This window comes from Chryseobacterium sp. WG14, from assembly GCF_024586945.1.
GTDB lineage: Bacteria > Bacteroidota > Bacteroidia > Flavobacteriales > Weeksellaceae > Chryseobacterium.
Genome location: NZ_JALCZD010000009.1, coordinates 57,672 through 115,342, shown reverse-complemented (window position 1 = coordinate 115,342; position 57,671 = coordinate 57,672). Strand labels below are relative to the sequence as shown.

The 57,671-nt window shown below is 35.8% G+C and carries 62 protein-coding genes (2 of these 62 cut by a window edge); 46 read left to right on the top strand and 16 right to left on the bottom strand.

Features of this window, described 5'->3' with window-relative positions; genetic code table 11:
- From MP478_RS15590 to MP478_RS15520, 15 genes are all read left to right on the top strand, one after another.
- Positions 1-115 carry the 3' portion of a hypothetical protein gene (locus tag MP478_RS15590; RefSeq protein WP_257190837.1) on the top strand. The gene continues 656 nt to the left of window position 1, outside the view, so the window shows 115 of its 771 coding nt (coding positions 657-771); the start codon falls outside the window, past its left edge; the stop codon is at positions 113-115.
- 13 nt (positions 116-128) lie between these two features.
- On the top strand, positions 129-752 hold the full coding sequence (locus MP478_RS15585) for a hypothetical protein (RefSeq protein ID WP_257200935.1): 624 nt from the start codon (positions 129-131) through the stop codon (positions 750-752).
- A gap of 62 nt (positions 753-814) precedes the next feature.
- Positions 815-1,537 (top strand): sensor histidine kinase, encoded by a 723-nt coding sequence (locus MP478_RS15580; RefSeq protein ID WP_230040672.1) that lies wholly within the window; start codon positions 815-817, stop codon positions 1,535-1,537.
- Positions 1,503-2,180: a response regulator gene (locus tag MP478_RS15575; RefSeq protein ID WP_257190834.1), complete on the top strand. Its 678-nt coding sequence runs from the start codon at positions 1,503-1,505 to the stop codon at positions 2,178-2,180. Before MP478_RS15580 ends, MP478_RS15575 begins: the two co-directional genes overlap by 35 nt.
- Positions 2,181-2,338: 158 nt before the next feature.
- Positions 2,339-3,694 carry a DUF2235 domain-containing protein gene (locus MP478_RS15570; protein ID WP_257200934.1) on the top strand — a complete coding sequence of 452 codons (1,356 nt, stop codon included), beginning with the start codon at positions 2,339-2,341 and terminating at the stop codon, positions 3,692-3,694.
- Between the two features lie 255 nt (positions 3,695-3,949).
- Positions 3,950-4,687, top strand: coding sequence for a hypothetical protein (locus MP478_RS15565; protein WP_230040666.1), 738 nt, complete (start codon positions 3,950-3,952; stop codon positions 4,685-4,687).
- 46 nt (positions 4,688-4,733) lie between these two features.
- Positions 4,734-5,390 (top strand): hypothetical protein, encoded by a 657-nt coding sequence (locus MP478_RS15560; RefSeq protein WP_257200933.1) that lies wholly within the window; start codon positions 4,734-4,736, stop codon positions 5,388-5,390.
- A 6-nt stretch (positions 5,391-5,396) separates the two neighbouring features.
- Complete coding sequence (locus MP478_RS15555; protein ID WP_257200932.1) at positions 5,397-6,422, top strand: hypothetical protein; 1,026 nt, start codon at positions 5,397-5,399, stop codon at positions 6,420-6,422.
- Between the two features lie 59 nt (positions 6,423-6,481).
- Positions 6,482-6,730 carry a hypothetical protein gene (locus MP478_RS15550; RefSeq protein WP_230040661.1) on the top strand — a complete coding sequence of 83 codons (249 nt, stop codon included), beginning with the start codon at positions 6,482-6,484 and terminating at the stop codon, positions 6,728-6,730.
- Positions 6,731-6,930: 200 nt separating this feature from the next.
- Positions 6,931-8,856 (top strand): ABC-F family ATP-binding cassette domain-containing protein, encoded by a 1,926-nt coding sequence (locus MP478_RS15545; RefSeq protein WP_230040659.1) that lies wholly within the window; start codon positions 6,931-6,933, stop codon positions 8,854-8,856.
- Positions 8,857-9,003: 147 nt separating this feature from the next.
- The gene (locus MP478_RS15540; RefSeq protein WP_257190832.1) at positions 9,004-9,360 is read left to right on the top strand and encodes a hypothetical protein; all 357 of its coding nucleotides are present in this window, start codon (positions 9,004-9,006) and stop codon (positions 9,358-9,360) included.
- A 268-nt stretch (positions 9,361-9,628) separates the two neighbouring features.
- On the top strand, positions 9,629-12,013 hold the full coding sequence (locus MP478_RS15535) for a TonB-dependent receptor (RefSeq protein WP_257200931.1): 2,385 nt from the start codon (positions 9,629-9,631) through the stop codon (positions 12,011-12,013).
- A gap of 43 nt (positions 12,014-12,056) precedes the next feature.
- Positions 12,057-12,647 (top strand): hypothetical protein, encoded by a 591-nt coding sequence (locus tag MP478_RS15530; protein ID WP_257200930.1) that lies wholly within the window; start codon positions 12,057-12,059, stop codon positions 12,645-12,647.
- A 162-nt stretch (positions 12,648-12,809) separates the two neighbouring features.
- Positions 12,810-14,144, top strand: a complete 1,335-nt coding sequence (locus MP478_RS15525; protein WP_230040653.1) for a trigger factor — start codon at positions 12,810-12,812, stop codon at positions 14,142-14,144.
- A 119-nt stretch (positions 14,145-14,263) separates the two neighbouring features.
- Positions 14,264-14,950, top strand: coding sequence for a hypothetical protein (locus MP478_RS15520; protein ID WP_257200929.1), 687 nt, complete (start codon positions 14,264-14,266; stop codon positions 14,948-14,950).
- Positions 14,951-15,004: 54 nt separating this feature from the next.
- On the opposite strand, the gene MP478_RS15515 is transcribed toward MP478_RS15520, so the two are convergent.
- Together MP478_RS15515 and MP478_RS15510 are read right to left on the bottom strand one after the other, a co-directional pair.
- Positions 15,005-15,589: a DUF3109 family protein gene (locus MP478_RS15515; RefSeq protein WP_257190828.1), complete on the bottom strand. Its 585-nt coding sequence runs from the start codon at positions 15,587-15,589 to the stop codon at positions 15,005-15,007.
- 6 nt (positions 15,590-15,595) lie between these two features.
- A complete protein-coding gene (locus tag MP478_RS15510; RefSeq protein ID WP_257190827.1) occupies positions 15,596-16,501 on the bottom strand; it encodes a DUF6427 family protein in 906 nt (301 codons plus the stop codon).
- A 42-nt stretch (positions 16,502-16,543) separates the two neighbouring features.
- On the opposite strand from MP478_RS15510, the gene MP478_RS15505 reads away from it, so the two are divergent.
- Positions 16,544-16,777 carry a hypothetical protein gene (locus MP478_RS15505; protein ID WP_230040640.1) on the top strand — a complete coding sequence of 78 codons (234 nt, stop codon included), beginning with the start codon at positions 16,544-16,546 and terminating at the stop codon, positions 16,775-16,777.
- 84 nt (positions 16,778-16,861) lie between these two features.
- Here the strand turns inward: MP478_RS15505 and MP478_RS15500 are convergent, their stop codons facing one another.
- Genes MP478_RS15500 through MP478_RS15480 form a run of 5 tightly spaced genes read right to left on the bottom strand, consistent with a single transcriptional unit; the run spans position 16,862 to position 19,940 of the window.
- Positions 16,862-17,299, bottom strand: a complete 438-nt coding sequence (locus MP478_RS15500; RefSeq protein ID WP_230040638.1) for a universal stress protein — start codon at positions 17,297-17,299, stop codon at positions 16,862-16,864.
- A gap of 60 nt (positions 17,300-17,359) precedes the next feature.
- Positions 17,360-17,965 carry a fumarylacetoacetate hydrolase family protein gene (locus MP478_RS15495; protein WP_230040636.1) on the bottom strand — a complete coding sequence of 202 codons (606 nt, stop codon included), beginning with the start codon at positions 17,963-17,965 and terminating at the stop codon, positions 17,360-17,362.
- Positions 17,966-17,976: 11 nt separating this feature from the next.
- Positions 17,977-18,399 (bottom strand): DUF2007 domain-containing protein, encoded by a 423-nt coding sequence (locus MP478_RS15490; protein ID WP_230040635.1) that lies wholly within the window; start codon positions 18,397-18,399, stop codon positions 17,977-17,979.
- A 3-nt stretch (positions 18,400-18,402) separates the two neighbouring features.
- The gene (locus MP478_RS15485; RefSeq protein WP_230040633.1) at positions 18,403-19,167 is read right to left on the bottom strand and encodes a 3'-5' exonuclease; all 765 of its coding nucleotides are present in this window, start codon (positions 19,165-19,167) and stop codon (positions 18,403-18,405) included.
- Positions 19,168-19,226: 59 nt separating this feature from the next.
- Entirely contained in the window at positions 19,227-19,940 is a 714-nt protein-coding gene (locus MP478_RS15480; RefSeq protein ID WP_230040631.1) for a phosphatidylcholine/phosphatidylserine synthase, read from the bottom strand.
- Between the two features lie 244 nt (positions 19,941-20,184).
- Here MP478_RS15480 and MP478_RS15475 point away from each other — a divergent pair, with 244 nt between their 5' ends.
- The 21 genes from MP478_RS15475 to MP478_RS15375 all read left to right on the top strand — a co-directional run bounded on the left by MP478_RS15475 (position 20,185) and on the right by MP478_RS15375 (position 42,358).
- Positions 20,185-20,931, top strand: coding sequence for a hypothetical protein (locus tag MP478_RS15475; protein WP_257200928.1), 747 nt, complete (start codon positions 20,185-20,187; stop codon positions 20,929-20,931).
- A gap of 77 nt (positions 20,932-21,008) precedes the next feature.
- A complete protein-coding gene (locus tag MP478_RS15470; RefSeq protein WP_257200927.1) occupies positions 21,009-22,622 on the top strand; it encodes a glycosyltransferase family 39 protein in 1,614 nt (537 codons plus the stop codon).
- Positions 22,619-23,560 (top strand): glycosyltransferase family 2 protein, encoded by a 942-nt coding sequence (locus tag MP478_RS15465; protein ID WP_306552761.1) that lies wholly within the window; start codon positions 22,619-22,621, stop codon positions 23,558-23,560. Before MP478_RS15470 ends, MP478_RS15465 begins: the two co-directional genes overlap by 4 nt.
- The gene (locus MP478_RS15460; protein WP_257200926.1) at positions 23,557-24,408 is read left to right on the top strand and encodes a lysylphosphatidylglycerol synthase transmembrane domain-containing protein; all 852 of its coding nucleotides are present in this window, start codon (positions 23,557-23,559) and stop codon (positions 24,406-24,408) included. Before MP478_RS15465 ends, MP478_RS15460 begins: the two co-directional genes overlap by 4 nt.
- 86 nt (positions 24,409-24,494) lie before the next feature.
- Positions 24,495-26,438 (top strand): LTA synthase family protein, encoded by a 1,944-nt coding sequence (locus MP478_RS15455; RefSeq protein WP_257200925.1) that lies wholly within the window; start codon positions 24,495-24,497, stop codon positions 26,436-26,438.
- A gap of 136 nt (positions 26,439-26,574) precedes the next feature.
- Positions 26,575-26,994 (top strand): DUF2147 domain-containing protein, encoded by a 420-nt coding sequence (locus MP478_RS15450; protein WP_257200924.1) that lies wholly within the window; start codon positions 26,575-26,577, stop codon positions 26,992-26,994.
- Between the two features lie 102 nt (positions 26,995-27,096).
- Positions 27,097-27,594 (top strand): RNA polymerase sigma factor, encoded by a 498-nt coding sequence (locus MP478_RS15445; protein WP_257190818.1) that lies wholly within the window; start codon positions 27,097-27,099, stop codon positions 27,592-27,594.
- A 1-nt stretch (position 27,595) separates the two neighbouring features.
- Positions 27,596-28,213 carry a hypothetical protein gene (locus MP478_RS15440; RefSeq protein WP_257200923.1) on the top strand — a complete coding sequence of 206 codons (618 nt, stop codon included), beginning with the start codon at positions 27,596-27,598 and terminating at the stop codon, positions 28,211-28,213.
- Positions 28,214-28,314: 101 nt separating this feature from the next.
- Positions 28,315-29,295 carry a pyruvate dehydrogenase complex E1 component subunit beta gene (locus MP478_RS15435; protein ID WP_047488092.1) on the top strand — a complete coding sequence of 327 codons (981 nt, stop codon included), beginning with the start codon at positions 28,315-28,317 and terminating at the stop codon, positions 29,293-29,295.
- 114 nt (positions 29,296-29,409) lie between these two features.
- A complete protein-coding gene (locus MP478_RS15430) occupies positions 29,410-31,404 on the top strand; it encodes a KUP/HAK/KT family potassium transporter (protein WP_230040611.1) in 1,995 nt (664 codons plus the stop codon).
- A 67-nt stretch (positions 31,405-31,471) separates the two neighbouring features.
- Complete coding sequence (locus tag MP478_RS15425) at positions 31,472-31,945, top strand: Fur family transcriptional regulator (RefSeq protein WP_027374694.1); 474 nt, start codon at positions 31,472-31,474, stop codon at positions 31,943-31,945.
- A 3-nt stretch (positions 31,946-31,948) separates the two neighbouring features.
- Positions 31,949-33,691, top strand: a complete 1,743-nt coding sequence (locus tag MP478_RS15420; RefSeq protein ID WP_257200922.1) for an OstA-like protein — start codon at positions 31,949-31,951, stop codon at positions 33,689-33,691.
- 277 nt (positions 33,692-33,968) lie between these two features.
- Entirely contained in the window at positions 33,969-34,871 is a 903-nt protein-coding gene (locus MP478_RS15415; RefSeq protein ID WP_257200921.1) for a hypothetical protein, read from the top strand.
- Position 34,872: 1 nt separating this feature from the next.
- Positions 34,873-35,700 (top strand): hypothetical protein, encoded by an 828-nt coding sequence (locus tag MP478_RS15410; RefSeq protein ID WP_257200920.1) that lies wholly within the window; start codon positions 34,873-34,875, stop codon positions 35,698-35,700.
- 1 nt (position 35,701) lies between these two features.
- Positions 35,702-36,478: a hypothetical protein gene (locus tag MP478_RS15405; RefSeq protein ID WP_230040597.1), complete on the top strand. Its 777-nt coding sequence runs from the start codon at positions 35,702-35,704 to the stop codon at positions 36,476-36,478.
- 561 nt (positions 36,479-37,039) lie between these two features.
- Positions 37,040-37,936, top strand: coding sequence for a hypothetical protein (locus MP478_RS15400; protein ID WP_257190814.1), 897 nt, complete (start codon positions 37,040-37,042; stop codon positions 37,934-37,936).
- A 14-nt stretch (positions 37,937-37,950) separates the two neighbouring features.
- Complete coding sequence (locus MP478_RS15395; RefSeq protein ID WP_257190813.1) at positions 37,951-38,790, top strand: hypothetical protein; 840 nt, start codon at positions 37,951-37,953, stop codon at positions 38,788-38,790.
- Between the two features lie 30 nt (positions 38,791-38,820).
- Positions 38,821-39,582, top strand: coding sequence for a hypothetical protein (locus MP478_RS15390; RefSeq protein WP_257200919.1), 762 nt, complete (start codon positions 38,821-38,823; stop codon positions 39,580-39,582).
- Positions 39,583-39,713: 131 nt separating this feature from the next.
- Positions 39,714-40,889: an aspartate aminotransferase family protein gene (locus tag MP478_RS15385; protein WP_257200918.1), complete on the top strand. Its 1,176-nt coding sequence runs from the start codon at positions 39,714-39,716 to the stop codon at positions 40,887-40,889.
- A 190-nt stretch (positions 40,890-41,079) separates the two neighbouring features.
- On the top strand, positions 41,080-41,466 hold the full coding sequence (locus MP478_RS15380; RefSeq protein WP_034696870.1) for an START-like domain-containing protein: 387 nt from the start codon (positions 41,080-41,082) through the stop codon (positions 41,464-41,466).
- A gap of 79 nt (positions 41,467-41,545) precedes the next feature.
- Positions 41,546-42,358 carry an aminotransferase class IV gene (locus MP478_RS15375; RefSeq protein ID WP_257200917.1) on the top strand — a complete coding sequence of 271 codons (813 nt, stop codon included), beginning with the start codon at positions 41,546-41,548 and terminating at the stop codon, positions 42,356-42,358.
- 79 nt (positions 42,359-42,437) lie between these two features.
- Here the strand turns inward: MP478_RS15375 and MP478_RS15370 are convergent, their stop codons facing one another.
- Together MP478_RS15370 and MP478_RS15365 are read right to left on the bottom strand one after the other, a co-directional pair.
- Entirely contained in the window at positions 42,438-43,019 is a 582-nt protein-coding gene (locus tag MP478_RS15370; protein WP_230040587.1) for an N-acetylmuramoyl-L-alanine amidase, read from the bottom strand.
- 106 nt (positions 43,020-43,125) lie between these two features.
- Complete coding sequence (locus MP478_RS15365; RefSeq protein ID WP_230040585.1) at positions 43,126-43,674, bottom strand: YqgE/AlgH family protein; 549 nt, start codon at positions 43,672-43,674, stop codon at positions 43,126-43,128.
- 24 nt (positions 43,675-43,698) lie between these two features.
- Between MP478_RS15365 and pdxH the strand changes: the two genes are divergently transcribed.
- Positions 43,699-44,340 carry a pyridoxamine 5'-phosphate oxidase gene (gene pdxH, locus MP478_RS15360; RefSeq protein ID WP_230040584.1) on the top strand — a complete coding sequence of 214 codons (642 nt, stop codon included), beginning with the start codon at positions 43,699-43,701 and terminating at the stop codon, positions 44,338-44,340.
- Between the two features lie 364 nt (positions 44,341-44,704).
- Here pdxH and MP478_RS15355 read toward each other — a convergent pair whose 3' ends face one another.
- Complete coding sequence (locus MP478_RS15355; protein ID WP_230040580.1) at positions 44,705-44,995, bottom strand: HU family DNA-binding protein; 291 nt, start codon at positions 44,993-44,995, stop codon at positions 44,705-44,707.
- Positions 44,996-45,394: 399 nt separating this feature from the next.
- On the opposite strand from MP478_RS15355, the gene panD reads away from it, so the two are divergent.
- From panD to MP478_RS15315, 8 genes are all read left to right on the top strand, one after another.
- Positions 45,395-45,745, top strand: a complete 351-nt coding sequence (gene panD / locus MP478_RS15350; protein ID WP_029294648.1) for an aspartate 1-decarboxylase — start codon at positions 45,395-45,397, stop codon at positions 45,743-45,745.
- A gap of 3 nt (positions 45,746-45,748) precedes the next feature.
- Positions 45,749-46,771 (top strand): lysylphosphatidylglycerol synthase transmembrane domain-containing protein, encoded by a 1,023-nt coding sequence (locus MP478_RS15345; protein ID WP_257190811.1) that lies wholly within the window; start codon positions 45,749-45,751, stop codon positions 46,769-46,771.
- 171 nt (positions 46,772-46,942) lie between these two features.
- Entirely contained in the window at positions 46,943-47,518 is a 576-nt protein-coding gene (locus MP478_RS15340; RefSeq protein ID WP_230040576.1) for a TerD family protein, read from the top strand.
- 26 nt (positions 47,519-47,544) lie between these two features.
- Positions 47,545-48,219 (top strand): TerD family protein, encoded by a 675-nt coding sequence (locus MP478_RS15335; RefSeq protein ID WP_047488130.1) that lies wholly within the window; start codon positions 47,545-47,547, stop codon positions 48,217-48,219.
- Positions 48,220-48,306: 87 nt separating this feature from the next.
- Entirely contained in the window at positions 48,307-48,945 is a 639-nt protein-coding gene (locus MP478_RS15330; protein WP_230040572.1) for a VWA domain-containing protein, read from the top strand.
- A gap of 17 nt (positions 48,946-48,962) precedes the next feature.
- The gene (locus tag MP478_RS15325) at positions 48,963-50,006 is read left to right on the top strand and encodes a TerY-C metal binding domain-containing protein (RefSeq protein WP_230040569.1); all 1,044 of its coding nucleotides are present in this window, start codon (positions 48,963-48,965) and stop codon (positions 50,004-50,006) included.
- Positions 50,007-50,090: 84 nt separating this feature from the next.
- The gene (locus MP478_RS15320; RefSeq protein WP_257200915.1) at positions 50,091-51,359 is read left to right on the top strand and encodes a PP2C family serine/threonine-protein phosphatase; all 1,269 of its coding nucleotides are present in this window, start codon (positions 50,091-50,093) and stop codon (positions 51,357-51,359) included.
- 6 nt (positions 51,360-51,365) lie between these two features.
- Positions 51,366-52,877 carry a helix-hairpin-helix domain-containing protein gene (locus MP478_RS15315; RefSeq protein WP_257190808.1) on the top strand — a complete coding sequence of 504 codons (1,512 nt, stop codon included), beginning with the start codon at positions 51,366-51,368 and terminating at the stop codon, positions 52,875-52,877.
- 100 nt (positions 52,878-52,977) lie between these two features.
- On the opposite strand, the gene MP478_RS15310 is transcribed toward MP478_RS15315, so the two are convergent.
- The 6 genes from MP478_RS15310 to MP478_RS15285 all read right to left on the bottom strand — a co-directional run.
- On the bottom strand, positions 52,978-53,415 hold the full coding sequence (locus MP478_RS15310) for a GNAT family N-acetyltransferase (protein WP_257190807.1): 438 nt from the start codon (positions 53,413-53,415) through the stop codon (positions 52,978-52,980).
- A gap of 130 nt (positions 53,416-53,545) precedes the next feature.
- Positions 53,546-54,310, bottom strand: a complete 765-nt coding sequence (locus MP478_RS15305) for a hypothetical protein (RefSeq protein ID WP_257200914.1) — start codon at positions 54,308-54,310, stop codon at positions 53,546-53,548.
- Positions 54,311-54,620: 310 nt separating this feature from the next.
- Entirely contained in the window at positions 54,621-55,823 is a 1,203-nt protein-coding gene (tyrS, locus tag MP478_RS15300; protein ID WP_257200913.1) for a tyrosine--tRNA ligase, read from the bottom strand.
- Between the two features lie 335 nt (positions 55,824-56,158).
- Positions 56,159-56,749, bottom strand: coding sequence for an NAD(P)H-dependent oxidoreductase (locus MP478_RS15295; RefSeq protein ID WP_257200912.1), 591 nt, complete (start codon positions 56,747-56,749; stop codon positions 56,159-56,161).
- 78 nt (positions 56,750-56,827) lie between these two features.
- Complete coding sequence (locus tag MP478_RS15290) at positions 56,828-57,649, bottom strand: helix-turn-helix domain-containing protein (protein WP_257190804.1); 822 nt, start codon at positions 57,647-57,649, stop codon at positions 56,828-56,830.
- A gap of 6 nt (positions 57,650-57,655) precedes the next feature.
- A protein-coding gene (locus MP478_RS15285) for a GNAT family N-acetyltransferase (protein WP_230040554.1) crosses the window boundary here: on the bottom strand, positions 57,656-57,671 show its final stretch. It continues 452 nt past the right edge of the window; 16 of the gene's 468 nt are visible here — the last part of the coding sequence; the start codon falls outside the window, past its right edge — the gene reads right to left on this strand; it ends in the stop codon at positions 57,656-57,658.

The window sequence follows — 57,671 nt, the reverse complement described above, 5'->3', positions numbered from 1 at the left end:
TTTTCTTGAAAATCTGGAAAGCAGTAATACAGGAAGCAGTGCAATAACTGAAGCCAATACATACGATTGGGCAAAACCTTGCCCGCCAATTTGCCGTATACCGGATGCACTATAATTATAACTGAGGAATGGCGGATTTTTATAAGGCGATTTTATTCCTGAACTATGGTCTTCTTCTATCAGTGATATTGCTGGGAGCAGAAAAATACCGCATATTACATAATAAAGAAAAGCACTATTTTCACTGTATTGCTTTTCTTTTCTTTATTGAGCTGCTGAATCTTGTCCTGCCTTATGTTTTTAATCTCAACGATACGTCATTTCTTTATCCTCTTTATATAGCCGGGGAGTTTTTTTTATTGTCGGTGTTATTTATCAGGAAGCTGGAGCTACCCAGGAATTTCCTGGCTCTCGTTGCAGTAGTGGCTGCCGGATTTATGATTTCAAAATATGGGTTTAATTACCCTGTCAATGCAGATATAGCTAAAGTAGTTTCTAATATTATGATCATCTGTCTTTCTGGATTTACATTGATTCGGGAAATTAAAGATACTTCTGCACAAAACCGTTTTCTTTTAACAGATGCCAGTATTTTTTTCTATTACTCGGTTTCGGTATTTATTTTTATCGTGCAGCATCAGATCGCTAACCTGTCTGAGGACGATTATTATATTATTTTTAGTGCCAACAATATCCTGTCCGGGATTTTGTACTGTTCATTTTTATATACCTTCATCAAATTAAAGAAGTAAGCCTAAATATTAACCTGTTAATCCTTATAATTGTTACCATAACAGTTATAGTAGCTTTTATTTTGCTTGCCTACAGGTCTTTTATCAGCAGGATTATAAAAGAAAAAAATGTACAGCATGAAGCAGAAGTCCTTCATCAGAAAAAGCTGGCACTGGAAAATATTAAGGTTCAGGAAGAAGAAAGAAAAAGAATAGCGGTAACCATTCATGATGATATAGGAAACAGACTTAACATTCTTTCTTTATGGCTGAACAATCTCGACACCAAAGGGGATGAAATTATTAAAAAAAATATCTACAGTCAGATGTCTGCCCTGATTGATGCAGCCAGAAGTATTTCGCATTCATTATATCCTGTTAACCTGGAATCTGTAGGACTGGTGCTGTATGTGGAAGAACTGATTGCCAATCTTTCCCATAAAATCAATCTTTCCCTGCAGGTAATGCCCGGATACAAAAAGAAAGATCTTTTTGTGGAAGTACAGTTGTACAGAATTATTCAGGAATTTACAACCAATGTAATCAAACATTCTGATGCTACGGATATTTGGATCTATATTAAAGATTACCCTCATCATATGGCAGTTGTGATTTCAGATAACGGCCAGGGTTTCGATTACGATCAGGTGAAAAAAGGAATGGGTATTAAGAATATCGAATCCAGAATCAAGTCAATGAATGCCACTTATAAATGGAAAAGTACTTTCTTAAATAAAGGAAGCCGTATAATTATTAAAATTCCCAAACATAATGAGTTCCCAAATCAAGATAGCCCTGATAGATGATGAACAGCTGATCCTGGAAGGAGTAAAGATGCTGCTGTCCAATGAAAAAAATATATCGGTATGCCTTACCGCAGATAATGGCCCCGATTTTATTGAGCAATTGGAAAATATTTCTGAAAATGAATTTCCTGATATTGCCCTGGTAGATGTTCAGATGAAACCGATGAATGGTTTTGAACTGGTAGAGATTCTTAAAGAAAAATATCCTGACCTTAAAATTATCATTCTTTCCTCCCACTATAAGACCTCTATTCTGGGGTACATGGTGAAGTTGGGAGTTTCTGCATTTCTTCCCAAAAACTCCAATAAAAAAATATTTATTGAAGCCATTACCATGGTCAATAAAAATGGAGTGTTCTTTACCGCTGAAGACCATCAGATGTTATTCACTTATATGAACAGCTCGGCAAAGAAAAACTCGCTTTTTGAAACAGAAGATGAGCTGTCTGAAAGAGAAAAAGACGTTGTAAAACTTATTTGTCAGGAATTTACAAATAATGAAATCGGAGAAAAGCTCTTCATCAGCCCAAGAACGGTAGAGAGTCACAGACAGCGGATCCTGGAGAAAATTGGAGCTAAAAATACAGTGGGCATAGTGATTTACGCCATTATAAACAATATTTATTCGCTTGACAAATTATAGCCTCATTCCGTAGAAATACGGAATTTTTTATTTGGTACTTTTCACGCTAGTTTAGCATTCCTTTCTTCTGTTACTTTGAAAATATCCAGGCCAGAGACCTTTGGATGAAATTTGAATGTACAATGCAGATCAATCTGTAACATAAATGATTAAAAAGAATGGAGGACAGCAACATAATTTCTGTTGGAATCTTCTTTGATGGTACTGGAAATAATGGAGTAAACGCTTTTTCACCGGATAAGCCACTAAAGAATAATGAAAGCTACTATGGTGCTTTTACCAATATTTACAAACTATACAACCTATTTCGTGGGAATCAAAAAATATATATTGAAGGAATAGGAACGGTAATAGGAGGTGAAGACAATAACTTTGCTATGGCCACCTGTGCAAACCCACCTTACGGTAACGGATATTCTTCCGACGATAAAATTCAGAAAGCAGATGCTTTTGTGCAGGAAATAATCAGGGATGAAAATAAAGAGTACCATTTCTACCTATACGGATTCGGGAGAGGAGGAATGCTGGCCCGGACTTTCTGTAACCGGCTTTTGTCTCACTATTCATCAATGCACATTAAAATTAAGTTTTTAGGTGCTTTTGATACGGTAGAATCCAAACCTTTTAATACCTATGACTTAAGCCTTTCCAATACAATAGAGCAAGCGCTTCACCTTTGTGCAATTAATGAATGCCGGTTCTTTTTTCCGCTTACCGGCTTTTTTGAAGACTCTAAAACCATACAGAACAAAAAATATGAAGACTGGAATTCCGTATGGAAAGAAATATTTGTTCCGGGAGCTCATGCAGATGTGGGCGGCGGATATCTGGAAGGCCCCCAGTCGGTCTATATCTCTACAGATTTTGTAAATGATACTGACCTGAATGATTATGTTTCAGATATAAGAAACGCAAAAACTGATGCCGGAGGAAACCGGATTTGGGAACACTTATTTTCCGGTTATCAGGTGGAGAAAGAAGGCCAGTTTTCTCAGGCTTTTGTCTGCCGGGATAAAGTATATAACCATCTCTCAAAAATATACGGAAGACTTATGCTGGAAGAGACCAATAAAAATGCGGTGGTTTTCGATGCTGATCTTGCAGCATTATATTTTGAAACAGATTCCGGGAAACATCCTTTCCTCAATAATTTTTATACACAGCTTACAGAACATGTGAAATTTACCTCCACTGATATAAAGCCGGCTTATAATTATAATGAGCTGGCAGACTATATCCATATTTCGGCTAATTTTGGATTATACAGCAATGCGTTGCTGAATAGGTCAGAATCTGAAATTAATACGGAACTGATCAACAATGGTTTGAATGTCTCCAGCAGTACCTTGGTAGATAAAGAAAGCAAGAAAAGACTTTCTATTGAACTTCATCTTCCCGAAGACAGCTTCGTAGCCGACTTTCTGTACGGGACCAATGTTCCTAATAACGATATCTGGATTCGTTCAGTTGTAAAAGCTCCAGCAATAATCAGGTTGAATGAATTTAACAATTAATCTCAATACTTTTCAGTTTTAAATTTAGGTTAGGGAACATTCTTTGGATGTTCTCTTTTATTTATAAAATACTTATTATCAATTGGGTATAATTACTGAATCTTGAATTTGGTATTTTATACTGTAGTTTTTGGTTTTTAATTCTCGTTACTTTGAATTGTTCATTTAACGAAGCTTCAAAATAAAAATATGAACAAAGGGCGTATTCTGAAAAGCCCAATATCAAAAAGAGTAAGAACATCAAAAATTAAACCAATGGAAAAGACACTCGTTCAAAAAGCAGCCACTACTGTATTCTCAATTGATTTCGATTTTACATCAAATGAGCAAAAAACAATTTTACAGTATCTACAAGAAAATAATTACAAATTAATGGGATATAAAGGTGCTTCAGGACCTAATCAGGTTTCTACAGGAGTACCGGCCTGGTTTGCTATAGGCTATCAGGAGATGTTTGGCGAAGTAGAAATTGATTACGAGCCAAGGTACAAAGTATATATTTACAATAAGTCCAATATTGGTACCAATACAACCATCCAGATGCAGGCACTGTCCAGCGAAATTCCTTTGGGAACTGCTGTAACTTTCCACCAGGATGGTTCTTTTTCTACTACTTCAGGAGCTCCGGCAGGAGTAATTACTGTGAAAAATGACAGAGGAGCAGGAACATCGAATATCACGATAGGACTTGCTGCGAAGGTAAATGGCGTATTTCAGCCTTTCTGTGCATTTACATGTACACCGCAGGGTTCTGTGAGTATGGAGCCTAACGAAAAAGTAGTTTTATTTGCAGCGCAAACTAATATGACTTCAGGATCTGTTACCGGTAATGCTACAGCACCCGGATGTAATTTTATATTTAGTGCTCAGAATATACAATATGATCTGCAGATGATCGCAGGAACTTACGGTATTGAAAGTGTACCTGGAGGAGCACCTGTGAATCCTGTATCTTCAGGAGAATCATTGACGCAGCTTCTAAATATTTTCTAAAAAAAATAAATCTTCCCGAAGGATCTGGTTCCTTCGGGATTTTATTATGGATATTAGATTAAACATATATTTCGATAAAAACGGAATAAATTATTTGACCAATACCAATCAGATGGTAGGTATCATAAGGTCTTATCCCGGGACAGCAGATTTGAAGTATATATGTCTTGCTTTCGCTCCTTTTATTAATAACAATCCATGTACTTTCTCAGATTGCTGGAAAGCATTGGCAAGCAGGATTGAGCCTCAAACGATGTCCGTTTATAAAGAAAATGTGTCAACAGATGCACAGTACGGGAAAAGGTACTCAGTCTCCAATATAGGTTTTTATGGTGTTCCTGACGATTGCCCTGCAGAAATGTTGGGAATAGATAACACTTCAGGTTCTATTTTATTTCCTGGTATTTCCCAGAAAATAAACGGGACTTTTGGAGTTTGCAATGCAGATTCTGCTTCTGTAAATACTATTATTTATTTTGACTATAGTGACGAGCTGTGGCTCTTCACGGCAAGTGGAATCTCCTCCAATATGGCCATTTCTTCCTCTCTTTTAGTACCTTCTGATCTAGTTTATTCTGATAGTAAAACGAAAAATATTACAATGAATAAATATCTCACTATTGATTTTCAGGAGGATACAGATGTGTATTTTGATTCAGCTACTAATGTATTCAAAATGGGAAAACTTCCTCAAAAAAAATAAATAGTCATGGAAAAAATAAATTACACAACAGAAGATTATCTATACGCATTAGGACAAAATAATTTAGTGTATAATGATGATTTCCGGTATTTCAGCAATCAGATATCAAGGAATGGGGCCATCATTTATGGTATTCCTGATGGATGGCTATATAGTGATAGCGGAGCCAACGGAAAAATTTCTTTTGATTCAAATGCTAATCAGTTGGTTATTCTAAAAAGTCAGACTTCCGATGAAATGTCTTTCAGCCAGGCTCTTCATGAATTTCCAAGATGGAAACAGATGCTGCCGGGAGAAACCGTTTCTGCTCAGGTTATTTTAAATTTAAAAGTGAGCGGAGAAGTAACGGTACAATTATCAGATGGCATAGATTCCAGTTCGGTTACCGTATCCCAAACAGGAGATCACGAATTAAATCTGCAACATCTAATCAATCCTTCAGCAACAAAGCTTATCCTTAGTGTTTTATCAAAAATTCCAAATGCCGAAATAAGAATTTCACGATGCTGTACCAATTTAGGCTTGCTTGCTCTTAAAAACCTTCCCTGTATCATTCGGGGCGTGATAGGAGAACGCAGACAGTATATCGCTACGGAATTTGCCCCAGAAGGAGAATTTTCATTATGTAATGCTCCTGTTGAACTGGATGTCAATTACACAAGATTAAATTCAATACTTAATTATAGGTTCGGAAAAGGACCCAACGGATTTTCTTTGTTATTGGATATGCGCGGATATTTCAGCCGGGCATGGAATAATCAGGCTACAGTAGACATGAATGCTACAGAAAGAAAAGCGCCCGGAACAGGAACCATTACAGGAGACCATGTCAGTACTTTTGAAAATGATATTTTTAAAAAACATGATCATGGCTTAAGGTTTTCTACAACAGCAGTGATTCCTCCTGGAAACGGGCCGGCTCCTATGAGTATTATTGATATAAAAAGTACTTCAAAAACAGATGTTGAGGCCGATGGTTTGGAAACAAGACCTAAAAATATAGCAGAACTATATACCATCAAATGGGCTTAGCCCTATAAACCTTCAGCATATTTAGTCCAATATTTTTTAACCCCAAAAAACAACATATTATGACAGTTTCAGCATGGCTTAAAAAAGCAAATAAACTTTTAGACACTTGTAATTACGAGATCAGTATTAAAAACGGCAGCAAACCGATTACAATGTCCGAGGCGACTACTTTGAACGAATTGCAAAATGAAATAGGGTCTCACCACGGGATCAGACAGGTAAAGTATAAAGAGGCTGCAGAAAGTCTTGAAGAAATGATTGCCATGGTAGAAGCGGGACAGAAAACACCGCCGCTTACTCCGGGATAGAACTTTTGAAACGTTACAAGTCCTGGAAGTTTCAGATGTAAATGCAGAAATCTATGTTTTAAAACGATAAAGTAAGTTTTGAATCTGGATTAAAAACTGTCCGAAAAGGGCAGTTTTTTTATTTCTGGACTATTTCATTTCTTTTTCCGTATTTTTGCCCTCGAAAATTCATTATTCATTATTAATTATTACTTTAAAAAATGCTTTCGGTTCAAGGTTTAGGATTACATCATTCGGGAAATTATTTGTTTCAAAATGTAAATTTCACGATTAAAAAAGACGATAAAATTGGTTTAGTCGGTAAAAATGGAGCAGGGAAATCCACTTTATTGAAAATGCTTTCAGGAGAAATTAACTTCTTCGAAGGAGATGTTGTAGCTGAAGGAAGCGCAACAATAGGTTTCCTGAAACAGGATCTTGATTTTGTAAAAGGAAGAACCGTTTGGAACGAAACCATGCAGGCTTTTGAGCAAATCAATGCCTGGAAAAATGAGCTTGAAGAGGTAAATCACCAGATGGCAACAAGAACCGACTATGAAAGCGATTCTTACACAGATCTGATTAATAAAATGACCGAGCTGAATGACCTTTTAATGAACCATGATGCCTACAATCTTGAAGGGGATATGGAAAAGGTACTGTTTGGTTTAGGTTTTAAAGCGGATGATTTCCAAAAGATCACCGATGAATTTTCAGGAGGATGGAGAATGAGAATAGAACTGGCAAAATTGCTTCTTCAAAAGAATGACATTATGCTTCTCGATGAGCCTACTAACCACCTGGATATGGAATCCATCATCTGGCTGGAAAACTTCCTGAAAGACTATCCGGGAGCAATCGTTCTGGTAAGTCACGATAAGCAGTTCATGACGGCTGTTTGTAACCGAACTTTTGATATCAACAACAGAAAAGTAGACGATTACAAAGCCAATTATACAAAATATCTGATCATGCGTGAAGACCGCCGTGAGAAACTGATTCAGGCTAAAAAGAATCAGGATGCGGAAATCAAGCAGATGGAAGACAATATTAATAAGTTCAGAGCCAGTGCTACTAAGGCCTCTTTTGCTCAGTCCCTTATTAAAAAGTTAGATAAAATTGAGCGTATCGAAGTTGATAATGAAGACGTTTCAAAATTCAATATCCGTTTCGTACAGTCTATGGTTCCCGGAAAAGTTATTTTTGAAGCAGAGCATTTAGGAAAAGCGTACGGAAAAAAACAAATTTTTGATGATGTAGATTTCATCGTTCAGAGAGGAGACAGAATTGCACTTCTAGGACAGAACGGACAAGGGAAAACTACTTTAGCTAAAATTCTGGCCGGAGATATTAAAGACTATTCAGGTTCCTGGAATCTTGGACATAATGTAAACATCGGTTATTTTGCTCAAAATCAGGAAGAGGTTTTAACACCCAATAAAACAGTATTGGAAGAAGCAGAAGATGCTGCTACGGAAGAAACAAGGCCTAGAGTAAGAGATTTATTAGGATCTTTCCTGTTTCAGGGAGAGGCCGTTTCTAAAAAAACAAAAGTACTTTCCGGAGGAGAGAGAAACCGTCTGGCACTTTGTAAACTATTACTTCGTCCTTTCAATACGTTGATTATGGATGAACCTACCAACCACTTGGATATCCAGTCTAAGGAGATTATAAAGCTGGCCTTACAGAATTTTGAAGGAACACTAATTGTCATCTCTCACGATAGAGAATTCCTTCAGGGGCTTTGTGATAAAATCTATGAATTCCGTGATGGAAAAATGAAAGAATTCCTTGGTGATATCAATGAATATCTGGAATACAGACAAAAAGAAACCATCAGAGAGATTTCTGCAGAAAAAGCTAAGCTTCACAATGAAGAGCCAAAAGCAGAGGCGAAGAAAGCGGAGGCAAAACCTGTAGCAGGCAATCAGTCAACGATTGTAAGCAAGGAACAGAAAAATATACAGAATAAAATTAAAAAGGTAGAAGAAAAAATTTCCGAACTTGAAATTAAGGTAGAAGAAATGGAAGCTTCTTTTGCCAAAGAAAATCCTTCTGATGAAACGTTGGAGAAATACAATAAAACTAAAGAAGAATTAGATTCCGCGTTGCAAGAATGGGAGTATCTGGGAACTCAGGTTAACTAAACGAAAATATAGAAGCTTCATAATTTTAATTTATGAAGCTTTTTTTTGTAACATAGGACCATTCATTTCTACCTATTGTCAGTAAGCATAAAAGTAATTTAATAAAAGGGTAGTCCCAGAGTTAAATTATTTTCATAATTTTGAAGAATGATTTTAAAAGAAAGCAGAAATCTGAAGAGTTTTATCTCCAAGCTATTGTTTGGAGTATATTTCCTCGCCCTGCTTTCTCAAAGCTTTCATCATCATGATTCTGTGGATTATTTTAAAGGGTTTAACCTTAAAAAGACCGAGAATACGATTACAAAAGCTATTACTAAAGAGAAAGCTGGCGATTGTCTGGCCTGCCACTTTTTGGTTACCGGACACACCTTAGCTCCTGAAGAATTCAGTTTTACTTTTGAGCACTATACTCATGAAGTAAAACAAATCATCGCCGTTCAGGAGAAAATCTGGTCACAGACCAAGTTTACATTTCAGCTTCGGGGACCTCCAGCAATTTCATAATCAATACATTCATATTGGGTTTAAAGTTTCGTGCTTTAAAGTTCAATGGTTAATACCCAAAGTTTGAGGTGTTATACAATAGTTGCGTATTGATAGTTGTATTATTTTTTCGATTATCGGTTTCCAGCCTGTATTTCTAATCCCCTCCTTCTTTCATCATTAATACATTGTACTTTTTACATTATACATGTACAAATAGGATAAGCCCATTCAACAAATTTTAACGAAAAATGTACCTGTTAAAGGGTACGCAATCAATCTATTTATAATGAAATTGATATATTGCCTGTTACTGATCTTTTGCGGATCAGTATTTACGAGTGCACAGAAAATGTACACTGTACAAGGAACCGTTCAGGATTTTCATGATAAAACAATGCTGGAAAATGCAGTGGTGAAAATGGGAGGTTCTACAGTAAAAACAGATAAGAAAGGTAAATTTTCTTTTGATAAAATCCCTGCCGGAGAATATTCACTTACGGCACAGCATCCTGATTGTCATGATTATACTGAAAATATAAAAGTTGATCAGGATATTCACCTGGTTATCACTCTGGAACATCATAGTAATGATATAGAAACCGTTACCATACACGGAAATCATAAATCCAACGGATCTTTAATTGTGAAGACTATTGATAAAAAAGAAATAGAACGAAATGCCACAGATAACCTGGGGAATCTACTTTCTAAAATATCGGGAGTAGCCACCTTAAAGACGGGAAATAATATTGCAAAACCTATTATCCATGGTTTATATGGGAGCCGTATTTCCATTCTCAATAATGGGGTAAAGCTTGCTGAGCAGGAATGGGGTGTGGAGCATGCTCCCAATGTAGATATCAACAATTTTCAGCATATTGATGTGATCAAAGGAGCTTCTGCTTTAAAGTACGGGAGTGATGCCATAGGTGGTGTTGTCGTAATGGAGCCTGAGATTTTCCCTAAAAAAGATACCGTAAAAGGATCAGTGAATCTTTCAGGGATTTCAAACGGAAGAGGCTTGGGTCTGGATGTAGATGTTGCCAAAATATGGAAAAACGGCTGGGCGGTAAAATCAGGAGGAAGTATTAGAAAGCTGGGTGATCAGCATACTCCTGATTATAACCTGATGAATACAGGAATGGATTTTTCATCCTTTAATTTTACCGTGCAGAAAAATGAATATGACAAAGGAATTTCTTTTGACTATTATCTTACCAATCAGAATATAGGAATTTACAGAGGCTCTCATGTAGGAAACAATAATGATTTCTATAATGCGATGACCTTAAAAATTCCGGTTTATACAGGTGACTTTAGCTATGATATTGATAATCCGCGACAGGTTATAGAGCATCATATTGCAAAAGTTTCTGCTTTCAAAAGGTTTGAAAATATTGGAAAAGTTTCTGCGACTTACAGTTTTCAGTATAACCATAGACAGGAATATGATGTAAGAAGAGGTGATCTTAAAGACATTCCTTCTCTGGATCTTGCCTTGATGACCCACCAATTTAACCTTAATGATTTATTGGAAAGAGAAAAATGGTCTCTTGAAACAGGAATTGACGCAAGTTTTCAGAATAATTATTCGGATCCGGCTACCAAAGCAAGACGTCTGATTCCTAATTATGACAAATATGCAGCGGGAATATATTCTGTCTTTAAATATAAAATTTCACCGGAATTGAATGCTGAGGCTGGCGTAAGATATGATTTTACCCGTTATGATGTAACGAAATGGTATGATAAAAGTGACTGGAACAACAGATACGCTGATTCGTATAATGAGTTCTACATTAAAACGGATAAAAACAGAGTGCTGACACGTCCAAAAATTAATTATCAGAATGTATCATTTAATGCAGGCCTGGAATATCATCCGAATGCTTATTTTAATTTGAAATTTAACTATGCAAAAGTAGGGCGAACACCCAATATTGCAGAGTTATTTTCTGATGGATTACACCATTCCGCAGCGGTAATAGAAATAGGGGATATGGGATTGAAAAATGAAGACGGACATCAGTTTAACCTTACTGCAGATGTAAAATTCAATGTACTTAAAGGATTGAATGTTTCTGTAAACCCTTACTTTTTCATTACCAGAAACTTTATTAATGAAATACCAACGGGAGTACAGAATACAATAAGGGGAGTATTTCCGGTGTGGTCATACCAGCAGATTGATGCAAAAATGTATGGTGTAGACCTGGATATTAACTGGAAGCTTACAGATAACCTTACTTATACAGGTAAAGGAAGCTATCTGTATGGGCAGGATGATACCCACAATGAACCGCTGATTCTCATGATGCCTCCTAATTTCTCCAATGGATTACAGTTTAAAAAAGAGAACTGGAACAATTTTTATTTCAATCTTGAAAATCAGACCTTTTTAAAGCAAAGTAGATTTCCTGTTCACAATGCTTCAGTTACCATTTATGAAAACGGTGTGGAGGTTGAAAAAACGGTGGATCTAAGTACACCGCCAGCAGGGTTTTCCCTTTGGAATATAGGGACAGGAATTAATCTTAGCAAAAATCTTTCTGCAGGGCTTATTGTAAACAACATTTTTAATGTTTCGTACAGAAATTACCTTAACCGTATGCGCTTTTTTGCAGACGAAGCAGGAAGAAACTTCATTCTGAATTTTAGATACCGTTTCTAATATTCAATCTTAAAAACAAAAATTTTAATCTTAAATCAAAAAAATGAACAATTTATTCAATACTAAAAATATCACCAGATTATTAACCGTTTTATTCATTACTTTCTCTGTAATGTCTTGTCAGAGAGATAATGCATCAGAAGAGGACGACCTTCCGCAAGAAGATCTTACCAATATTATTTTACTGGTTAAGGATGTGGCAGCACAAACAACAACAACTTATAATTATAGTGTTGGAGCAGGTGGAGCACAGCCGATAAGTTTGGTAGATGGGAAAACATATGAAGTGGAAGTACAGTTTAAAAATGGAGATGAAGATTCTACTCAGGAGATCAAAGATGCAAAAGATGAGCACTTTTTAGTATTCAACTTTCCTAATTCTGACTTGACTCTTACCCGTACTGATGATGCGAGCTCCACAAGAGCAGACCATAATCATGTAGGTTTGAAAACAAAATGGGTGGTTACTAAAGCCATTAAGAACGCATCAGCACAAAGCCAGTTGATTTTAACGCTTTATCATGAACCCCAAACGGTTTCTGAAGCTTCTGCAGTAAGTGGCAACGGAGTGGTATACGGACAGCAGACCGGAGGTGAAACAGATGCTCAGGCTATTTATGGGATTATCAACTAAACAGACCTTAAGAGAATACAAATTTTAAATATCATATTTCGTAAAACCACTGATCATTCAGTGGTTTTCTACTTTATAAATATTTGAAGGCTAAGAATTTATTTGAAATGAGTTATTCTCATAAAAAATTCATATTTTTGCAACCTAAAATTTTAATCAATAATGAAGGTTACCGCACAAAACCATGATGACGTAAGTTCATTGCTTACTGTAACATTGGAGAAATCTGACTACAAAGAAAAAGTAGAAAAGCAGTTGATTAATTATGCTAAAAATGCGCAAGTTCCTGGATTCAGAAAAGGGAAAGTGCCTTTAAGTATGGTTAAAAAACAATATGAAGCAGGGATTGCATTTGAAGAAATCAACAAGCAAGTTTCTGATGCTTTGAACAGCTATGTTAATGAAAACAAATTAAGATTAGTTGGTCAGCCAGTTCCTCAGCCCGTTAATGAATTAGATTACAACGCTGATAAGATTGAGGTTGCTTTTGAAGTAGGGTATGAGCCTGAGTTTACTATAGATTTAGCTAAATATGAAGCTCCTCACTACAAAGTAGAAGCTTCTGAAAAAGAAATCAACAAGAGTATTGAAAACATGCAGAAGCGTTTTGCTGAGCAGGTTCCTCAAGATAAAATCACTAAAGATTCTTATATCGCTTTAGAGGTTTCTCAGGTTGTGGAAGAAGATGCCGAAGGAGAGCACCACCACCACCCAAAGAACGTTACAGTGACTGCTGAAAACAAAGAAGCTTTCAAATTAGTAAAAGCTTTGAAAATGGATGAGTCTGTAAAAGTTTCTAAAGAAACTCTTGCTGGTGATGAAGAATTAGCTAAAGGATTAGGATTCAGCAAGGAAGAAGTAGAGCACTTACACCACAATGAGGTAGAAGTAAAAGTAAAAGACTTCTATTCATTAAACCTAGCTGAGCTTAACGAAGACTTATTCAACAAAGTATACGGCGAAGGAACAATCAAGTCTGAGGAGGAACTTAAAGAAAAAGTAAAAACTGAATTAGATGAGTATTTCCAACAGAATGCTGATGTTCACTTTGTGAATAAAGTATTGGAGCAGGTAACAGAAAAAGAAGAAGTAAAACTTCCTGAGACGTTCCTTGTGAAATGGTTACTATTCTCTAACCAAAACATTCAGTCTGAGCAGCAGGCCAAAGAAATCTTAGAAGCTGAGAAAAACCAATTAAGATATCAGATCATCGAAGGTAAATTGATGACTGAAAACGAAATTCAGTTAGATTATGCTGATGTATTGGCACAAGCTGAGCAGTTAGTAAAAAATCAATTGGCGATCTACGGAATCCACCACCTTGGGGATGAGGAAATCCAGAAATATGCTGTTGAGATGCTAAAAGATCAGGAACAAGTAAGACAGATCTCTTCTGAAGTAGCTATGGCTAAATTGAAAGATGTTATTCTTGAAAAAGCAACAAAAAAAGAAACTAAAATTTCTCACGACGAATTTTTAGAAGAACTTAAAAAATAATTATATCCAATATAATATTTTAAAACCGTCAGTTTCTGGCGGTTTTTTTATTTAGTGGTGCTCTCGGCGTATGTCGGCCAATATTCATATATTTACCCTCTAAACTTATTATTACATATATGAAAAAGATTATCATTCCTTTTTTCTGCGCTGTGCTGTTCTCAGTTCCGGCTGCTGCTCAGAAGAAAGAGGCAGCTTCTGTTAAAACAGAAGCCACAACATCTAAACTGACTGCTAAAGAAGTAATAGATAATTATTTTAAGGCATTGGGTGGTAAAGATAAATTAGAGGCTGTAAAATCTACTATTACAGATAATACACTGAGTGTACAGGGGATGGAAATTACCATGTCAACTAAGAAGCTAGGGAATAAATTTAAATCTGTTCAGTCTTTAATGGGACAGCAGATGGTTCAGCTTTTCGATGGCGAGAAAGGGTATTTTGATCAGATGGGAAAGAAAACAGATATTCCTGCAGATAAGATTGCTGATTTAAAAAAAGGAAGGCCTGTAGATGCCTTAGCTTTTGATGCTGCTAATTTCCAGTCTGTAACCGTGGAGAATTTGGATGGTAAAAATTATAATGTACTGTCTTCAGACAAAGGTAAATTTTACTTTGATACCACTACAGGACTTTTGTATAAGACTCTTTCCGGTGAAGGAAATGTAACCGTAAAGAGCTATATGACTGTTGACGGAATTCAATTCCCTGCTGAGGTAGATGCTGAAGGAGGAGGCCAGAAAGTGAATATCAAAACAACAAAATTGGTGATCAATTCCGGAGTAACGGACGCTGATTTCAAATAAGAATTTTTACAAAACAAAAGCCGGATATTCCGGCTTTTGTTTTGTAAAAATAATTTAAGAACCATATTCTTTTTTCCATTCTTCAGCGGCTTCACTTAGAACATTATAAAAATCTTCACCATATTTTCTGGTCAATGGTGTTTTCAGGAATTTATAAACAGGAACCTGAAGTTCTTTTCCAAGGGCGCAGGCATCACTGCATACATTCCATTCATGATAGTTTAAAGCAGTGAAGGTAGAGTATTCTGTAATCCTGATAGGATAGAGGTGACAGGAGATAGGCTTCTGCCAGTCTACAGCACCATCTTCATAGGCTTTTTCAATCCCACATTTGGTAATTCCTTTATCATCAAAAGTTACATAAGCACATTCACGGTCCTCCACCATGGGAGTAACATACATTCCGTCGTGTGGATCAGTAGTCCATGTTCCCTGTTCTTCAAGGGCTTTCACTCCTTCCTGAGTAAGATAGGGCTTTACTTTATCAAAAATACGGTCTAAAATCTCAAGCTCGTCTTTATCCAACGGAGCTCCTACATCTCCTTCCACACAACATGCACCCTTACACTTGCTAAGGTTGCAAACAAATTCTTCGGAAAAAATATCCTCGGAAATCAATTTATCGTCTATCTGAATCATAATTTTTTAAAATAAATCAAAAACTGTACCTGCTTTAAAGCCAAGTAAACTGATAATAATAAGCCATAAGCCAGCTTCCCGCATCCAATATTTTGGTAAAAATCTCATCATTCTGCTCAGAATAATACTTGAAGGGAACGCTAAAAGCAACAGATATTCATAATTTGTATTCATATATAGAATAATTGTTACAAGCTGAGCAACGGAAAAAACCAGTAAGAATGTATACTTATATCTGCTTATCGGGCTTTTCTTATTATAATTTTTAAAATGGTCATATACTGCATAAATGAGCATAAGAACAATAGGGGTCAATGGTAACAGCTCTGTATAATCCGTTACAGGTCTCATTCTTCCAAATGGAAAATAATCTATGTTCCATGAAGTAAACTGAACAAAATACATCACCGAAAAATAACTGAATACAATCAGTACCATTCCTAACAGAAACCTGAAAAGGTTTAATCCTATTTTTGCAGATGTAGCCACCACGTGGATGATTACAAAAACAGCCATAGGCCAGGTAGTGGGAAGGAATATAAAATTCAATGCCACAATAGCGCCCACCAATACATATGACTTTTTTCTGATGTCTTCATCCGCACTCGTCAGAAGAAGGAGAAGAAAAGAATTGGTAAGCAGGGAAACTGCAATTCCAATATCTAAATTTCCCGGATAGAGCCCAAAAATAAAAACCGTATACAGAAATAACGGCAAATGAGTTTGATAATTAAGAGCAATACTGTGAAAACAAAAATATCCCAAAGCAATTCCCAGAAAAGTTATCCCTGCAACAATAGCCTCATATGTATTGAGATTCAGTATGTTAAATATTATTACTACTAAAAGAAGAAAACCAATATAAACAGGAATTGAAAAAATATTGCTTTCTTTTGAAAGTAATTTAAACATTTTTTATAAATTTGTACAAAGTTAATTTAAAAAAGGAAAATAATGACGTCTTTCTTTCTATTCTTAAGCAAAGTTTTCAAATGGTCTTTTGGGTTCTTTGAGACCTTTGGTAATGTTTTAAACTGGATTTTATTTATCGTTTGCTGTGTGATGTTTACGTATTGGTGTTATGTGCTGGTAGCTACATTAGGCGGTAATAAAGATAAAGACTATTATTCTCCTACGGAAGGTAAGAATCCTTACTACGATCCAAAAATCTATAAAAAAGAAGGTTAATTAATTGGTTATATAGTAAAAAACCGATCAAATGAAATTATTTGATCGGTTTTTTTATTACTAACGATTAAAATTTAATTTTCTTTAGTCATGGATAGGAAGGACTAAAACCGGAACAGGCGAATTTTTCGTAAGTCCTTTTGTAAGGCTGCCTACAAATACGTCATAAATGCCGCTTCTTCCATGTGATCCCATAACAATATAATCAGCATTTTTATCCTTTGCATATTCAATGATTATATCTTTAGCAAGTCCTTGTTTCAGAAGATGTTCACAATCAATATCATGGGCAATAATTCTCTGCTCAATTTTATTAAGCTGAACAAGTTCTTCTCTGATCTCATTCGCTTCCACTTCCGGAAAATATTGAAATCCCATATCTCCGATCGCAAATCCGATATCAGATGGAGCTACATGAATCAGATAAATTCTACCATTAAGCTGTTTGGCAAATTTGATGGCACCTTCTACCAGCTGTTCTGTCTTATCCCCAAAATCTACGGGTAATACAATATTTATCATAAGCCTTTAATTTTGTTACCTAAAGATAAGAAAAATTTACCACAGTTGATGTTAAATAACTTATAATATTCGGATATCAAGGATTTTTTCATCCTCAAGATAGGCTTCCAGAATATCGTTTTCCTCTACTTTTCCAACCCCTTTTGGAGTTCCTGTAAAAATAAGGTCGCCCACTCTTAAAGTAAAATATTGAGAGGCAAAGGCGATGATATCATCAATGCTGAAAATCATATCCCGGGTATTACCATCCTGAACCTTCTCTTTGTTTTTAAGAAGGGAAAATGACAATTTATTAAGAGTATAATTCTCTCTCTTAAAGAAATTCCCTACCACCGCAGAACCATCAAATCCTTTGGCAAGTTCCCAAGGAAGGCCCTTCGATTTCAGTTCACTCTGAAGGTCTCTGGCCGTAAAATCTATTCCTAAGCTAATTTCTTCATAGTGCTTGTGAGCAATTTCTTTCTGAATGTATTTTCCTCCTTTTGAAATTTTTACCACTACTTCAAGCTCGTAGTGGATATCATTTGAGAATTCAGGAATATAAAAATCATTCCCTTTTAAAACCGCTGTATCGGGTTTCATAAAAATGACAGGATTATCAGGGATTTCATTCCCTAATTCTTTCGCATGCTCGCTATAGTTTCTTCCTATACAGATTATTTTCATAACTTTTATTTTTAATGGGTAAACTCACTACCACAATAGTAACAATGGTATTGGTTTTTAGGGATTTTTATCGGAATTCCAATAATCAACCAGCTGATCCCGAAAATACCACCGGGTTTTTCATCCTGATAAATATGATTGGAACCACATTTCGGACAGACAAAACTGAATTCCGGGTTTTCAATAGTATGGTCTACCTCCAGCGAATATTCTTCGTTATCTTTATAATCCTGAAGAATCTGTTTCGCCTTTTCCAAATCATTTTCAAAGACCTGAAGCTGAATTCCTCCTACAGCCTGAGAAAGCAGCCAGTCCGACTGGATGAGCTGTTCATTGGCAATGAAGCTGTTAATCCCATTTTCAGCCAATATCTGCTTATCCCTATTGGCTTCAAGGGCATTATCATGAAATCGTAGAAGAATCAGGTTAGCCATTTTTTAAAATTTTCCTGTCAGTTGAATCTTTGTAAAAACTTTCTTGGTATACAATGGAAAATCGGCATTCTGAAGCCATCCGTAGTAGCCAAGATCCTTTTGGAATATAGCTTTTACTCCCTGGCCTTTATATTTTCCAAAGTTGAAAACTTCTTCCTTTTTTTCATTATATCCTATAAAACCTGCAAGATCTGCATTTTTATTATGAAAAGTAAACTCACTTAAAGGAGCTATTTCATTCGGAATATCATCATATTTTCCTATCTGTGCATCAAGTACCTCAAAAGTTGCCATTACATCAGCCTCTGCAGAATGGGCATTTTCTAATGTTTTCCCACAGTAAAACTGGTAGGCGGCACCTAAGTTTCTAGGTTCTTTTTTATGGAAAATTGTCTGTGCATCCACCAGTCTGAATTTGCTGAGATCAAAATCAATTTCTACCCTCAGAAGTTCTTCAGCCAATAAAGGAACATCAAATCTGTTGGAATTAAAACCTCCCAGGTCACTTCCGGTAAGCATTTCCATTATTTTAGGGGCAATTTCTCTGAAAGTAGGAGCCTCTTTTACATCTTCGTCATAAATTCCGTGAATCTCACTGGATTCTTTAGGAATAGGCATTCCCGGGTTTACACGCCATGTTTTGCTTTCTCTGGAAGCATCAGGGTTTACTTTGAGAATACAGATTTCAACAATTCTGTCTTTTCCGATATTCGTTCCTGTTGTTTCAAGATCAAAAATACAAAGCGGTTTATGGAGTTTTAAATTCATGTTGATAGTGATAATTTGAATAAGTGATAATATGTATTGATGCCGTCTGGCTTTATTTTTTATTTCAGTTGTCTCTGGAAAATAAGGGATACCAACATGTAATAAATGACAAGTATTGGGATTCCTACAATCCGGAATATGGCCAGAATAGCAATACCTCCCGCTAATAATACGATTTTTGGATAGTTATCTTTTAGTTGTGTGGATTTAAATTTCATGGCCATCATCTTAATCGGGCTGATTAAAAGCCATGATGTAACAATGGTTAATAAAACCAAAAAGAGTTCATTTTCAAATAAAAAGCTGAAAGAGTGGGTTTCTTTAAACGCATAATATAATCCGAATAAAAGCACTGTATTGGTAGGCGTGTTCAATCCTTTGAAATAATACTTCTGTTCTTCGTCAAGGTTAAAGATCGCCAACCGTAAGCAGGAGAAAAGGGTAACCAGTAATCCTATATATTTGATTTCAAAGGGTAAATGAAGCCCGAAGAGTTCGGTTCCAAAAGGCTCCAGTGCTTTATACATCGTAAGCCCGGGAATCAGTCCAAAGCTTACCATATCAGCAAGGGAATCAAGCTGAAGACCGAGATTGGAATTTGATTTTAAAGCTCTGGCTACAAAACCGTCAAAAAAATCGAAGATCGAAGACAAGATAAGGCAAATTGCCGTTGTCTGATAATCTCCTAAAATAAGATGTATTGCACCTATACAGCCTGCAAGTAAATTAGCCAGGGTTAAGGCGTTGGCCAGATTATTTTTTATAAAATTCATAGCTGCAAAAATAAGAAATTAAAACTTAGAATGTTTCATATTAATTTCATGAAACACCTGTTATGCATTACAATTATATAGATGATAATGCTAATTCCCAATATGGAGAGCTTAAAACCATAAAAAGGGAAATTCAAACAATAACCGACAGGATATTCATGTATAATTTTGCTTTCAGAACGGCAATTTATTAGATCAGTGGGATGAATTATAGGATGCCAATTATTAAAATAACAAATAACCTATGGAAAAAAATAGCATTACTGAAAAGAGTTCTACAGAATCTTCTATTGGGGAAAAAGTAAATGATAATAGAAAACAGCTGAGTTTTTTTGAAAAAGTAATTCTCGTCTTGCTCTTGATTGCAATTGCTTACGCTGTGTATGTATTTTTTACAGATTCTTTATACTTTGATCATCTTGTAGAAGAAGATGGGTTTTACGAAGATCTCACCTCTATTTTTCTGTTTTTCACCAGTTTTATACTGTTGATAAAATTTTTCAAATATCAGGGATATTATACGCTGTCATGGAAAATAAGTATTGTTTTAATGACTGTGGCTTTTTTTTTCGGCGGAGGAGAAGAAATTTCATGGGGACAACGGATTTTCCAAATTCAATCTTCAGATTTTTTCAAGCTAAATAATGCACAGCAGGAGACCAATCTTCATAATTTGGTGATAGGCCATGTAAAGCTTAATAAATTGGTGTTTTCGAATATGCTGTCTATCGGTTTCGGGATTTATTTTCTTGTTCTTCCTATAGTATGGCACAGGGTCCCTAAAATAAAAAAGCTTATAGACAAATTTGGAATTTCGATAGCCAGACCCATTCACCTCCTATTTTTTATCATTGTTACAGCAATTATTCTGTTACTGATTAATCATTCCAGAAAATGGGAAGTCTGGGAATTTGCTTTTGCGCTGACTATGTTTCTTATCGTCTATAATCCACTTAATATAAAAGAAATTTTTTCTAAAGAGAATCATTGAAAATAAAAAACACAAACTATAAAGGAATGTCCTTTAACTATGAACAAATGGATGTACATCAATAAATGCTTTAGTATATGAAAAGTCAGAAACAATTATTTTATTTACTGCTTGTTGCTGTTGCTATCCTGCTTTTTGCCCATTTGGGAAAATTATACGTAGATATTATGGAAGCCAGGAATTTTGTTTCTGCACGGGAAATGGCCGAAGAAGGACATTGGATCTTCACCACCATGAATGGTATTCCAAGATATGAAAAACCACCACTTCCTACCTGGTTGAGTGCCTGGATGGGACAAATTTTTGGTTTTGATAATATCGCTGCTTTAAGATTTCCGGCCGCATTATCCTGTATGCTGCTGATCATATATTTTTATAAAATTGTCGATCTTCTTTCAAAGAATACCCATATTGCGCTTATATCATCCCTTGTCTTAGTTACCAATTTTCTGGTAATTTATGTAGGAAGAAGAGCCAACTGGGATATTTATAGCTACAGCTTTATGGTGATTGGGATTTATTATTTTCTTTTAGCCTTGAAAAAGATAAAATCTATTCCTAATTATCTTTTTGCGGGAGTGTTTTTTGGACTTTCTATATTAAGTAAGGGTCCTACAGGCCCTTATGTATTACTTATTCCTCTTATTATGGGGTATGCCATCACTTTTGGAATGCCTAAATGGGTGGACATTAAAGGAATTGCCTTATGTTCTGTCATTACGGTCATGATTGGGTTTTCATGGTACCTTTATATCTATCTTGCGGATTCTGACACCTTCCTGGCCATTATGAAAAAAGAGGCTTTAGCCAGAGAAAACCGGGATGCAAAACCGTTTACAAGATATTTAAGCTTTCCTGTACAAACCGGAGTCTGGATTTTTTACTCTGTGGTAGGACTTGTTTTTCCAATGGTAAAAAAAAGAGTGAAGCAACCTGAAATTTATATGCTTTTCTTTTACTGGACTCTGTTTTCATTAATCTTACTTTCACTTATTCCTTCAAAAAAAGAACGTTATCTCTTTCCTATGATGGTACCTCTCGCTGCCACTACAGGATATTACCTCCATTATCTCTTTCATAGTTTAGACTTGAAGAAATGGGAACTTAGTCTGAATAAGGCCATATTTACGGTTCTTGCCATTGTTTCACTGGCTATTTCAGTAGGTATATATTTCCTGCCCCTAACGGTTGAGATCAACACTGTTTTATTTTCTGCAGCAGCTTTCGTTACCTGTGTAAGCCTAGTCTACTTCATATATATAAAGCAGAATTTTCAGTATGCTTTCTGCAGTGTTATAGTGTTAATGATCTATACAGGGATTTTTGGACTTCCTGTCTTGGATAAAATGCTGAGTAATAATAAAGAATTTAAAAGCCTTACCACTATTAAAGCTAAGCTTCATCATGAAAATTTAAGACTATACACCTATTCGGAATACTCACCTGAGGTTTGGTTTAAATATCAGAAGCTTATGCCAGAAATACAGCCTGGAAATCCGAAAACATATCCGGCTGATAAGGAATTTTATATTGCCATGAACTCCAATAAACCTGAATCTTTAAAAACATTGGAAGATTTAGGCTGGAAACTTGTTTATATCGGGGTATTTGATGACAATGAAGAAGGATCTCATTCTAAAAATTATACGGATAGAAAAATCCATTATGTTTATAAAATCATGACCTTATGATGAATCCAGATAAGTTTTATTCTATTGTGGTTCCTCTTTATAATGAAGAAGAAAATGTTCCGCTGCTCATTAATGCCGTTAAGGATATCATGAAAGAGTACCGCTATGAACTTATCCTGGTTGATGATTTTTCAACAGACAGGACGGCGATGGCTATTAAAAATATGGCTACTTCTGATGTAGTTTTAATAGAACTGACAAAAAATTATGGGCAAAGTTCTGCACTGATGGCTGGGATAGATTATGCTTCAGGAGATTATATTATAACAATGGATGGGGATATGCAGAATGATCCTTCCGATATTCCGATGATGATAAAAAAGATTAATGAAAATGAATATGATCTTGTGATTGGAAAGCGTCAAAAAAGACAGGATAATCTGGTAAGAACCTTTCCTTCCAAAATAGCTAATTTTATCATCAGGAGAACCACGAAACTCAATGTAACGGATCATGGATGTGCATTGAAAGTTTTCAATAGCGAAACAGCCAAAAATCTTGATCTTTATGGAGAGTCCCACAGGTTTATTACACTTCATGCCCATCTTAACGGAGCAAGAATTACAGAAGTACCCATAAAGCATCATGCCAGACAGTTTGGGGTTTCAAAATATGGAATAGGAAGAACTACAAAGGTTATCAATGATCTGATTTTGTTATTATTTAACCAAAAGTATCTCCAGAAACCGATCTATCTATTCGGGAATATAGGACTTGCTACTTTTATATCCGGAATGCTGATCAATATCTATCTGCTTATTGAAAAGTGTATGGGATATTCAATTGGAGGAAGGCCGTTATTGATTCTAGGAATTCTGCTGGTCTTTGTAGGAATCCAGCTTTTTACTACAGGTATTATTATAGACCTTCTTATGAAGACCTATTATGAATCTCAAAAAAAGAGACCGTTTAATATCCGTAAAATATCTGTCTTTTGAAAAAGCTGAAGAAAATAGTCATTACACTCCTGAAGATTGGCGTCAGCCTGCTTCTTTTGTATCTTGTTTTCAGGAAAATCTCATTCTCTGATGCCTGGGACCATATTACAGCCAGTAACTTCCTTTTTTTAGTGCCCGCCCTTATCACTTTTACCGTCTCTCAACTCATTTCATCCCAAAGACTTTTATTATACTTTCATGCAGAAAATTTTCTTATCAATAAGATAGATAACCTGAAACTATACCTTGTGGGGATGTTTTATAATTTCTGTATTCCCGGAGGAATAGGGGGAGATGCCTATAAAGTATATATCCTTAATAAAAAATTCGGATGGAGTGTGAAGAAATTAACCGGCTCTGTATTTAGTGACAGGCTTTCGGGGTTATTGGCAATCATCCTTTTAATCGAGATGCTGACATTTTTAATTCTGGATGGTGCATTGAAGTTGTTAATAATTCCTGCGGTTAGTCTTACGATTGTTGCAGCCCATCTTTTTTGTACAAAATACTTTCCCGGGTTCAAAAGAATATTTTACCGGGCACTGCTGTATTCACTGGGAGTGCAGATTCTCCAGCTTGTTACCATCTATTTTATTTTGAAGTCATTCACCCAGATCGAAGGGGTCTGGATCTATTTTATAGTCTTTCTTATCAGTGCGGTACTCAGTATCATTTCTTTTTCGGGGTTGGGAGTAAGAGAGTGGCTCTTTATGAAGGCGGCGCAGTACTTTACCTTTAATGCTGAAACTTCTGTTTCTACGGCCCTATTATTTTCTTTTATTACAGCTATTGTTGCCTTTATTGGTATCTGTTTCTATAATTTTAAATTTAAAACAGAAATAGATTAATTTTAATATTGGATAATTCACGATAAATTTATTATTTGAATATTTTTTTATTTGTATGTAAATAATTTTAATTTCCTTTGCAGGTAATGAAAAAGGGATTTAGAAAACAAGAGATTCTGGTGTTAGGGTACAGGATCTTTTTAACATATTTTTTTTATCAGATTTCCAGATTTTTATTCTGGTATTTTAATAAAGATCTGATAAAAATTGACTCGGTTTCGGATTATATAAAACTGGCGTATCACGGGATAGCTTTTGATACGACTGCAATTTTATATGTCAATTCATTGTTTATACTTTTAAGTCTGCTGCCATTGGTGATTAATACCAAAAAAGTGTTTCAGAAAATTCTATTCTGGATCTATTTTGTGACCAATGGGATTGCCTATTCAATGAATTTTGGTGATTTTATTTACTACAAATTTTCACAGTCGAGGCTTACTTCAGCTGCATTGCAGGTAGCAGAGCACGAGTCTAATCTTTCGAAAACATTCATGATCTCTGTAGGTGAGCATCCTTTTGTGCTGATATGGTTTGTTGTTTTGATGGGATTATGGGTATTTCTATATAAAAAACTGAAAATTGAGGAGCAGAAACCGGCAAAACTATTGCCTTATTTCCTTTCCTCCATCGTCATTTTATGTATTACGGCCGTTTTGGTAGTAGGAGGAATCCGTGGTGACTTTAAGCACAGTACAAGACCGATCAATATGGTAGATGCCAACCGTTTTGTAACCAATCCACTTCAGGGAAATGTAGTTTTGAACAGTACTTTCTCCTTTTTCAGAACATTGGGTACCAATAGTTTTAAAGAAGTTCATTTTGTAGATGAGAAATATATTGAGGAAAATGTGCAGCCTTATAAAGTGTACGACAGGAAAGTAGAACACCGCCCCAATATTGTTATCTTTATTGTAGAATCCTTCGGGCGCGAGTATTCCGGGGCTTTTAATAAAGATAAAAATATCAAAGACTATATTTCCTACACTCCGTTTATAGATAGCTTAGCAACACAGAGTCTTATTTTTCCTAATGCATTTGCGAATGGAAGACAGTCTATCCATGGGATGAGCAGCGTATTGGCCGGTATCCCGAGTCTTACGGATGCTTTTACAGGATCACCCTATTCCAATCAGAAAATTCAGTCTATTGTCTCGGTGTGTAATGAATTAGGCTATGATACTTCTTTTTATCATGGTGCACCCAACGGTTCAATGGGATTTCTCGGATTTGGAAATATTTTAGGATTTAAACATTACTTTGGAAAGACAGAATACAACCATGATGAAGATTTTGACGGTATGTGGGCTATATGGGACGAGCCATTCCTTCAGTATTTTGCTAAAAATGTAGGAAAAACACAACCTTTTATGACTACCGTGTTTACGGCTTCATCTCACCACCCTTTTAAAATTCCGGAAAAATATCAGGGGAAATTTAAAAAAGGAAAAATAGAAATGCATGAACCTATTCAGTATACGGATTATGCTATAAAAAAATATTTTGAAACAGCTAAAAAACAACCTTGGTTTAATAATACAATTTTTGTTTTTACAGGAGATCATACCAATCAGGTGTACTATCCGGAATATGAAAAAGCCATGAACCGTTTTGCTGTTCCGCTGATTTTTTATTCTCCCAACCCTGAATACCAGCTTAAGGGAGAAAATCCAGAGACGGCTCAGCAGATCGATATTTATCCCACTTTAGCAGACCTTATCGGCTATAATAAACCTTTAAGAAGCTGGGGAAGAAGCTTAGTAAGTGAAAAAAAGTATCCCTCTATTGTAGTCAATTCCGACGGAACTTCAGAGCAGTTTATTATTGGGAACTATATCTATCGTTTTGATGGTAAAGAGATCATAGGAGTGTATGATAAAAGTGATCTGGGACTTGAAAATAATTTGATAGGTAAGCTTAAAACTCCTGAAATAGAAAAAGGAAAACAAACGGCAAAAGCCTGGTATCAGGATTATATGAATAGAGTGATCAACAGAAAACTGAGTGAGCCTAAAAAGACAGCAAGGTAGGACGCTAATGAAAATAAAGAAAGTTTCTTACGTTTTATGCTTTGTATAACAAAAGTTTTTGTTTGTTGAAAATTAATTTATATTTTTATCAATACGTAGGAAAGACTACGGTATCAGAATTAAAACGATAAGAAATATGAAAAAACTGTTATTAACATTCGCGCTTTCACTATTCAGTGTGCTTTCATTTGCACAGATAGAAGGCAAATGGAAAACAATAGATGATGAAACCAAGCAAGCTAAATCTATTGTAGAAATATTTAAAAAATCAGATGGAAAATATTATGGGAAGGTTTCCCAGTTACTTATAAAACCAGCTGATCCGAACTGTACCTCTTGCAAGGATGATAGAAAAGGTAAACCAATTCTGGGATTAGAAATCATCAGAGGATTGAAAAAAGATGGTGATGAATTTACAGGAGGAAGTATTACGGATCCTAAAACAGGAAAAACCTACAAATGTACCATTACCAAAAGTGGAGATAAATTAAATGTAAGAGGTTACTTAGGATTATCTTTATTAGGAAGAACCCAGGTTTGGGAGAAAGCTAATTAATTTAAGTTTAAATAGAATTTTAAGACGGCATTTCAGAAATGGAATGTCGTTTTTTTTTGTAAAAAAACTGTAACGAAAATGAAATTTCCCCACTTATAGGGTATGAGTGCAAAACAGGAGAAATTATTTGTGGATTTTTTTAAACCCAATCAAAAATTAATCCACAAGATATGTAAAATATACACCGATAATACTGAAGATCATGAAGACCTTTTCCAGGAAATCACCATACAGCTGTGGAAATCATTTCCTGGATTTAAAGGGGAATCTAAATTTTCTACCTGGATGTACCGTGTGGCGCTTAATACTGCAATTACTTTATTCAGGAGCCCCGGAAACAGAAAAATGAAAACCGTAGAAGTGGACGTCTCATCTCTTACAATTGAATATCAGAATTATGAAGATGATGAACATCAATTGAAAAAAATGTACGAAGCAATTTATAAACTTTCTGATGTGGAAAAAGCCTTAATTATGTTGTATCTGGAAGATCGGCCTTATAAAGAAATAGGTGAGATCCTCGGAGTAACAGAAGGAAATGCAAGAGTAAAAATGAACAGAGCAAAGAATAATTTAAAAACCAAAATAAGCATACAATAATATGGAAGAACTGGAATTGCTAAAAAAAGACTGGAATAAAAAATCGGAAGAATTTAAGGAATATTCGGAAAATGAAATTTATAAAATGATAAAACTTAAATCTGTTTCTATAACCAAAATATTGTTGTTTGTAGGACTGGTTGAAATGATACTGTGGACTGTATATGGATATCTGAACAAAGAATTTCCTTATATAAGAATAATGATGTTTCTGATTTTTACAGGATTAATTGTTTTCGTCTTCCGCAGAATGAAAAGCGGGCAGGATAGTATGACATTGATGAAAAGTATTTTAAACTTAAGGAGGCTTATTTTTGGATATGCATTTATTTCATTACTTTTAGCTGTTACAGATAATATCATTCACTTTGATCATAATACCAGGGATTTTATGGCAGGTTTAAAAGACGGCTGGAATAGTGGCGGCGGTACTAAAGTATTACCTGCCGATTCTGAAACAATAATGCCGGTGCTTGGAAACTATGTTATTTTTGGAATTATCCTGATGATTACCTTTTACATTTTGTATATAGTATATAAAAGAACCTACGGGAAAATTCTTCAGGATCTTAGAAAAAACTATAAAGAACTCGGCTATCAGGAAGAAAAAGCAATTTAAATAAAATTAATATTAACGTATCTCGTTCAAATGAGACACCTTTTTTATGATGTGTATAATAAAAAAACACTATTTTTGTAGTCTAAATTTTTCAAGAAAATATGGCAGAATATACTTTTCGTGAGGTAATTGCACAGGCAATGAGCGAGGAAATGCGTAAAGACGAATCTATCTATCTGATGGGGGAGGAAGTTGCAGAATATAATGGTGCATATAAAGCTTCAAAAGGAATGCTGGATGAATTTGGTCCAAAAAGAGTAATCGATACACCGATTGCAGAACTTGGATTTACAGGAATCTCTGTGGGAGCTGCAATGAATGGTAACAGACCAATCGTAGAATTTATGACATTCAATTTCTCTCTGGTAGGAATTGATCAGATTATCAATAATGCGGCAAAGATCCGTCAGATGAGTGGTGGACAGTGGAACTGCCCAATCGTTTTCCGTGGTCCTACTGCTTCGGCAGGACAGCTGGGAGCTACCCACTCTCAGGCTTTTGAAGGTTGGTTTGCCAACTGTCCCGGGCTTAAGGTGGTAGTACCTTCTAACCCATATGATGCAAAAGGATTATTGAAAACAGCCATTCAGGATAACGATCCGGTGATCTTCATGGAATCTGAGCAGATGTATGGAGATAAAATGGAAATTCCTGAAGAAGAATACTATTTACCAATAGGAAAGGCAGATATCAAAAGAGAAGGTACAGATGTTACTTTGGTTTCTTTCGGTAAAATCATGAAGTTAGCTATTCAGGCGGCTGAAGATATGGCTAAAGAAGGAATTTCTGTAGAAGTTATTGACCTTAGAACAGTTCGTCCTCTTGATTTTGATACCGTTTTAGAATCTGTAAAGAAAACAAATAGATTAGTTATCTTAGAAGAGGCTTGGCCATTTGGTTCAATATCTTCAGAAATTACATACATGGTACAGCAAAAAGCATTCGATTATTTAGATGCTCCAATCAAGAGAATAACCACTCCTGATGCACCTGCACCTTATTCTGCAGCCCTGTTTGCAGAATGGTTCCCTAAGCTTGAAAAAGTAAAAGAGGAAATTAAAAAAGCAATGTACGTTAAGTAATAATAGAGAAAAACTTCCGAAAGGAAGTTTTTTCATTTATTATATTCATGAATAAAAGTTCGTTGAGTCATAAAATTAATATAAATTTGCCCGTTTAAAAATAAATAAGCTGACATGGCAGACGTTACAGAAGATGGTTATCATTTTGATATAAAAAAACTTTCCTTTATTGGAGTTTTAGTCTCTTTAGGAATTGTTTTCGGAGATATCGGTACATCACCGCTTTACGTGATGAAAGCAATTGTGAATGCACGGGCAGGAGGTAGTAATATGCCTTTCAACGAATACATAGAAGGAGCGTTGTCCTGTATCATCTGGACGTTGACGCTTCAGACTACCATCAAATATGTAATCATTGCTTTAAGAGCGGATAACAAAGGAGAAGGAGGTATTTTGGCTTTGTTCTCATTAGTTAGAAACCTTAAAAAAGGATGGCTCTATCTTATTGCAATCGTAGGAGCAGCGGCACTTATTGCAGATGGAGTGATTACACCGTCACTTACTGTAATGTCAGCAATTGAAGGTCTTGAAATATACAATCCTCACACCCCTGTTGTTCCCATTACGATTGGAATCTTGATTGTTATTTTTGTGGTGCAGCAATTTGGAACCAGCTTTATAGGGAAGTTTTTCGGCCCTGTAATGGTTGTCTGGTTTCTGGTGCTAGGTGGTTTAGGAGTAATGCATTTGAGTGAAAATTTTGAAATTTTAAGATCTTTCAACCCTTATTATGCATATAAGCTTATCGCAAATTCACCCAGTGCAATTATTATTCTTGGTGCTGTTTTCCTTTGTACAACCGGGGCAGAAGCTCTTTACTCAGATTTGGGCCACTGCGGTGCTAAAAATATAAGAGTAAGCTGGGCATTTGTTAAGGTTATGCTTATTTTAAACTATCTTGGACAGGGAGCATGGCTTTTAACCAATTATAATAAACCTGGATTTTCTGTAGTAAACCCATTCTTTGGAATTATGGAAGAATGGATGATTATACCGGGAGTAATTTTAGCCACTGCTGCTGCAATTATTGCGAGCCAGGCATTAATTACAGGTTCTTTTACCATTTTCTCAGAAGCAATGTCTCTTAATTTATGGCCTAATCAGAAAATTGATTATCCTTCCGGAGTTAAAGGACAAATGTATATCCCAAGAATCAATTGGGGACTTTTAATTCTTTGTATCATTGTAGTTCTCCATTTTAGAGAATCAGGAAAAATGGAAGCGGCCTATGGTCTTTCTATTACAGTAACGATGCTGATGACAACAGTTCTGCTGGTTTTCTGGTTACTAAAACACAGAGTAAGCAAAGTTCTGATACTTGTTTTTGCTTTAGTATATATGGCTATTGAATTAGGTTTCTTCAGTGCCAATATTATTAAATTTATGGAAGGTGGCTGGATTACAGTTGTACTGGCTGGTTCTATAGGAATATCCATGTACGCATGGTATAATGGAAGATTAATAAAAACAAGATTTATCCAGTTTGTGAGAATAGATAAATATGTATCTATCATTAAAGATATGAAACTGGATGAGACTATTCCAAAATATGCAACCAATCTTGCTTATCTGAGCAGAGCAAAAAGAAATGATGAGGTAGAATCAAAAATTATCTATTCTATCATTAAAAAACAGCCGAAAAGAGCTGATCATTATTTTATTCTAAGTATTGTCAATCAGGAAGATCCATATACATTCAAATATACGGTAGACGAAATTCTTCCGGGGACGGTTTATAAAGTTAATTTCCTTTTAGGGTTTAAAGTAGACCGAAGAATTAATGATTATTTCAATATGGTACTGAAAGACTTAATGGCAGATGGTACCATCCCTTCAAGAAGCAGTCACCCTTCTCTGAGAGCTCATGATATACCGCCGGATTTGAAGTATGTAATTATAGATAATACATATATTAACGATATTCTTTTAACTGTTAAACAGAAGATTGTTCTTAATATTTACAACTTTGTGAAGTATATAGGAAGTGATGACTTTAAGGCTTGGGGAGTGTCTTCTCATAACGTTGAAGTAGAATCTGCACCGATTACAGAACTTACCGTTTACGACAATAAAATTGAGCAATCCGGGTACTTCCGTCACAATTCTTAAACGTAAGGGTATACAACCATACTATCTATTTAAATAAAAATCGATAAATTTGTAGATAATTTTTTTAATGGATACAGTACAAAAAGAAAAGAATATAGCTTTGATCAAGGATGTTTTAAGAAACTACTTATTAGAAAAAGGGTTTAGAAACACACCTGAGAGATACACGATATTGGAAGAGATTTATAATATGGATCATCACTTTAACGTTGATGATCTGTATCTTCTGATGATGCAGAAAAAGTATCATGTTTCCAAAGCGACTATTTACAATACTATTGAGATTTTCCTTGATGCAGGCCTTATTCGTAAGCATCAGTTTGGAGAAAAAACGTTAACCTCTTCATCTTATGAGAAGTCTTATTTTGATAAGCAGCATGATCACCTTGTGATCTATAAAAAAGACTCTGATAAAGAAATTGAAGAAATTATTGAATTCTGTGACCCGAGAATTCAAGGAATCAAAGAAGCCATTGAAGAAGCATTTGGCGTAAAAATTGATTCTCATTCGCTATATTTCTATGGCACTAAGAATGATTAATTAATGAGAATAATCCTTTTTCTGTTACTCTGTATTTCTACGCTTGTCTTTGCGCAGGATAAAACTCCCGTGAAAAGAGATCCGTACCTGCAGACTCCTTCAACGGCAAAACCACAACCGCAGAGACCCGAAGATAAAATAAAAATTATCCATGCGGATAAAATTATAAAAGACCCTGCAAAATACGAAGGTAACCAATACTTTACCGGCAATGTTCAGATCGAACATCAGGGATCTGTCCTTACTGCAGACGAAGTGGTGCTATATAATGAAGAAAATTTTGTAAAAGCCATAGGCAATACAAGACTTCAAAACACAGACGGATCAGTAATTACAGCAGGAGAAATGGAATATGACGGTAACACCCAGAAGGGAGTTGCCCGGAAAAACGTAGTCCTTACAGATCCCAAACAGACTATAAAAACGGATATTCTTTATTATGACAGGCTTTCCAACCAGGCTTACTTTAATACCGGCGGAACAATTAATGACAGCCAGGGTAATGTAATGTATACAAAGTCTGCCACCTATTTTCTGAACACCAAAATGATCGACTTTGTAGGCAATGTTAAAATAGACAATGCACAATATATTATCGAAGGTGTCAATATCAAGCAGAATCAGAATACTAAAGTGGCTGAGTTTTTTGGTCCTACCACCATTACAAACAGAGCTAATCCTAAAAACAGGATATATACGGAAAGAGGTACCTACAGAATGGAAACGAAGGAAGCTTTCCTGAATAAAAATTCCAAGATCTTTTACAATGACAAAATACTTACCGGTGATGACATGTATTTCAACCAGCTTACCGGTTTCGGTAAAGCAACAGGGAATGTAACACTTGATGATCCTAAGGAAAAAAGGTATATCAAAGGAGGCTATGGTGAGATTTTTGAGAAAAAAGATTCTGCCATGATGACCAAAAGCCCTTATGCTGTAAAAGTAATGGAAAAAGATTCAATTTATTTTGCAGCAGAAAAAATCCTTTCCTACCAAAGACCCGATTCCTTAGATATCAACGTAAAGAAAAGCTTTCTGCGAGCTTATAAAAAGGCCCGTATTTACAAATCAAATGCCCAGGGAAGAGCAGATTCTATTGCTTTCAATGAAACAGACGGAGTCATGCATATGTATACGAAACCTATTCTTTGGAGTGGAGAAAAACAGGTGACAGGAGATAAAGTAGAAGCCTATTTTAATACCAAAAATGAAAATATAGACTCACTGAAGGTTATTGGGAATGCTCTGGCGATCAGTAAAGTAGATTCATTAAACCTAAAAGACGAGTTCAATCAGGTGAAAGGAAAATTTATGACCGTCTACTATGAAAATAATGACATTAAAGAAGCAAGAGTTGTGGGGAATGCACAGTCTATTGCGTATGTAGATGATACAGATCAGGAGACTAAAAAACCGGAGAGAATAGGAATCACGCTCTCAGCCTGTGGTATTATTGGTGCCTTGTTTGAAGAGAAAGGACTGCAGATTATTTCCTGCAGTATCGGAGCTACTTCAGATACTTACCCTATGAGTAAAATAGAACCGGCAAAAAGAAAGTTCCCCGACTTTAACTGGAATACTAAAGACAGGATCAGGAAATGGCAGGATATTCTTGTAGATACCCCTAATAACGAAGAAATAAAATATACCGGAGACAGTGAGCTCTATGATGAAGCTCAAAATGCTATAGAAAAAGAAAGAGCTAAAGAAGAGGCAAAGAAGCCGAAAAGAGTCCGAAAATAAAAGATTTAAGTCCGTTTCACAATTTGTGAAACGGACTTTTTTTAATTTCATTACAAAAAATAAATTCCAATATTCACATAAACTCACTAATTAGTGATATTTGTTGTTTTTTTTGATTTTTTTCCTTGATTTATAAGCAATATTCACATTTTAATTGCGATTTTTTTTGATATAATTATTTTATTTTTTAATATTATTATATTTTTAATAGAAATTTAATAAATATTATAATAAATTTTATTAAATTTATTAAGTCAAATTGAAAAAAAATAATAATATGAAATTAAAATCTATTATCATGTTCTCCCTCATTCCTATTGGGATGAGTGCTCAGGTTGGGATTTCAAAAAGTCTCACGTTTGATCCGGATACCAGAACGCAGCTGCATGTAAAGCAGGATAATTTTGCGGCCCGAATGCCAAGAGCCAATACCGCAGGAGTTCTTCCTACTTCATTAACGGGTACTATTGGAGATGGAACGCAGGGTTCTGTAATATTCAACAGAGAAACAGGAAGTATTGTTCAGAACGATGGTACAAGCTGGAAGATCTCAGATCCAATTGTTACGGTGATGAAAAATAATAAAATGGCCCGCTTTATAAGAAGTGGTACCACTACCACTACTTGCCAGCCTTGTACTCTTATTCCTCCCACCTGTTTTATCGGGTCCGACAGGACATGTGCTGCAACAGATGTTCCTTTTACGTCAAGCAGCCCTGCCTTGAATGAAATCTCAAATGATATAGCATTGGTAAGTACCACAAGTAATATGATCAACTTTAAAACAAGAGGTTTATATAAGCTTTCGTTTAAAAGCGGACCGTTAGATGTAGGGGAGGCACTCTGTATAGGGGCAACCACTAATCTGTATTCCAGATTGAATCTGGAAGTTAGTTCTGATAACGGAGCAACATGGAGACCTATTAATAATACGGTAAGCAATACTACAGGAGGATTGTTTGCACTGGGTTCAATACCCATAGGATCCGTAGATGTAGGCCAGTCATTGGCATTTACTTATGTGGGGGTTTTTAACGCAAATGACAGAGCAAGACTGAGATTCTTTGGCAACCAGACCATGACTGTTGGAGGCTGCTTGGGAACTAATATGTACTTTGCTATGAATTCCACAGGAAATTCTATCTCAGAAATTATTGTTGAAAAAATAAATATGCAATAAGATGAAAAAGATAATATTAATTATAGCGGCTTTTTTTCAATACTTTTTGCAGGCACAAGTAGGTATTGGAGGAGATATATACAGCTCTAAAAACATTGTTAAAGTTCAGGATGGAACCAAAGGGATCATATTACCTTATTCCAATACCTTTACCACTTTTCCAAAATATAATGCTGCCGTAACGGATCTGTATAATGATTACCCTAATCTTGTGGGTGGTCTTATCTACAATAAGAGTGACGATCAGTATTACAAGTATGATGGCTACGCCTGGAATCCGGCAAGACAGATACAGGGGATATATCAGCCTAAAGGATCAAGATTGGGGATTTCTTCGGGAATTTCAATTCCTTGTATTGCATTCGGTTTAGGGCTATGTCTTTCAACCGGCTCAGCGGTCTATTTAGCTCCGGATGACAAAAGTGAAGTTCTTGTTGATAACCTTGGATTGAAGAATGCAAGCACAGTAACCATAAAGCAGGCTGGGATTTATGATGTAGCAGCTGCTTTAGGATTTACCGGTGGTTCTCTTGGTGCCCAGATAGGGGTTACGGAATTTAAACTGACATTACAGGCTAGATATACATCCGGAGGAGCATGGGAGACTATTGTTACCAAGTCAAACTATTCACTCATATTTATTGTGGATACACAGGGAAACAAGACTTGCAGTTTTGCCCAGACTATTACTTTACCCGTCGGAGCTGAATTGAGGGTTATTCCTTCCATCAGAACAATTGGTGGATCAGGAGGATCATTAGCAGCCTATGGTACAGATGCCAATTCGATCAATTCTTATATTGCAGCACGTTTAATTAAAGCTTTTTAAGATGAAAAAATATATATTCGGACTGTCTTTATTCATAATGAATATTTACAGCGCACAGGTGAATTTTACAAATATTCCTAGTCCTGACTCTAATGCCAATGGAAACGATCAGGTCATGATGTATATTACCAATACGAGCGAAGCAGCAGGAGTAAAAGGTTTTGGACTTCCAGCAGTAAATGCAGAAGTAGACCTTCCTTATACAGGAGTAAATGCTCCGGGATCAAGAATTGAGGTATTGAGGGGACTGCTTTTGTTTGTTAAAAGTACCGGTCAGGTAATGGTTTTTGATGGGTTAGTGTGGAGTAAAGCCTTTGAAATAGAATCTGATAATATCTCAAGGTTTCAGCTCAATGCTGTTTCCACTACTACAGGCACTGCTTTGTTGTCCATAAACTCCCTTATTGATAAACCTAATTTCCTTGCAGATCCATTAAAGCTTAAAACCAATGTACCTACAACAGGTGTTGACCTTAACAGATTATATGTTCGGCAAACGGGATTATACAGGATTAATGTGAATTTGAATTTCACAGGTGCTGCAGGTTCTTTTAGTAACAGATTAGGAGCCAGTTTATATGTAAATAATGTTAAGAGATTTCAGCTGCTGGAAGAAACAGTCAATTTTGATGGAACTAACCGTAAAATCAATTTAGACTTTTCTGTTTATGCTGTTCAAGGTCAGTATATTACTTTGGAATCCATTTCCGAGGTGAGTGGAACTACAACGTATAATGTGACTAATAATAGCTATGTGACAGTAGAAAAAGTATTATAGATTAACGGATCCAAATATTTCAGTTAAGGCTCACCCTTAATTCTAGAGCCTGTTTACATCTTAATAGAAAATTTTGTTATAGGCTTTCTGAGGTTGGATATTTGAAAAAATAGGATGTCCCAACCGGTTTAGCAGAAAGCCAATGACAAAATATAAATAAAACAATAACTTGAAAGAGCAGAAAAGAAAATATTCTTCATGTTGATTTAAAATTCATTACTGTATGTTATATAACAGCTGCCAATGGTATACGTTACCTAATGATTTTTCCAAATGACATTGGTTTACTATTATTGCAGCCAGAGATTCCTAAGGGAAGCTTCCGAAAATAGGACCAAATTATCCGTTATAAAGTGTAAATACACTGTTTAACTCGCTAATTGGTGATATGAATTATTTTTTTTATATTTTTCTCTATTTTATAAGTAAAATTCATATTTAATCATCGTTTTTTTGATATAGCTACTTTATTTTTTGAAATTATTTTTTTAAATAAAAATCTGATAAATATTATTATAATATTTGTTAGATTTATTATGTCAAATTGAAAAAAATAATAATATGAAATTAAAGTCTATTATCATGTTCTCTCTTATCTCTATGGGAATAAATGCACAGGTTGGGATTTCTAAAGCTCCCGCTTTTCAGCCTGATATCAGAACAGAATTGCACGTACAGCAGAACAATGAAGCTGTAAGATTGCCGAGGAGTAATACGACAAGTATTTTGCCGGTTTCGGCTGCAGGAACCACAGGAAACGGAACACAGGGGTCAATACTTTATAATAAGCAAGCTGCCAATATTGCACAAAACGATGGAACGCAATGGAAAGTTATTTCAGATCCTATTTTAGTGAATTTAAAAAATGGGAAATTAGCCAGGTTTGTAAAATCAGGAGGCACCTTAACATCTCCTTGTGGTACTTGCGTACTCTGCGGACTGGAAAACAGACAATGTACACCTATTGATGTGCCACTAACGGCTACAGGCAACAATGCTTTTAATGATATAGCCGCTGATGTTGAGCTGGTTGCAGCAAGTACCCCTCAAATAAGATTTAAAACATCCGGATTATACAGGATTTCTTTTAGCAGCCGTGTGACATCTAGTGCGCCGGTTTGCCTTGGAATTGCACAAACTATCTATGCAAGAATGAATTTATCCCTCCAGGCTAATGGATCAGGAGCTTTTGTACCTATTAATAGTACCGTTTCTCCATATACATTAAATAGTGCAACGGATCCGCTTCAAATTTTAGGCATTCTTGGCCCTAAAATCAACCATTCTATTTCAAGTACTTATATAGGTACTTTTAATACTGCTGATATTGTCAAATTTACATTCTTTGGAAATCAGAATATTGCTGTTGGCGGGTGTACCGGAGGAGCAATGAATTTTCAATTGGACGGAACAGGTTATCAGCTACCCGAGGTTATTATTGAAAAACTTACCATGTAATAAAAATAAATCTTATGAAAAATTTATTATTCTTACTATTGGCATCCTGGTTTCATGCACAGGTTGTTATTAATAGTGATATAGCAAGTAACAAAAATATATTAAAAGTGAAAGACGGAACTAGAGGAGTTTTGCTTACAAGCTCTGATAATTATACTCTTTTTCCAAGATATAATGCTGCCGCTCCCGATTTGTTTAACGACCATTCTAATCTGGAAGGTTCTCTTATCTATAATAAAAACGATGACCAATACTATAAATATGATGGCTTTTCCTGGAATCCTGCAAGACAGCTTCAGGGAAGATTCAATACGAATGTATCGAGGTTGGGGCTGGCTACACCTTTTAGTAATTTTTGTGGCGATTTTTCAGGAGTAAATGCCTGCGTTAATTCAGGGTATAACCTGACATATGGGGGAGGAGTTGCGGATAATAAGGATCAGTTATTAGTAGATACCGGCTATTTGGGAATAAAAAATGCTGCAAATGGCATTCTAATAGCTCAGAATGGATTATACGAGGTTGGGCTTTCATTAGGAGTGAGCGGTGGAGGTCTTTCTGCTGGTATCGGTTTAGTTGAATATCGCTTAGGATTACAGGTAAGCTATGATAACGGAGCCACCTATGTAGATATAGCAGAAAAGTCAAATTATTCTCTTATGTTTATTGTAGATCTAAATGCTACAAAAACTACCAGTTTTACAACAACTCTATCTTTACCTGCTGGTGCAAGGATAAGATCTATTGTTAATATGAAAAGAATTATTGCTTCCGGAGGAGGTCTTGCCAATTATTCTACAAATGAAGATCCTGTATATTCCTATGCAGTTGTCAGACAAATTAAAAAATACTAAATCATGAATAAAAAGATATTTTGCATATGTATGTTTTTTTTACTGCATACATACAATTCACAGGTAAATTTCACCAATGGAACGGGTGCTGATGTAAATACCGCTGATCAGATAATGGTATATATTAACAACGCAAGTGAAGCAAGTAATATAAAAGGATTTGGTCTCCCAACGGTCAATACCATAACAGATTTACCTTATACCGGATCCAATGCGCCTTCACCTTCCAATAAAATTGAGGCACTAAGAGGTTTGTTACTATTTGTAAATAGTACCGGAGAAACAATGGTTTTTGATGGCTTGGTCTGGAATAAGGCATTTAATGTTATAGGTTTAGGAAGTAATGTTACCCGCTTTCAACTTAACAATGCTGTTTCTACAACTAACGGGCAGGTTACTTTGCCATTTAGTTCTGCAAGCGGGACATACCTGAATGATCCCCTGAAAGCAAAAACTAATGTGTCAACAACATCATCCACGGAGCTCCCAAAACTCTATATCAGACAAAATGGAACTTACAGGATTAATGTCAGTTTGACATTAAACTCTACAGAAAGTGGAGCTTTCAATAAACGACTGGGTATCGCCCTATTTGTTAATGGTGTTGAAAGAACCAGATTATTGGAAACTGCTACTGATTTTAATGCAACTACTAAACTTGTAAATTTAGATACCGTGTTATATTTAAAGCAAGGGGAATATTTTACAATGGATACTATTTCTGAAGTGGGTGGTGCACAAACTTTTACAGTAACTCCTAATACTTTTGTTACAATAGAAAAAATGCAATAAAATTTTGAAAGTAGGCTGCCAAAATGAAATACCCCTAAATTTATTTAAGGGTATTTTTTTATTCAGAGTTTATAATTTCGGCATTTGGCGAATCTTTTATAGCTTTGCTGAAATTTTTTGAAACGATGGAAATGCACAAAGACTTTTTTATATATCAGGCACAGACAACAAAATTTGCTGCAGGTTTTGAGGTTGAAAAAGCTATAGGAAGCTATATTTATGGAACTGACGGTAAAAAATATCTGGATTTTGTAGCCGGAGTTTCTGCCAATACATTGGGGCACTCCCATCCTAAAATTGTCAATGCTATCAAAGAACAGGCAGATAAATATCTTCATGTAATGGTTTATGGTGAATACGCACAGGAAAAACCGATAGCATTATGCCAATTACTGGCAGAAGCCACACCGGAACCGCTAGAAGTTACCTATTTGGTAAACAGTGGAGCAGAAGCTATTGATGGAAGTTTAAAATTAGCAAAAAGATATACGGGAAGAGAAGAGATCATTTCTTTCAAAAATTCCTATCATGGAAATACACATGGGGCTTTAAGTGTTTCAGGAAATGAAAATCATAAAAGAGAATTTCGTCCCTTATTACCTATGATCTCTTTTATTGAGTTCAATAGTGAAGAAGATCTTGAAAAAATTACAGACAAAACAGCTTGTGTTATTCTAGAAACTATTCAGGGGGCTGCAGGATTTTTAGTTCCCAATGAGAATTATCTGATCAAACTGAAGAAAAGATGTGAAGATGTGGGAGCACTTTTGATTCTTGATGAAATTCAGCCCGGATTTGGAAGAACCGGAAGACTATTTTCTTTTGAGCATTTTGGAATTGTTCCTGACATCCTGGTTATGGGAAAAGGGATGGGCGGAGGAGTTCCTGTTGGAGCTTTTATGAGCTCCCGGGAAATTATGGAAACATTATCCCATTCTCCAAAACTTGGGCATATTACTACCTTTGGAGGAAACCCACTGATTGCAGCAGCAAGCTATGCTACTTTGAAAGAAGTACTGGACAGTGGCCTGATGAATGAGGTGGCAGAAAAAGAAAAATTATTCAGAGAACTTCTGGTACATCCCAAAATTAAAAATATCAATGGTAAAGGCTTAATGCTGGCTGTAAACCTTGGTACTCCGGAATATACACTGGAGGTTGCCAAAAAATGCATGGAAAAAGGACTTATTGTTTTCTGGCAGCTGTACAGAAATGAATACCTCAGAATTTCTCCACCATTAACACTCTCCATGGATGAAATCAGACAGGGATGTCAGATTATACTTGATATATTGAATGAAAAATAAAGATTAAAATCTCTTCAAATCGGAGAGATTTTTTTATGCTTTACATGGTAAGTTTATGTGCTGGTATTTAACATAATGTAGATTTAATACCTCTGATAAATATCATGCAGATTCTTTAAAAAAATAATTGCTTTTTTGTGTAATAAAAAAATTAATTTATATATTGCGGAACGATAAAAACAAAGATTATATGGCGAAACATAAAGTCCATTACGAATTTCCAATGCACTGTTTATCAGAGATTTTATATGAATATCTGGCAACTGCAGAGGGGTTGTCTGAATGGTTTGCGGATGAGGTGACAGAGAAAGGCGATGATTTCTTTTTTAGCTGGGGAGGAGGACCTGCAGAAAAAGCTACTTTAATCAGATATAAGCCTGAAGGTTTCGTTCGTTTCAGATGGGAAGAGGATGAAGGAACTAAAAATTTCTTTGAAATGACTATCACAATAGATGATATTACAGAAGATTTAGCTCTTAACATTACAGATTTCTGTGAAGAAGGAGACGAAGAAGAAAACGCAATGTATTGGGAAAACCTTATTGAAAATCTTAGGATAAAGTTAGGTGCAGCATAATGTTGTACTGTATTAAAATGATAAAACTGATGAACGATTTATCGTTCATTATTTTTTTATAAATAAATCACAGCAAAAATTGGAAAATCAATATTTTACTTCAGATATAGTACAGGTAAAGAATAGAGCCTTTCTTTTGGGCGATACTGTGAAAGTTTCTTTCTTTATAAAAAATGCAGGATTGATCATGGATGAAGAGTGCTACTTTTTCCTGATGGCATCCATGCGAAAGATGAGAATGAATATCCCTCTTACGTATACGTTGGAATTTTTTCAGAATATTTTTCAACAGGATATTATTGAAGGAAAAGGAATTAAAAACGGAATTATCAATTTCCAGGTTTTTAGAAATGCTGATGAGGTAACGTTAGCAAAATCTTCAGTTTCCTATTTCTATGAAGTAGTGGAAATGGATGATGTACTGGCTGTTCATGGAAGATCTTTAGACATGGATCTGATTAAAGAAATTAACGTTAATAATAACCTGTTAAGCAATATCAGGGTTCATTGCCCGGAAAATATTTATGCCGGAATTTATGCACAGGAAAATGACCTTGATGAGGTGATCCTTTTGAATCCCAATAAAAGAATTGCACGTTCTACTTCAGGAAATCTTTTATTTTTGGCAGGGGATGTTATTAAAGTTCCAAAACAGTCGGAGGGAGCTTACATTTCTCCTTTAATGGAAAATTTTGTGACCTATCTGCATAAAAATAATCTTATGGATGTTCAGGAACATGAAATCATAGCATTTGAATCCCAGAAAGCCGAAGAGATTTTAATGATTTCGGATGAAAAAGGTATATTTTCTGTAGGTAAAATAAGAAATAAAGCCTTTGAAAACAGCCGTTTTACGGAACTGGTGGAAAGCTGGAAAAAGAGTTTTCAATAAAAATTGACAAACCCGGTAAACAACAACAAAGTCCTTTACCGGGTTTTATTCTGAGTAAATCAGAAATTGTTTCTTATTCTTAATATTCGTTGAAAACGTCAACGAATTTTTTTGCGATTTCTTGTTGACCCTTTTCACTGGTCATATATTTCCGGTCTTTGGAATTATTGATAAATCCAAGTTCTACCAATACTGCAGGAGCTTTGGTTTCTCTTAGCATATGAAGGTTGCGCCCTTCAATTTTGCGTGCATCAAATTTTTTGGAAATTTTTTCAGCCAGCTTTTTAGAGTTTTCTGAATCCTGAACATAAATTTCAGTTCCCTGTTGTACAGTTTCTTCTTGAGGAGATCTGTTGACGTGGAGGGAAATAACCAGTTCAGGGCTTAAACTGTTAATCTGGGCTGTTCTTTCAGAAAGGCTGGGATAGCTGTCATCACTTCTTGTTAAAACGATCTCATACTTGTGTAAACCTTCATTAATCTTTTGAATCTCTTTAGCAATATTCAATGAAATATCTTTCTCAGAAAAATGCCCATATACCGAACCAAGATCATTGCCGCCATGGCCGGCGTCTATGATAATGTATTTCTTATTAATAGGGGTAAATGATAAAAATGCTATACAAAAGATGGATAAAGCAAGTAATCTTATACCTTTCATTTTTTATTGATTTTGGTTTTTCAAATAACGGAAAAACTTTTTTAAAAATTAGTTAACATAATCTTAAAATTTGTTAATTATTTTTAAGGTATTGATGTATAAATTATTAATTCAATGAAATATCCTCAGGAGAATTTGCCCACAGTAAAAATTCTCCCCCAAGATTCTGCATAATGGACTTCCAGAGTGTCTGATCATTCGGAAGAGTATAATCCAGGTTATATACATCCACTACCGTCCACACTTTTCTTTGAACTTCAGTGTCCAGCTGGTTCGGAGACCATCCTGAGTACCCGGAAAAGATCTTTATATCATGAATATCAAGCTCCTTATTTAATACAGCATTGATAATCCGTTCAATATCCTCTGTGAGATAGAATTCATCAGTGATATCAGTGAAAATTTCTGTTACTTTCTTTCCTCTTACAATAAAAAAAACTTTATCGTTTTCTACAGGTCCACCGTCGTAAACTTCAATTTTGAAATCAAAGAAATCTTTGAATTTAGTACTCATCTGGCTGTTTTTTTTATTTAATATCAAACCAAATGCTCCACTTTCATTATGTTCAATAACCAACACTACCGATCGTGAAAAAATATCACCGGAAATGTCAGGGGTCGAGATTAATATTTTACCTTTGTATGAGTGATTCATACTCAAATTTAATAAAAAATATTTATGGAAAACCTGCACGACAAAAGAAAAGTGTATGATAAATCCCAACTTATTGAAAGTGAGATAAAACAAAATCCTCTTGAGCAGTTCAGAGACTGGTTTTTGGAGGCAAATGAGAGCGAAATGATCTCAGAAGCCAATGCTATGGCGGTTTCTACACTAGAAGAAGATGGTTGCCCAAGAACAAGAATGGTATTGCTTAAAGCATATACCTATGAAGGATTTATTTTTTATACCAACTACGACAGCCGAAAAGGAAAAGCAATAGCCCATAATCATAAAGCCTGCCTTCATTTCTTCTGGCCCAATCTGGAAAGGCAAATTATTATTAAAGCTAATCTGGAAAAGATAGCGGATAATCTAAGTGATGGTTATTTTCATTCAAGACCTAAAGGAAGTCAGCTGGGAGCAGCTGTTTCTCCACAGAGCCAGGTTATTCCAAACAGAGAATTTTTAGAAGAAAAGCTGAAAGATTTGGAAAAAGAATATGAAAATACGGAAGTTCCAAGACCGGATAATTGGGGTGGTTATATGGCAAAACCATATGAAATTGAATTCTGGCAGGGAAGACCAAACCGCCTCCACGATAGAATTATTTATCAGCTTGAAGACCTGGATTGGAAAATTTCCAGACTGGCACCATAGTTTTTTGAATAGAAATTTAAAATGTAAGCGTTGAAAATGATTCAGCGCTTATTTATTATCCTTCCCCTTTTAAATAAGGTTGCTTTACGCCTACTATTATATCGTTACGTTGCTGTATACTGATGTCGATACAATCCAACGTTTATTTGTAGTCCGCAGAAATCTCTGCTGTTATATTCAGGACATAATCTGGATTCCTATGGATGGCAAAGACGCTGTTGGAAATAGTAACAATGCTTTTCGATCATAGATAATCATGGACTATAGATATTCTGTATTTTTTCATTATTCTGGAATGCAAGCATTTACACATAAAAAAAGGCTGTTTCTTAGAAACAGCCTTGAATTTTTGTAATCTGAATGATTATTTTTTCTTAACACCAGAAACTGCGTTAGATAAATCAGCTCCAGCTTTAAATTTAGCAACTTTTTTAGCAGCAATTTTAATTGGTTTTTTAGTTGCAGGGTTAATACCTTGTCTAGCAGCTCTCTCAGCTACTGAGAAAGTACCAAATCCTACTAAAGAAACTTTTCCTTCTTTTTTCTTTAAAGTAGTAGTTACATTAGAAATAAAAGATTCTAAAGCAGCTTTAGCTGCAACTTTAGTGATCCCTGCATCTTTTGCGATTGCGTCGATTAATTCAGACTTGTTCATAATTTTTAATATTAAAGTTAGTTCGTAATTATAGCAAATATAATACTATTTTCTAATTGTGCAATTTTTTTATTAAAACTTGCATAATTTTTTTACTTTTATGTGAAAATGGTTAAAATATGATAATTCGGGTTTCCACGAAAAATCTACGTTACGGGTTACTAAAATCATGCCAAATGCTTATGTGTATTGACTTTAGCAAAAAATTAATATTATTTACTGTATTTATTAAATCCTAAATTGCGTATAAACTTTTAATGTTTTTGAGCATATGTTTATTAAATCTGTAAATAAAATTCAAAATTTTTATATTTTATAAAAATAAATGGCTGTGTTTGTGGGAGTTTTAAAATGATAGTACACACCTGATTTATTAATTTTTATTAATAAATTTGCATCATGTTAATAGAAGTTTTTAAGTCCAAGATTCATAGGGTGAGAGTTACGGCCTCAGACCTTAATTATATAGGGAGTATAACAATAGACGAAGACCTTATAGAAGCTGCCGGTTTGGTAGTGGGAGAAAGGGTCTATATTGTCAATGTGAACAACGGAGAACGTTTTGATACTTATGTTATCAAAGGGAAGAGAAAATCCGGAGAAGTATGCCTGAATGGTCCTGCTGCCAGAAAAGTACAGAGAGATGATATCATTATTATTATTGCCTATGCACAAATGACCCCTGAAGAGGCAAAAGACTTCCAGCCGAAAATAGTTTTCCCGGATGAAAAAACAAATCTTCTTACCTAATTCATGGAGAAAACATCAAAAAATCCTTTAAAATCAATACTTACAATAGTAATATCGCTTGCTTTTGCAGGCTTTTTTTTATGGCTTGCCTTAAAGGGGCTTGATTTTAAAGTGATTCAAAAATCGTTAGCTAAGGCCAATTACCTTTGGGTATTATTTGCGTCTGTATTTGGCCTTCTTGCGTACTGGTTCAGAGCGATTCGCTGGAATCTGATGCTGGAACCAATGGGACATAAGATTTCCAATTCCAATGCACTTTGGTCTATATCATTCGGATATCTTATGAACCTTACTATTCCCAGAAGTGGAGAATTGGCAAGGGCAACAGCTCTATATGGAGTGGAAAAAGTGCCGGTAGATAAATCTTTTGGAACGATCATTCTGGAAAGGGTAGTAGACCTTATATGTATGCTTGGTTTTCTTGGATTGACGTTACTCTTTAAATATGAAGCAATTCTTTCTTTTTACGAAAATTCGGGAGTAAGTATCAATCCTAATAAAATTTTGCTTGTTCTTCTCATATTGGCAGGAGGAACAATGTTGTTTTTTGTATTTAAAAAAAAGCTTGCAGGAGTTCCTTTTCTAGGAAAAATAGTCAATTTTATAGATGGTATTTTTCAGGGGCTAACCACCATTTTTAAATTAAAAGAGAAAGGGAAGTTTATCCTGTATACCTTAGGGATCTGGATTTCCTATTATTTTGCGGCGTACCTGGTATGTTTTGCACTTCCTGAAACCTCAGCATTTACAATGGCGGATGGTTTCTTTATTATTGTGGTAGGAACATTGGGAATGATCATTCCTGCAAGTGGAGGAATCGGAGCCTATAACCTGGCGATGAAATACGGATTTATGGCACTCTTTATTTCCATAGGGAAAAGTGCTGATCTGGGAGGAGAAATGGGGCTTACCTACTCATTCATTTCCCTGCCGCTTCAGATTGTCATTATGCTGGTAATGGGATTGATATCTATTCCTATGTTAGCCAAGGCAAGAAATGCCGCTGTTTCGGATAAAAAAATGTAAAAATAAATTTTACATAATACACCATATAAAGTTCAATTGAAAAATTGGACTTTTTTTGTGGAATTCTACTACACGAAGGTGTAGTGTACAGATTATTTTTTATAAATAAATTTGGTCAGGTCATAAATCAAATTTAACTTAAGGCAAAAATAATTTATAACATAATACATTATGGCAATTAATTTACAGAAAGGACAAAAGATTGAACTGGGACTGACCAAAATGACAATAGGATTAGGATGGGACCCGAATGAAGGAACAGGCTATGACTTTGACCTGGATGCTTCTGCCATTATGATTGATTCCGACAGAAAATTAGTAAGCGAAGAATATTTTGTTTTTTATAATAATCTACAATCCCCGGATGGGGCTTTACTGCATACCGGTGATGATCCAAACGGTAAAAACAGCGATGGAGACGATGACGAAGCCATTGTTATAGATCTTGAAAAGGTAGATTCAAGAGTGGAAGAAATCCTTTTTGTAGTAACGATAGAGGATTTTGAAAGAAGAAAGCAGAATTTCGGACAGGTAAGAAATTCATATATCAGAGTGGTAGATAATAATAACAGCCAGGAAATTGCAAAATATGAACTGGATGAAGATTTCTCTATTGAAACAGGGGTTGAGTTCGGAAGACTGTATAAAAGAAATGGTAGCTGGAAATTTGAAGCGTCCGGAATAGGCTACAGAGCAGATTTAGGTTTCTTTCTGGAAAAATATTATAAAGGACAAATCATTAAATAAACGATCAAATATACAAAACGATAACTATGGCAATTAATTTACAGAAAGGTCAGACCATTGATTTAAGAAAAAATGACCGCGGAGAAAGTATTTATGACCTTTCGAAAGTTACGATCGGGTTAGGATGGGATGTAAGAAAACAAGGAGGCTTCTTTGGAAAACTATTTAATAAAGAAGCTGAATATGATCTTGATGCAGTAGCCTTCCTTTTAGACGGAAACGGAAAAGTAGCCAACCTTGGAAGAACAGTCCAAACCAATGACGGAAGACAGATGGGGCTTTATCAGGGAGATGTGGTCTTCTTTAATTCCATGCAGCATCCAAGTGGAAATGTATGGCTAACCGGAGACAACAGAACAGGCGCCGGGGATGGGGATGATGAGCAGATCATCGTTAAACTGGATCAGCTGGATCAAAGTTATCAGAAAATTGTTTTTGTAGTTACCATCTATCAGGGGAGAAGCAATAACCAGCATTTCGGGATGATTGACAATGCATTTATCCGTGCTGTAGATGCTTCAGGGAAAGAGATTACAAAATATAGTTTATCCGGAGATTCAAGCATGAACGGAATGTGTGCTATGGTTTTTGCAGAAGCATACCGTCATAATGGCGACTGGAAATTCCGGGCAGTGGGAGAACCACACCAGACGGATAATTTTATTGATATCCTGAGACAGCAGTACGCCTACCCAAACTAGACTTTATTTCTATTAACCATAACGATGAATGCCGGCTTGGAAGTCGGAGACTTCCAAGCCGGCATACCAATTAATACTTGTCTTATAATGACCAGAAGACTATTAGCTTATTTTTTACTGGATACCTCAGGTTCTATGAACGGAGAGCCAATTCAGGCCCTGAATAACGGATTCAATGGGCTTATCAGTATGCTCCGTGCAGATCCGCAAGCGATGGAGAGCCTTCATCTTAGTGTTATTACTTTTGATAGAGAAGTTAAAAATAATGTTCCACTGGTGGACCTTGCCAGCTTCTATCCTATGGAAATTACCTGTCCGGATAGCGGGCCAACCCATACAGGAGCTGCCTTGGAAATGGTTTCGGAGCTCGTTCAGAGAGATCTGATAAAAGCAACTTCTGAGGAGAAAGGGGATTGGCAGCCTCTACTTTTCATATTTACCGATGGGAAACCTTCAGATATCCAGAAATACAGGCAGATGATCCCGGTGATCAAAGGTCTTGATTTTGGGGCTATTGTAGGCTGCGCGGCAGGCCCAAAAGCAGACGAACAGTATCTTAAAGAACTTACCGATCATGTGGTAAAGCTGGATGCTACAGATGCCATTACACTTTCCTCTTTTTTCAAATGGGTAAGCTCGTCCATTACACAGGGTGGGCACTCACAAAGTACAGGAGAAAATATAACACTTCCACCGCCACCGTCTGAACTTAATATTATTATTTAAAAACTGGCTTTACGATCATGAGAAGACTGCCTATTTATTTTTTAGTAGATATCTCCGAATCTATGGTAGGAGAGCCTATTGAGCAGGTACAGGAAGGTATCGCCAATATTGTCAGAGAATTGAAAAAAGATCCTTACTCGCTGGAAACTGTTTATATTTCAGTGGTAGGTTTTGCCGGTGAAGCTGAGGTGATTACACCCCTTCAGGATATCATCAGTTTTTATCCACCAAAAATACCCATCGGAAGCGGGACATCCTTATCCCAGGGCCTTATTAAAATAATGGATTGTATAGACCGGGATATTGTGAAAACAACGTATGACAGGAAAGGAGACTGGAAGCCTATTGTTTTTTTATTCACAGACGGAGTACCGACTGATGATGCCACTAAAGCCATTGAAAGATGGAATATCAAATACAGTGGAAAAGCTAATACCATTGCTGTTTCTATAGGCGAGAATACCAACTACAAACTGCTGGGTTCCTTAGCAGAGAACGTCTTATTGTTTAATAATACAGATGAAAACTCTTATAAAGAGTTTTTCAAATGGGTGACAGATTCCATTAAAACAACCAGCCAGAGTGTTACTGAAGCTAAGAAAGAAGGAATTAATCTTTCCAAGATAGATTCTGTTATTTTAGAAAAGGTAGATCCCGAAATGGAACAAAAGTTTCCTGATAATAATTTTGTGGTGCTGAACGGTAAATGCTCAGAAACAGAAAAGCTGTATCTGATGAAGTTTAAAAAAACATTTGCAGCATCAGGAATACCCGGAATGTCCACGAGATATTACAAATTGGACGGAGCCTATAAAATTGATGAAAAAGCGTATTTCAGGCTTTCTTCTTCTCAGAAAAATAGGCTGAAGATTTCCATAGAAGAATTACAGGGAGGAACTTCATGTCCTCATTGTGCTAATCCTATTGCGCTGGCCACGTGTTCCTGTGGTGGTATCCACTGTCTGCCGGGAGAAGGATATAATAAATGCCCATGGTGTGGAACATCGGATTATTATGGGTTTTCCAGTGAAGGTTTCGATATTAACAGAACACTGGGGTAGCGAGACTGAGATGAAAAATGATCCATTACTCGGCTTAGAAAACAAAGGATAAAATTATAGTAATAATTGCTGGATACAGAACGCATGAAAATACCTAAAATTTATTTTGGAACCCCCAAAAAAGCCATGGAAAAAACGATCATTGATCAAGAAAAAGAGGAATTTAAAGAGGCTCATTGGGGACTGAAAAATGCTATTTCAAAACAGTTTTATGAATTCATCTTTGATCTGACAGACTTTCCGAATATTAAGATTAAAAATATAGGAAACCTTGAAGGAACGGGACTTGTTTTTGAAAACAATATCCTATCAGGAACCCCGGAAACCGGTAATGTATATCATTTAGAGATCCAGTTTTCTCATATCCATGATGGAAACAGTATAGAGACAAAACAAATACAGTTGCTTGTGAATGCTGATCCCAAAGATTTGTGGAAAAATATTCCCAGTGCTCAAGATGCTGATTTTCCTAAACCGGATGAGACTTCCTGTAAAGATAACTTTTTAGACAAAAAAATTGTTGTGGTTTCTAAACGAGGCCGCTCCCATGCCCATGAAGGGAAATTCAGGGATGATGATTTTGCTGTAAATGAACTTCCTTCATCCTGGAGTATTGTATCTGTTGCAGATGGAGCGGGTTCAGCAAAAGCTGCCAGGGAAGGATCCAGATTAGCGGTTAGTTCGGTGAATATATTTTTCAGCACACAGGAAATAATCTGTGAGATTGAAAAAAATGTCAGGATAATCTATGAAGCTGGATATTCCCGGGATAGGAAAGATGAGGCCAGACAAAATATAGTAAGATATTTATATGAAAGTGTAGTGGAGGTTTATCAGACTTTAGAAAAAACGGCTATAGCAAATAGTCTGTCAGTCAATGATCTTCATACCACATTGATTTTTACGCTGGCCAAAAAATTTGAATTTGGCTATGTTATTCTGAGTTTTGGAGTAGGAGACTGCCCGATTAACATTATCAGTAAAGATTTTTCAGAAGTAAAGCTTCTGAATTCAATGGATGTGGGTGAGTTCAGTGGGGGTACCCGCTTTATCACGATGAAAGAAATTTTTAACGATCAGATGGCATCACGCTTTACAATCACCTGTGTGGAAGATTTTTCCTTTCTTACTCTGATGACGGACGGTATCTATGATCCTAAATTTGTTACAGAACATAAACTGGAAGATATCAAAAGCTGGAAAGCATTCTTTAATGATCTGAATGGAAACAATGATGACCAGGCAAAGGTAGATTTTATCAATGATGAAGAGATTGATAAACAGCTTTTGACCTGGACGGATTTCTGGAGCAGAGGAAACCATGATGACCGCACTTTGGCCATAATCTATTAATAAAGTATGAAAAAAACAATTAAGGTTGTTTCTGTTTTAGACACAGCCAAAACTTATGAATATATTGACGAAAGCCCCATCCGGGGTGGAGTGAAAGATGTCTACTTCTCTCCTGACAAGGAATATGTGGTGGCTTTTTACCGGAGTCCGCTGGATGAAGGACAGAAAGAAAGGATCATAAGAATTGTTTCTACGTATTTGAAGAATATACAGAACGGAAATGCTGCGGAATATTTTCTGAACGAAATATTCAGATGGCCGTATGATATTGTTGAAAAAAATAAACTGACGGGGATTATTGTCCCGGTTTATAATAAGAAATTCTTCTTTGCTAAAGGATATGTAGGTTCAGATAATATCCTGGGTCAGGATAAAGTAGGAAAATGGTTTACGGCACCTATGTTCCGTAACCATCAATATCCGTTAAGGCTTGACCAGTCTGAACTTGGAGATTGGCTGAGCTACTTTCAGATTGCTATCAATATCAGCCGCGGTGTTAAAAAGCTGCATCAGATGGGGCTGGCCCATTCCGATCTTTCATACAATAATATTTTGGTGGACCCGGTTACAAAATCAGCCTGTATTATTGATATAGATGGTCTTGTAGTTCCTAAGTTATTTCCACCTGAAGTTATCGGGACAGCAGATTTTATTGCCCCTGAAGTTTTAAAAACGCAACATCTGGACCTTAAAGATCCGAATAGGTATTTACCCAACCAGAAAACAGATCTTCATGCTCTTGCAACCCTGATTTATATGTACCTTTTAAGAAGACATCCGTTGCGGGGAGGGAAAATATGGGATCTAGATTCCGAAAAAGATGAAATACTGTCGATGGGTGAAAAAGCAATGTTTGTGGAACATCCAGAAGATTCTACCAATTATGTGAAAACCGGTCAGCTGAGAAAATGGGAGGCTTTCTGGGGAGATCCTGAAAATATACCTTATACCATTGTTGGGCCTTATCTCTCCGATCTGTTTAAAAAAGCATTTGTGGATGGATTACACGATCCTATCAGACGTCCTACAGCTAATGAATGGGAAACAGCTTTACTGAAAACAGTAGATTTAATACAGCCCTGTCATAATCCTGTCTGTACAGAAAAATGGTATGTCTTTGATAATACGAGTGTTCCCAGATGCCCATTCTGTGGAACCCCTCATCAGGGAAGCCTGCCTGTTTTAGATTTGTATTTTAAGTTTGATGATGAGGTTTGGAAACCTGAAAACCACAGACTGATGGTTTATCACAACCAGTACTTATTCAAATGGCATGTTTCCAGAAAGGTCATCCGAAATGAAAACCTTACCATGCAGGATAAAATGCCAGCAGGATATTTTACTTTTCATCAGGGGAAATGGGTATTGGTGAATCAAAGTTTACCAGGTATGAAAGATATCACAGAACAGAAAGAGATTCCGCCGGGTTCTATGGTGGAACTTACGGATGGAAAAAAAATACTATTGTCTGCTGATGAAGGGGGACGGTTGATGTATGTAACGATGGCCAACCAGTAATGCAAACAAAATGAAACAACCTCAATGAGGTAGAATCTTACACGATCCCATGTCTGCGTTAAAGTTTTTTTGTTTTGATTGCTTCCGGTAATTTCATCTCTTAATTTCCAACTTCCATGAAATAGGAATGCTCATCTTCCCCTACTGTTTTAAAGCCTAAACTGGAATAAAGATGCTGAGCCTTATTGGTCTTTAAAACACTTAATGAGACCGTTTTTCCTGCTTCCGAAGCTTCATTAAGAATATTTTTTAAAATTCTTCTTCCCAATCCACGGCCTTGCAATTCGGGATCGATCTGAAGCTGGAGAACTTCTGTTTTCTCAGCTGCTCTGTTGATTTTTAAGAGCCCAACGGGATGTTGATCCAGGAAAATGATATAAGCTTTATCAAACTCATAAAGAATCCTTTTAAGGGCGGATTCCCGGTCTGTGGGAAGACCCGAATCTGCATAATGGGGAACCATTGTTTTTATTCTAAGGTCAAGCAGATAATCAAGATCGTTTTCCGTAGCTTTTTGATAAGTAAATGGAGTATTCATAGTTTGTGAATTCTAATGTTGAACCGGATTAATTTTATGGAGCCTAAAGTTTGGCTGTCTTATTTTATTTCAAACAAATGACTGAGAAGTGAACGGCCGGATAATGTTTCCAGGTCTTCCTCTTCCAGTGTTAATAATAAGAATCTGAAATGATAATTCTTGGATTTTTTTGTATGTTGATTTTTGATCTCATTTCTATAGATTGCTTTAAGAAAGCATAAGCATGGTATACTGTCTGGGTATAAGGACTTTTGTCATTGGGATAAAATACTTTTGTAAGAAATTCCAGTTCCTGCCCGATGATCTCAAATAGGAGAGCATTGTCCTGGTTTTCAGTTTTAATTGTGTTGATGATTATTTCCTCTTCTCTGGTTATGTCCTCATCACACAGCCTACTTTCAATAATTCTTTTTGCTGTCAGAATCAGATAATCATTGAAACGCAGAAAATCTTCAGACCGGATATTTGCACCCCAATTTCCATTCCCCAGCTTATCGATTGGAAAAAAATCAGTATAGTTTTCATACTGATATGCATAGGCTGCAGATGCTTTTGTACCAGGAAGCTGATAAAGGCGGGTAATTCCCAAATGATGATATAAAGTTTTAAAATATTCATCTCTTGCTTCCGAAGGATCACTGGAGAACATAGGATATATTTGATGATTTAGGAACAGGATGATTTCAAGCAGCTCATGGGGCATAATGCTGTTCATGTCATTTCTTACGGTTTTCAGGATCCTGTCATAGCTGATCTTATCATCATTCAGTTCTTTTTTTCTGTCTTCAATATATTCTTCGAATGTTTGGGTATGGTATAACCTCTGAAGATCTTCATAAAGATTTGTGGCCGCTTTTGCCTTATTAAATAGGTAAATTGCAGTATGTCTTTCCATGTATCAGCTTATAATAGTAAAACTTATTTCAATCCCGTTTCTTTTTTTCATACATAATGAATCTTTCCCTTAGCTTATGAATGTATTCTGTTTTGTGGAGGAAATTTCATTCGACGAGGTTTGATGCTTGCTTTTAATGGAACTAAGATATTGAATAAACCTGAAGCTGAAACACAAAAAATATATTTAACACTGAAGATGAGAAAGAAGAAGACTGGAATAAGTAATGCTGTTATTTGTTTTTACAAAGGATTTGAGTTATTTTTAAATTTTATAATGGCTTTGCTCTTCCAGTCTCCGGCTTCCATTCTTATACAAGTTCAAAAAAGCTTCTCTTGCCTATTTTTATCTTAAGTCCCTCTGAAAGCTCAATCTCCTGATCCGGTGCTATGATTTTAACGGAATTGATCTGAACCCCTCCACTTTGGATGAGCCTTCGCACAGCAGATTTACTCAGATTGTTTTTTAAATGATGACAGAGCTCAAGGATCGTCGTCTTATTTTGGAGATGATTCAACACAATAGAAGTGGAAATAGGCTCAAAATTTTTCTCCTCAAAATTCTTATTCTGAAATTGCTGATTAAAGAACAGTTCTGCATTTTCAGCAGAAGCTTTATTGTGGTATTGACTGATGATGTTCTTGGCAATCAGCTTTTTTATATTCATTGGATTTTCTCCGTTTTCTATCTTTGATGTTAATACAGCTTTTTCTTCCGGTGAGAAATCTGTGGTGAGTTTAATAAATTCATTAATCAAAGAATCCGGAATAGACATGGTTTTCCCAAACATTTCATTGGGATCATCTGTAAGACCAATCGTATTATTCAGAGATTTACTCATTTTTTCTTTTCCATCAAGACCTTTTAGCAGGGGCATACACATGACAATTTGTGCAGGTAGCTGATGAACTTCCTGGAGCTGCCTTCCCATAGTACAGTTGAAAAGCTGATCCGTTCCTCCCATTTCAATGTCACATTCAATTTTTACAGAATCAAAGCCCTGAAGAATGGGATATACCAGTTCATGCATAGCAATAGGGGTGTTTTCTGTGAATCTTTTACTGAAATCGTTTCTGTGCATGAGCTGGGCTACCGTTACTTTTGACATCAGCTGAATAACCTCTGGAAAATCAAGGGCGTCCAGCCAGTCAGAATTGAAGACAATTTTTGTTTTTTCAACGTCAATAACTTTGGATAGCTGATTGATATAGGTTTGCGCGTTATGTTCTACTTCCTCAGAACTTAAAGGTTTTCTTGCCTTATTTTTCCCCGTAGGGTCACCAATTCTTGCTGTAAAACTTCCTACAACAACCACAATCTGATGCCCCAGGTCCTGGAACTGTTTCAGTTTTTTTAGCACCACCGCATGACCCAAATGTAAATCAGGGGCTGTTGGGTCAAAACCTAATTTTACAGTTAATTTTCTGTTTTCCCCTTTGGCGAGTTTCAATTTTTCCTCCAACCCGTTTTCAGGCAGGGTAATGGCCACATTTTCTTGTAATGTACTGATCATAATGAATAATTTAAAAATTAAAAAGCCCGGACAGATACTGTCCGGGCTCTATATAAGTGTAGATTATTTTACTGAATAATAGTTATAGAAAGTCTTCCCGAACAATAGATCGGGGAGTAATACTCACTGAAAAAAGGAAGACGCAATATGCTGTTTAAGTGTTTCATGAAATACAAATATAGAAACTTTTCAATTGAAGACCAGTATTTAAACCATTAAGAAATATAGTGATGTTAAAAATTAACTAATTACTAATCTTAATGGTTTAAAATAATGGTTCAAAACAATTTTACTTGTCAATTCTTAAGCGAATACCATGCCATAGTAAATTTTTTTCAGTGATTAAAAACAGGTTGAGAATAAGCTGCTGTGATCTGCTTTTTCCATATTTCAAGATCTTCCGCAGATGTCCGGTCAGCTTTGTCAAAAAATAAATGTTGAATGATTTCAAAACCGCAATAGGCAAAAATTCCCTGATCAGAAGTAAGAGAAAGGGCCGTATTCATCCCTGTTTTTGCATATTCCTCATGAGACTTTCCATGAGTATTGATAATCAAGGCTTTTTTTCCTTTTAAAAGTCCTTTTTGTACTCCCTGGTCATACCGATAGGCAAAGCCATAACTGAAAACACGGTCTATATATCCCTTCATGATGGCAGGCAGTCCCGTCCACCAGATAGGATAAATAAAAGTAATTTGATCTGCCCATGAAATAAAGTCCTGCTCCACTAATATATCCTCAGATACTTTTCCGGCACGCTGTTCCTGCATGTCTGTTAAAGATAAAACAGGGTCAAAGTTCATCTGATAAAGATCCCTGATTCTAATTTCGTGATGCCCGGATTGAAGAGTTGCTATGACTTGCTGTAAAAGATTATGATTTAAACTGTTTTCGTTGGGGTGTGCATAAATTAGTAAGTGTTTCATTGTGCTGCTTTTAAAATTAATAAGACAAATGTAGAGCAGCAGCTGTGGTAAAAATTGTAAGAAAACGAAATCTGATGATCAGAATTTAGGATTGCAGATGTCCTGTTGAAATTTTAAATATTGGGCAGGCGAAATATTCAGGAAATGTTTGAAATCATGAATAAGCTGGCTTTGATCATAATAGCCGCATTCATCGATGATATGAAACCACTGAACTTTTTCCTGTTTTACAGTCTGTTTTTCGATGGTTTTTATGGCCTTTAAAAAGCGGGTGTAACGGTTAATTTCCTTGATAGAATATCCAAATTGTTCCTTCTGCTTGCGCTGAATATTTCTTTCGGTCTGATGAGTCTGTTCAGCAACAATTTTTATAGGATTTAAATAATCATTTTCAATACTACTCAAAAGCCTGCTGGTATGATCCTGATCCTGTAAATACGGAATACAGAATTCTAAAATATGGTTCACCTGTTCTATAGCAGACTGAAGATAGGAAAGCTCATACCATAAATTGGTGAAGCAATTTTCATCCAGAAGTTGATCAGGATGTTGGGCTGTCTTATGTACAAAAGAAAGTTTTCCAAAAAATCTGAAGAATGCATCATCTTTAAAATTGGCCACGAGAATGGAAGATCCTGCCGGAAGCGTATACTCTAAAGCTTGTCTTACAGGCCCGAAAACAATACATTTATCAACACCAATGATTGTTTTTTCACGCGTAGACATCGATGCCTGTCTCCCAAAGCAGAACAATAACAGGGTTTGATAAGTAGGGAGCAAAGTCTTAGCCACAGCGTCAGCAGAAGTATTTTCAGCAAAATAAAAATGAGTGAATACATTTTCAAATTCCTGGGGAACAGGAATTCTCAATTCATGATATTCAGGTTGCTGTTTCTGCATAATTTTTTATTTGATCAGACTT

Bases quoted from the DNA above. Each gene is read 5' to 3' on its own strand.
- MP478_RS15560 (WP_257200933.1), top strand. From the start codon at position 4,734: ATGGATATTAGATTAAACATATATTTCGATAAAAACGGAATAAATTAT.
- MP478_RS15310 (WP_257190807.1), bottom strand. From the start codon at position 53,415: ATGAATACTCCATTTACTTATCAAAAAGCTACGGAAAACGATCTTGAT.
- MP478_RS15465 (WP_306552761.1), top strand. From the start codon at position 22,619: ATGATGAATCCAGATAAGTTTTATTCTATTGTGGTTCCTCTTTATAAT.
- MP478_RS15305 (WP_257200914.1), bottom strand. From the start codon at position 54,310: ATGGAAAGACATACTGCAATTTACCTATTTAATAAGGCAAAAGCGGCC.
- MP478_RS15410 (WP_257200920.1), top strand. From the start codon at position 34,873: ATGAAAAAGATAATATTAATTATAGCGGCTTTTTTTCAATACTTTTTG.
- MP478_RS15450 (WP_257200924.1), top strand. From the start codon at position 26,575: ATGAAAAAACTGTTATTAACATTCGCGCTTTCACTATTCAGTGTGCTT.
- MP478_RS15320 (WP_257200915.1), top strand. From the start codon at position 50,091: ATGAAAATACCTAAAATTTATTTTGGAACCCCCAAAAAAGCCATGGAA.
- MP478_RS15395 (WP_257190813.1), top strand. From the start codon at position 37,951: ATGAAAAATTTATTATTCTTACTATTGGCATCCTGGTTTCATGCACAG.
- MP478_RS15380 (WP_034696870.1), top strand. From the start codon at position 41,080: ATGGCGAAACATAAAGTCCATTACGAATTTCCAATGCACTGTTTATCA.
- MP478_RS15435 (WP_047488092.1), top strand. From the start codon at position 28,315: ATGGCAGAATATACTTTTCGTGAGGTAATTGCACAGGCAATGAGCGAG.
- MP478_RS15425 (WP_027374694.1), top strand. From the start codon at position 31,472: ATGGATACAGTACAAAAAGAAAAGAATATAGCTTTGATCAAGGATGTT.
- panD (WP_029294648.1), top strand. From the start codon at position 45,395: ATGTTAATAGAAGTTTTTAAGTCCAAGATTCATAGGGTGAGAGTTACG.
- MP478_RS15505 (WP_230040640.1), top strand. From the start codon at position 16,544: ATGACGTCTTTCTTTCTATTCTTAAGCAAAGTTTTCAAATGGTCTTTT.
- MP478_RS15500 (WP_230040638.1), bottom strand. From the start codon at position 17,299: ATGATAAATATTGTATTACCCGTAGATTTTGGGGATAAGACAGAACAG.
- MP478_RS15490 (WP_230040635.1), bottom strand. From the start codon at position 18,399: ATGGCTAACCTGATTCTTCTACGATTTCATGATAATGCCCTTGAAGCC.
- MP478_RS15535 (WP_257200931.1), top strand. From the start codon at position 9,629: ATGAAATTGATATATTGCCTGTTACTGATCTTTTGCGGATCAGTATTT.
- MP478_RS15455 (WP_257200925.1), top strand. From the start codon at position 24,495: ATGAAAAAGGGATTTAGAAAACAAGAGATTCTGGTGTTAGGGTACAGG.
- MP478_RS15510 (WP_257190827.1), bottom strand. From the start codon at position 16,501: ATGTTTAAATTACTTTCAAAAGAAAGCAATATTTTTTCAATTCCTGTT.
- MP478_RS15555 (WP_257200932.1), top strand. From the start codon at position 5,397: ATGGAAAAAATAAATTACACAACAGAAGATTATCTATACGCATTAGGA.
- MP478_RS15445 (WP_257190818.1), top strand. From the start codon at position 27,097: ATGAGTGCAAAACAGGAGAAATTATTTGTGGATTTTTTTAAACCCAAT.
- MP478_RS15330 (WP_230040572.1), top strand. From the start codon at position 48,307: ATGACCAGAAGACTATTAGCTTATTTTTTACTGGATACCTCAGGTTCT.
- MP478_RS15345 (WP_257190811.1), top strand. From the start codon at position 45,749: ATGGAGAAAACATCAAAAAATCCTTTAAAATCAATACTTACAATAGTA.
- MP478_RS15515 (WP_257190828.1), bottom strand. From the start codon at position 15,589: ATGATTCAGATAGACGATAAATTGATTTCCGAGGATATTTTTTCCGAA.
- MP478_RS15530 (WP_257200930.1), top strand. From the start codon at position 12,057: ATGAACAATTTATTCAATACTAAAAATATCACCAGATTATTAACCGTT.
- MP478_RS15585 (WP_257200935.1), top strand. From the start codon at position 129: ATGGCGGATTTTTATAAGGCGATTTTATTCCTGAACTATGGTCTTCTT.
- MP478_RS15355 (WP_230040580.1), bottom strand. From the start codon at position 44,995: ATGAACAAGTCTGAATTAATCGACGCAATCGCAAAAGATGCAGGGATC.
- MP478_RS15430 (WP_230040611.1), top strand. From the start codon at position 29,410: ATGGCAGACGTTACAGAAGATGGTTATCATTTTGATATAAAAAAACTT.
- pdxH (WP_230040584.1), top strand. From the start codon at position 43,699: ATGGAAAACCTGCACGACAAAAGAAAAGTGTATGATAAATCCCAACTT.
- MP478_RS15440 (WP_257200923.1), top strand. From the start codon at position 27,596: ATGGAAGAACTGGAATTGCTAAAAAAAGACTGGAATAAAAAATCGGAA.
- MP478_RS15420 (WP_257200922.1), top strand. From the start codon at position 31,949: ATGAGAATAATCCTTTTTCTGTTACTCTGTATTTCTACGCTTGTCTTT.
- MP478_RS15295 (WP_257200912.1), bottom strand. From the start codon at position 56,749: ATGAAACACTTACTAATTTATGCACACCCCAACGAAAACAGTTTAAAT.
- MP478_RS15495 (WP_230040636.1), bottom strand. From the start codon at position 17,965: ATGAAAATAATCTGTATAGGAAGAAACTATAGCGAGCATGCGAAAGAA.
- MP478_RS15480 (WP_230040631.1), bottom strand. From the start codon at position 19,940: ATGAATTTTATAAAAAATAATCTGGCCAACGCCTTAACCCTGGCTAAT.
- MP478_RS15485 (WP_230040633.1), bottom strand. From the start codon at position 19,167: ATGAATTTAAAACTCCATAAACCGCTTTGTATTTTTGATCTTGAAACA.
- MP478_RS15415 (WP_257200921.1), top strand. From the start codon at position 33,969: ATGAAATTAAAATCTATTATCATGTTCTCCCTCATTCCTATTGGGATG.
- MP478_RS15370 (WP_230040587.1), bottom strand. From the start codon at position 43,019: ATGAAAGGTATAAGATTACTTGCTTTATCCATCTTTTGTATAGCATTT.
- MP478_RS15365 (WP_230040585.1), bottom strand. From the start codon at position 43,674: ATGAATCACTCATACAAAGGTAAAATATTAATCTCGACCCCTGACATT.
- MP478_RS15290 (WP_257190804.1), bottom strand. From the start codon at position 57,649: ATGCAGAAACAGCAACCTGAATATCATGAATTGAGAATTCCTGTTCCC.
- MP478_RS15400 (WP_257190814.1), top strand. From the start codon at position 37,040: ATGAAATTAAAGTCTATTATCATGTTCTCTCTTATCTCTATGGGAATA.
- MP478_RS15325 (WP_230040569.1), top strand. From the start codon at position 48,963: ATGAGAAGACTGCCTATTTATTTTTTAGTAGATATCTCCGAATCTATG.
- MP478_RS15545 (WP_230040659.1), top strand. From the start codon at position 6,931: ATGCTTTCGGTTCAAGGTTTAGGATTACATCATTCGGGAAATTATTTG.
- MP478_RS15565 (WP_230040666.1), top strand. From the start codon at position 3,950: ATGGAAAAGACACTCGTTCAAAAAGCAGCCACTACTGTATTCTCAATT.
- MP478_RS15315 (WP_257190808.1), top strand. From the start codon at position 51,366: ATGAAAAAAACAATTAAGGTTGTTTCTGTTTTAGACACAGCCAAAACT.
- MP478_RS15470 (WP_257200927.1), top strand. From the start codon at position 21,009: ATGAAAAGTCAGAAACAATTATTTTATTTACTGCTTGTTGCTGTTGCT.
- MP478_RS15475 (WP_257200928.1), top strand. From the start codon at position 20,185: ATGGAAAAAAATAGCATTACTGAAAAGAGTTCTACAGAATCTTCTATT.
- MP478_RS15540 (WP_257190832.1), top strand. From the start codon at position 9,004: ATGATTTTAAAAGAAAGCAGAAATCTGAAGAGTTTTATCTCCAAGCTA.
- MP478_RS15390 (WP_257200919.1), top strand. From the start codon at position 38,821: ATGTTTTTTTTACTGCATACATACAATTCACAGGTAAATTTCACCAAT.
- MP478_RS15405 (WP_230040597.1), top strand. From the start codon at position 35,702: ATGAAAAAATATATATTCGGACTGTCTTTATTCATAATGAATATTTAC.
- MP478_RS15550 (WP_230040661.1), top strand. From the start codon at position 6,482: ATGACAGTTTCAGCATGGCTTAAAAAAGCAAATAAACTTTTAGACACT.
- MP478_RS15385 (WP_257200918.1), top strand. From the start codon at position 39,714: ATGCACAAAGACTTTTTTATATATCAGGCACAGACAACAAAATTTGCT.
- MP478_RS15570 (WP_257200934.1), top strand. From the start codon at position 2,339: ATGGAGGACAGCAACATAATTTCTGTTGGAATCTTCTTTGATGGTACT.
- tyrS (WP_257200913.1), bottom strand. From the start codon at position 55,823: ATGATCAGTACATTACAAGAAAATGTGGCCATTACCCTGCCTGAAAAC.
- MP478_RS15575 (WP_257190834.1), top strand. From the start codon at position 1,503: ATGAGTTCCCAAATCAAGATAGCCCTGATAGATGATGAACAGCTGATC.
- MP478_RS15340 (WP_230040576.1), top strand. From the start codon at position 46,943: ATGGCAATTAATTTACAGAAAGGACAAAAGATTGAACTGGGACTGACC.
- MP478_RS15335 (WP_047488130.1), top strand. From the start codon at position 47,545: ATGGCAATTAATTTACAGAAAGGTCAGACCATTGATTTAAGAAAAAAT.
- MP478_RS15525 (WP_230040653.1), top strand. From the start codon at position 12,810: ATGAAGGTTACCGCACAAAACCATGATGACGTAAGTTCATTGCTTACT.
- MP478_RS15520 (WP_257200929.1), top strand. From the start codon at position 14,264: ATGAAAAAGATTATCATTCCTTTTTTCTGCGCTGTGCTGTTCTCAGTT.